The sequence below is a fragment of the Marinomonas algae genome, from assembly GCF_047525555.1.
Lineage (GTDB): Bacteria > Pseudomonadota > Gammaproteobacteria > Pseudomonadales > Marinomonadaceae > Marinomonas.
This window is the reverse complement of sequence record NZ_JBLIXK010000001.1, coordinates 726,201-783,871: the sequence shown is the minus strand read 5'-3', so window position 1 is coordinate 783,871 and position 57,671 is coordinate 726,201. Positions and strand designations below refer to the sequence as shown.

General features: G+C 43.5%; 42 protein-coding genes and 2 tRNA genes (2 of these 44 cut by a window edge). 18 read left to right on the top strand and 26 right to left on the bottom strand.

What is annotated here, in order from left to right; all coding sequences use genetic code 11:
* The 4 genes from ACMUMQ_RS03655 to aldA all read right to left on the bottom strand — a co-directional run.
* Window positions 1-783, bottom strand: partial view of a GMC family oxidoreductase gene (locus ACMUMQ_RS03655; RefSeq protein ID WP_414680652.1) — the beginning only. It extends 849 nt beyond the left edge of the window; 783 of the gene's 1,632 nt are visible here — the first part of the coding sequence; the start codon lies at window positions 781-783; the stop codon falls past the left edge of the window.
* 11 nt (window positions 784-794) lie between these two features.
* Window positions 795-2,033, bottom strand: a complete 1,239-nt coding sequence (locus tag ACMUMQ_RS03650) for a mandelate racemase/muconate lactonizing enzyme family protein (RefSeq protein ID WP_414680651.1) — start codon at window positions 2,031-2,033, stop codon at window positions 795-797.
* Window positions 2,030-3,325 carry an MFS transporter gene (locus ACMUMQ_RS03645; protein WP_414680650.1) on the bottom strand — a complete coding sequence of 432 codons (1,296 nt, stop codon included), beginning with the start codon at window positions 3,323-3,325 and terminating at the stop codon, window positions 2,030-2,032. Before ACMUMQ_RS03645 ends, ACMUMQ_RS03650 begins: the two co-directional genes overlap by 4 nt.
* Before the next feature lie 189 nt (window positions 3,326-3,514).
* On the bottom strand, window positions 3,515-4,945 hold the full coding sequence (gene aldA / locus ACMUMQ_RS03640) for an aldehyde dehydrogenase (RefSeq protein ID WP_414680649.1): 1,431 nt from the start codon (window positions 4,943-4,945) through the stop codon (window positions 3,515-3,517).
* 363 nt (window positions 4,946-5,308) lie between these two features.
* Between aldA and ACMUMQ_RS03635 the strand changes: the two genes are divergently transcribed.
* Window positions 5,309-6,070: an IclR family transcriptional regulator gene (locus ACMUMQ_RS03635; RefSeq protein WP_317004915.1), complete on the top strand. Its 762-nt coding sequence runs from the start codon at window positions 5,309-5,311 to the stop codon at window positions 6,068-6,070.
* Window positions 6,071-6,147: 77 nt separating this feature from the next.
* Here ACMUMQ_RS03635 and astB read toward each other — a convergent pair whose 3' ends face one another.
* The 4 genes from astB to astA (ACMUMQ_RS03615) form a co-directional block, all read right to left on the bottom strand.
* Complete coding sequence (gene astB, locus ACMUMQ_RS03630) at window positions 6,148-7,494, bottom strand: N-succinylarginine dihydrolase (RefSeq protein WP_414680648.1); 1,347 nt, start codon at window positions 7,492-7,494, stop codon at window positions 6,148-6,150.
* A gap of 36 nt (window positions 7,495-7,530) precedes the next feature.
* Complete coding sequence (astD, locus tag ACMUMQ_RS03625) at window positions 7,531-9,003, bottom strand: succinylglutamate-semialdehyde dehydrogenase (protein WP_414680647.1); 1,473 nt, start codon at window positions 9,001-9,003, stop codon at window positions 7,531-7,533.
* A 68-nt stretch (window positions 9,004-9,071) separates the two neighbouring features.
* A complete protein-coding gene (gene astA, locus ACMUMQ_RS03620; RefSeq protein WP_414680646.1) occupies window positions 9,072-10,115 on the bottom strand; it encodes an arginine N-succinyltransferase in 1,044 nt (347 codons plus the stop codon).
* 95 nt (window positions 10,116-10,210) lie between these two features.
* On the bottom strand, window positions 10,211-11,224 hold the full coding sequence (gene astA, locus ACMUMQ_RS03615) for an arginine N-succinyltransferase (protein WP_414680645.1): 1,014 nt from the start codon (window positions 11,222-11,224) through the stop codon (window positions 10,211-10,213).
* 154 nt (window positions 11,225-11,378) lie between these two features.
* Here astA (ACMUMQ_RS03615) and ACMUMQ_RS03610 point away from each other — a divergent pair, with 154 nt between their 5' ends.
* Window positions 11,379-11,600 (top strand): DUF1653 domain-containing protein, encoded by a 222-nt coding sequence (locus ACMUMQ_RS03610; RefSeq protein ID WP_414680644.1) that lies wholly within the window; start codon window positions 11,379-11,381, stop codon window positions 11,598-11,600.
* Between the two features lie 64 nt (window positions 11,601-11,664).
* Here the strand turns inward: ACMUMQ_RS03610 and ACMUMQ_RS03605 are convergent, their stop codons facing one another.
* The 4 genes from ACMUMQ_RS03605 to ACMUMQ_RS03590 all read right to left on the bottom strand — a co-directional run bounded on the left by ACMUMQ_RS03605 (window position 11,665) and on the right by ACMUMQ_RS03590 (window position 18,055).
* Window positions 11,665-12,645 (bottom strand): LysR family transcriptional regulator, encoded by a 981-nt coding sequence (locus tag ACMUMQ_RS03605; protein ID WP_414680643.1) that lies wholly within the window; start codon window positions 12,643-12,645, stop codon window positions 11,665-11,667.
* Between the two features lie 122 nt (window positions 12,646-12,767).
* Window positions 12,768-15,860: an efflux RND transporter permease subunit gene (locus ACMUMQ_RS03600; RefSeq protein ID WP_414680642.1), complete on the bottom strand. Its 3,093-nt coding sequence runs from the start codon at window positions 15,858-15,860 to the stop codon at window positions 12,768-12,770.
* Entirely contained in the window at window positions 15,860-16,975 is a 1,116-nt protein-coding gene (locus ACMUMQ_RS03595) for an efflux RND transporter periplasmic adaptor subunit (protein WP_414680641.1), read from the bottom strand. Before ACMUMQ_RS03595 ends, ACMUMQ_RS03600 begins: the two co-directional genes overlap by 1 nt.
* Window positions 16,976-17,146: 171 nt before the next feature.
* A complete protein-coding gene (locus tag ACMUMQ_RS03590) occupies window positions 17,147-18,055 on the bottom strand; it encodes a LysR family transcriptional regulator (RefSeq protein ID WP_414680640.1) in 909 nt (302 codons plus the stop codon).
* 191 nt (window positions 18,056-18,246) lie between these two features.
* Between ACMUMQ_RS03590 and ACMUMQ_RS03585 the strand changes: the two genes are divergently transcribed.
* The 3 genes from ACMUMQ_RS03585 to ACMUMQ_RS03575 all read left to right on the top strand — a co-directional run bounded on the left by ACMUMQ_RS03585 (window position 18,247) and on the right by ACMUMQ_RS03575 (window position 20,880).
* Window positions 18,247-19,737 carry a CoA-acylating methylmalonate-semialdehyde dehydrogenase gene (locus ACMUMQ_RS03585; RefSeq protein WP_414680639.1) on the top strand — a complete coding sequence of 497 codons (1,491 nt, stop codon included), beginning with the start codon at window positions 18,247-18,249 and terminating at the stop codon, window positions 19,735-19,737.
* 231 nt (window positions 19,738-19,968) lie between these two features.
* Complete coding sequence (locus ACMUMQ_RS03580) at window positions 19,969-20,568, top strand: COG3904 family protein (protein ID WP_414680638.1); 600 nt, start codon at window positions 19,969-19,971, stop codon at window positions 20,566-20,568.
* 18 nt (window positions 20,569-20,586) lie between these two features.
* The gene (locus tag ACMUMQ_RS03575) at window positions 20,587-20,880 is read left to right on the top strand and encodes a DUF1289 domain-containing protein (protein WP_414680637.1); all 294 of its coding nucleotides are present in this window, start codon (window positions 20,587-20,589) and stop codon (window positions 20,878-20,880) included.
* Here the strand turns inward: ACMUMQ_RS03575 and radA are convergent.
* The 4 genes from radA to glnK all read right to left on the bottom strand — a co-directional run bounded on the left by radA (window position 20,864) and on the right by glnK (window position 25,680).
* Complete coding sequence (radA, locus tag ACMUMQ_RS03570; RefSeq protein ID WP_414680636.1) at window positions 20,864-22,252, bottom strand: DNA repair protein RadA; 1,389 nt, start codon at window positions 22,250-22,252, stop codon at window positions 20,864-20,866. The two genes, ACMUMQ_RS03575 and radA, sit on opposite strands and share 17 nt — an antisense overlap.
* A 64-nt stretch (window positions 22,253-22,316) precedes the next feature.
* Window positions 22,317-23,840: a GNAT family N-acetyltransferase gene (locus ACMUMQ_RS03565; protein ID WP_414680635.1), complete on the bottom strand. Its 1,524-nt coding sequence runs from the start codon at window positions 23,838-23,840 to the stop codon at window positions 22,317-22,319.
* Window positions 23,841-24,038: 198 nt separating this feature from the next.
* Entirely contained in the window at window positions 24,039-25,301 is a 1,263-nt protein-coding gene (gene amtB, locus ACMUMQ_RS03560) for an ammonium transporter AmtB (protein WP_414680634.1), read from the bottom strand.
* 40 nt (window positions 25,302-25,341) lie between these two features.
* Complete coding sequence (gene glnK, locus ACMUMQ_RS03555; RefSeq protein WP_013795072.1) at window positions 25,342-25,680, bottom strand: P-II family nitrogen regulator; 339 nt, start codon at window positions 25,678-25,680, stop codon at window positions 25,342-25,344.
* Between the two features lie 524 nt (window positions 25,681-26,204).
* Between glnK and ACMUMQ_RS03550 the strand changes: the two genes are divergently transcribed.
* Complete coding sequence (locus ACMUMQ_RS03550) at window positions 26,205-26,450, top strand: accessory factor UbiK family protein (protein WP_317004892.1); 246 nt, start codon at window positions 26,205-26,207, stop codon at window positions 26,448-26,450.
* 32 nt (window positions 26,451-26,482) lie between these two features.
* On the opposite strand, the gene ACMUMQ_RS03545 is transcribed toward ACMUMQ_RS03550, so the two are convergent.
* Window positions 26,483-26,704: a TIGR02450 family Trp-rich protein gene (locus ACMUMQ_RS03545; protein ID WP_414680633.1), complete on the bottom strand. Its 222-nt coding sequence runs from the start codon at window positions 26,702-26,704 to the stop codon at window positions 26,483-26,485.
* A 122-nt stretch (window positions 26,705-26,826) separates the two neighbouring features.
* Here ACMUMQ_RS03545 and ACMUMQ_RS03540 point away from each other — a divergent pair, with 122 nt between their 5' ends.
* The 3 genes from ACMUMQ_RS03540 to rep all read left to right on the top strand — a co-directional run bounded on the left by ACMUMQ_RS03540 (window position 26,827) and on the right by rep (window position 31,762).
* Window positions 26,827-28,338 carry a YifB family Mg chelatase-like AAA ATPase gene (locus ACMUMQ_RS03540; protein ID WP_414680632.1) on the top strand — a complete coding sequence of 504 codons (1,512 nt, stop codon included), beginning with the start codon at window positions 26,827-26,829 and terminating at the stop codon, window positions 28,336-28,338.
* A 300-nt stretch (window positions 28,339-28,638) separates the two neighbouring features.
* Window positions 28,639-29,568: a bile acid:sodium symporter family protein gene (locus ACMUMQ_RS03535; RefSeq protein ID WP_414680631.1), complete on the top strand. Its 930-nt coding sequence runs from the start codon at window positions 28,639-28,641 to the stop codon at window positions 29,566-29,568.
* 145 nt (window positions 29,569-29,713) lie between these two features.
* A complete protein-coding gene (gene rep, locus ACMUMQ_RS03530) occupies window positions 29,714-31,762 on the top strand; it encodes a DNA helicase Rep (RefSeq protein ID WP_414680630.1) in 2,049 nt (682 codons plus the stop codon).
* A 21-nt stretch (window positions 31,763-31,783) separates the two neighbouring features.
* Here the strand turns inward: rep and ACMUMQ_RS03525 are convergent, their stop codons facing one another.
* On the bottom strand, window positions 31,784-32,113 hold the full coding sequence (locus tag ACMUMQ_RS03525) for a c-type cytochrome (protein ID WP_414680629.1): 330 nt from the start codon (window positions 32,111-32,113) through the stop codon (window positions 31,784-31,786).
* 217 nt (window positions 32,114-32,330) lie between these two features.
* Here ACMUMQ_RS03525 and ACMUMQ_RS03520 point away from each other — a divergent pair.
* From ACMUMQ_RS03520 to ACMUMQ_RS03510, 3 genes are all read left to right on the top strand, one after another.
* Window positions 32,331-32,407 (top strand) — tRNA-Arg (locus ACMUMQ_RS03520).
* A gap of 103 nt (window positions 32,408-32,510) precedes the next feature.
* Window positions 32,511-32,587 (top strand) — tRNA-Ile (locus ACMUMQ_RS03515).
* 291 nt (window positions 32,588-32,878) lie between these two features.
* Entirely contained in the window at window positions 32,879-34,972 is a 2,094-nt protein-coding gene (locus ACMUMQ_RS03510) for a putative bifunctional diguanylate cyclase/phosphodiesterase (RefSeq protein WP_414680628.1), read from the top strand.
* A 108-nt stretch (window positions 34,973-35,080) separates the two neighbouring features.
* Here ACMUMQ_RS03510 and ACMUMQ_RS03505 read toward each other — a convergent pair whose 3' ends face one another.
* The 6 genes from ACMUMQ_RS03505 to ACMUMQ_RS03480 form a co-directional block, all read right to left on the bottom strand.
* On the bottom strand, window positions 35,081-36,460 hold the full coding sequence (locus tag ACMUMQ_RS03505) for a DEAD/DEAH box helicase (protein ID WP_414680627.1): 1,380 nt from the start codon (window positions 36,458-36,460) through the stop codon (window positions 35,081-35,083).
* Window positions 36,461-36,560: 100 nt separating this feature from the next.
* Window positions 36,561-37,442 (bottom strand): transglutaminase family protein, encoded by an 882-nt coding sequence (locus ACMUMQ_RS03500; RefSeq protein WP_414680626.1) that lies wholly within the window; start codon window positions 37,440-37,442, stop codon window positions 36,561-36,563.
* Window positions 37,439-40,018, bottom strand: coding sequence for a circularly permuted type 2 ATP-grasp protein (locus ACMUMQ_RS03495; protein WP_414680625.1), 2,580 nt, complete (start codon window positions 40,016-40,018; stop codon window positions 37,439-37,441). Before ACMUMQ_RS03495 ends, ACMUMQ_RS03500 begins: the two co-directional genes overlap by 4 nt.
* 27 nt (window positions 40,019-40,045) lie before the next feature.
* Window positions 40,046-43,405 carry a transglutaminase family protein gene (locus ACMUMQ_RS03490; RefSeq protein WP_414680624.1) on the bottom strand — a complete coding sequence of 1,120 codons (3,360 nt, stop codon included), beginning with the start codon at window positions 43,403-43,405 and terminating at the stop codon, window positions 40,046-40,048.
* Entirely contained in the window at window positions 43,402-44,346 is a 945-nt protein-coding gene (locus tag ACMUMQ_RS03485; protein ID WP_414680623.1) for an alpha-E domain-containing protein, read from the bottom strand. The genes ACMUMQ_RS03490 and ACMUMQ_RS03485 overlap by 4 nt, the downstream gene beginning before the upstream one ends.
* A 2-nt stretch (window positions 44,347-44,348) precedes the next feature.
* Window positions 44,349-45,803 (bottom strand): circularly permuted type 2 ATP-grasp protein, encoded by a 1,455-nt coding sequence (locus ACMUMQ_RS03480; RefSeq protein WP_414680622.1) that lies wholly within the window; start codon window positions 45,801-45,803, stop codon window positions 44,349-44,351.
* A 338-nt stretch (window positions 45,804-46,141) separates the two neighbouring features.
* Between ACMUMQ_RS03480 and ACMUMQ_RS03475 the strand changes: the two genes are divergently transcribed.
* The 4 genes from ACMUMQ_RS03475 to ACMUMQ_RS03460 all read left to right on the top strand — a co-directional run bounded on the left by ACMUMQ_RS03475 (window position 46,142) and on the right by ACMUMQ_RS03460 (window position 53,095).
* Entirely contained in the window at window positions 46,142-47,332 is a 1,191-nt protein-coding gene (locus ACMUMQ_RS03475; protein WP_414680621.1) for an FAD-dependent monooxygenase, read from the top strand.
* A gap of 279 nt (window positions 47,333-47,611) precedes the next feature.
* Entirely contained in the window at window positions 47,612-48,493 is an 882-nt protein-coding gene (locus ACMUMQ_RS03470; protein WP_414680620.1) for a DMT family transporter, read from the top strand.
* A 265-nt stretch (window positions 48,494-48,758) separates the two neighbouring features.
* Window positions 48,759-49,946: an efflux RND transporter periplasmic adaptor subunit gene (locus ACMUMQ_RS03465; RefSeq protein ID WP_414680619.1), complete on the top strand. Its 1,188-nt coding sequence runs from the start codon at window positions 48,759-48,761 to the stop codon at window positions 49,944-49,946.
* Between the two features lie 11 nt (window positions 49,947-49,957).
* Window positions 49,958-53,095: an efflux RND transporter permease subunit gene (locus ACMUMQ_RS03460; protein ID WP_414680618.1), complete on the top strand. Its 3,138-nt coding sequence runs from the start codon at window positions 49,958-49,960 to the stop codon at window positions 53,093-53,095.
* A gap of 90 nt (window positions 53,096-53,185) precedes the next feature.
* On the opposite strand, the gene ACMUMQ_RS03455 is transcribed toward ACMUMQ_RS03460, so the two are convergent.
* Window positions 53,186-55,159, bottom strand: a complete 1,974-nt coding sequence (locus ACMUMQ_RS03455) for a bifunctional diguanylate cyclase/phosphodiesterase (protein WP_414680617.1) — start codon at window positions 55,157-55,159, stop codon at window positions 53,186-53,188.
* Window positions 55,160-55,425: 266 nt separating this feature from the next.
* Between ACMUMQ_RS03455 and ACMUMQ_RS03450 the strand changes: the two genes are divergently transcribed.
* Window positions 55,426-57,009, top strand: a complete 1,584-nt coding sequence (locus ACMUMQ_RS03450; RefSeq protein ID WP_414680616.1) for a peptide chain release factor 3 — start codon at window positions 55,426-55,428, stop codon at window positions 57,007-57,009.
* A gap of 70 nt (window positions 57,010-57,079) precedes the next feature.
* Window positions 57,080-57,427: an iron-sulfur cluster insertion protein ErpA gene (erpA, locus tag ACMUMQ_RS03445; RefSeq protein WP_317002814.1), complete on the top strand. Its 348-nt coding sequence runs from the start codon at window positions 57,080-57,082 to the stop codon at window positions 57,425-57,427.
* 94 nt (window positions 57,428-57,521) lie between these two features.
* Here the strand turns inward: erpA and ACMUMQ_RS03440 are convergent, their stop codons facing one another.
* A protein-coding gene (locus ACMUMQ_RS03440; RefSeq protein ID WP_414680615.1) for a hypothetical protein crosses the window boundary here: on the bottom strand, window positions 57,522-57,671 show its end. 690 nt of this gene lie beyond the right edge of the window; 150 of the gene's 840 nt are visible here — the last part of the coding sequence; its start codon lies beyond the right edge, outside the window; its stop codon occupies window positions 57,522-57,524.

Below are 57,671 nucleotides of genomic sequence, written 5' to 3'. Positions count from 1 at the left end.
ATCCACCGCGCCCGCACAGAGAATTATTTCCCGTTTGGCATGGTAGCTTTCTGTCGCGCCTTGATTGCGCGACTTGTGTTTGGCTAATACACCGACAGCCTTATTGTTCTCATCGAGTAAGACTTTTTCGACCATGTGAACGTGCTTCATGGTCAAGTTAGGGCGTTGTAATGCAGGCTTTAAGTAAGCTGTGTTACTGGAATCTCGTTGGCCATTTTTAATATTGGCTTCATAGACGCCTGCACCTTCAAAATGCTCACCATTAAAGTCATCATTCAACGGATAGCCTAATTCTTCTGCCGCTTTTAAGTAGTTCTGGCAAATCGGGTGGGCGTCGTCCTTCATCGGAAAAATGCCCATCATGCCTTTGCTAGAGTGGTACTCTGTATCGCCAGCAGGGTGTTGCTCCAACTTTTTGAAGTAAGGCAACACATCTTGATAAGACCAACCTTCATTGCCAGCCGCTGCCCAATCATTAAAGTCAGCAGCTTGACCACGTACATAAATCATCGCGTTAATCGAACCTGAACCACCCTGAACTTTACCTCGTGGAGCATAAAGTTTGCGATTGTTCAGTTCAGCTTCTTCTTCGCTGTAATACATGTAGTTGTAAGTCGGGTTGTAGTAAGTCTTTGCAAACCCGACAGGAAGCTTAATCCAAGGGGAAACGTCTTTGCCGCCAGCTTCAATCAGCAGCACAGAAAATTTCCCTGATTCGCTGAGTCTATTGGCGATAATGCACCCTGCAGACCCAGCACCGACAACAATAAAATCGTATTCCACTTTTATCTTCCTTACTTCGGTGCTGGTACTTTTTTCCAGTCGTCTGAAGATTGTTCTTTTACATCATAAGGTCTTGGGTCCATCGATAGATGAAGTGTTTTACCTTTATATGGAGAACATGCTTTGACGACATCCATGTTTAATTCAACGCCCAATCCAGGCTTTTTAGATGGAATGATGTAACCATCACGCCATTCGATTTTCTCTTTCAGAACTTCAGCATGGAAGCCATCCCAAGTTCCAATACTTTCTTGGATTAGGAAGTTTGGTGTTGCCGTTGCAAGCTGAATACTTGCGGCAGCACCCACTGGGCCATTGTATAAATGGGGAGCGATTTGCGCGTAGTACGCTTCAGCAATACCGGCAATTTTCTTGCCTTCTAAGATACCGCCGACACGTCCTAAGTTCATTTGCAAAATAGACGCAGCGCCATTTTTCAGCACATCATGGAATTCATATTTTGTGGTTAAGCGCTCGCCGGTAGCGACAGGGATGGTTGTTTTAGCGGCAACGCGTCCCATGGCTTCATTTTGTCCTGGTGGCACTGGCTCTTCGAACCACATAGGATCGAATGGCTCAAGGTATTTCGCCAAGCGAATCGCAGAAGCTGGCGCCATTTGACCGTGTGTGCCAAAGAGTAGATCACAGCTATTTCCTACTGCTTCACGAACGCGTTTGCAGAAGGTCGCGGACTTTTCCATTGCTTCCAATGACAGCATGTAACCAGAGTAAACAGAGTAAGGGCCAGCTGGGTCGAATTTGACCGCAGTAAAGCCTTGCTCTTTGGCGATAATGGCCGCTTCAACAGCCAACTCAACATTGTCATAGTTGTAGCTACCATCTCTGTCTAGCGGGTAAAGATAAGTGTAGCAACGCAGCTTATCGTGGATTTTTCCGCCAATTAATTCATAAACAGGCTTGTCTGCCGCTTTACCTATGATATCCCAGCAAGCCATTTCTAATCCGCTGACAATACCCATCATTGTGAGGTCTGGGCGTTGAGTGAAGCCACTTGAGTAAGCTTCACGGAAAAAACGTTCCACATGATGAGGATCATGTCCTTTTAGGTAGCGATCGAATACATCGTCTATGGCTTTACTCACCACTTCAGGATGAAAGGTTGCAGCGTAAACTTCACCGATACCTTCTATGCCGCAGTCGGTGTGTAAGCGGACAAAGATCCAATACATTCCGCCAACGTGAGGAGGTGGTGTTGCTACAATGTGTGTTTCGCAGGAAGTAACTTTCATGCTAGTACCTTTTTCCTTTTCGTCATGTTTCTGAGTTTAAGAACGGTGAATACGCCAATAAAACCAGTAATTGAGATATAACCAAAGTAAAGGTTATAAACGGTTATGCCTTCATAATGAGCAGCGATGAAGCTGTAAATTTGAGGCAAGAAAATGTCTGGTGTATAGGCGATAAGTGAAATAATACCAATTGCTAACCCTGTTACATGCAATGGGATATGACAGTTATCAAGTATTGACCAGTATAGACCTCGAACAGCGTAGGTCATGACGCCTATGAGAAGCACAATGGCTAATAACCCATAAACGGTATTTAGTTGTGGAAAGAAAATCATCATTATCAGTCCCAGAGCAGATACGCTCATGGCTAGTGCTAATATATTTTCTTTACCAAATTTGTCTCCTAAAAAGCCTGCTCCAATGCCACCGATTGGGCGCATCCAGAGTTTTGCAACCGTAATAAAGCCTGCTGTAACAGCGGTAACCTCATAGCCTTCTTGCATAAAAGCAGAGAAGGAATAAGTGGCCCAAAACAATTGATAACCACATAAAATCACAACCGCCACTAGCCATACTTCTGGTATTGATAACAGCGTTTTAAAGTCACGGATCAAGTTGCCTTTTGTTGTAACTTTTTGCTCATCATCTTGCTTAGCGTCGCTTGCCTTTAGGAATAAAAAGATTAATACACCAACAGCAATACAGAAGTATGAATACATATAAATCACTTTCTTAAGCGCTAATGTATTACTGCTAGCATCCACTTCAATTGTATAAGCAAAGATAGAAATAGCGATGGTAGCCAAAACAGCCTCTACAAGACCTCTACCACCGTCTAACATGCCAAAAAATCGTCCTTGTTCATTTGGCTTAGCTAGAATTTTGACACCTTTAATCATCGATGCCCAAAATGTCAGACCTGCGAATATGCCCCATGACATGAATATGTAAACTAAATACTCTTTTGATGGGATAGAAGCGAACCAAAGCCCTAAAGCGCCTGTTCCCACCATCGAGATAGTAACTAACATACGAGGCGTTAACCTGTCTGCTAACCAGCCACTTGGGAGGTAACAAACAAAATACATCACACCTAGCATGGAATAATAGTTTCCTAAATCTCCTGACGTTATTTGAAAGGCCTCCAAAATAGAAGTTTCAAAGTTCTGTCGCAGATAGAGCAATGGGTAAATTGCGCCAGCTGCTAAAAGAAGTAAAAGAAACTGAAAGTATCGTTTTAATTGATCATTTTTTTCTTCGCGGTTCAAAACCTTAGCTTGAGTGTCTAACATTTTTTTTATCTCTATCAATTGTTGTTTTTATTAAGAGCATTTTTGGTCTTTAGGTGTGTCTGCTTTGCTCTATCTTGGCAAATGTCAGGCACAGACCGATTAGCAGCACGATCTTTTGTGATTACATCAAAATGAAATCACAAAAGCCGCGCCGCTAAATTTTTTATAACAGTAAATAAATTCGAAAAATTAGTAGTTCAATACAACAAGTCGAGTTTGAGTAAACTCCAACATGCCGTGTTTGCCATCATCTCCACCTAGACCAGAGCGTTTCCAACCAGCGTGGTAACCTTGATAAGGATCAGAAGGTGTGCGGTTGATGTAAACCTCACCTGCTTCGATGTTGTTGGCGACTTTCATAGCAGTACGGTAGTTTTCTGTGTAAACCACAGACGCCAAACCAAATTGGTGGTCGTTTGCTAGTTCCAATGCTTCATCAATGTTGCTGTATTTCAATACAGGTAAAACAGGCCCAAAGATTTCTTCTTGAACGATTTCCATATCTTGGCGGCAATGAGTCAACAATGTAGGTGGGTAGAAGTGGCCTTCGCCTTCTGGGATATATCCACCAAGTTCTAGCTTCGCGCCATCATCAATGGCACGCTCAACCATTTGATGGATATTCAAACGTGCATTTTCATTGATAAGTGGTCCCATGAAAGTTGGGTTGATCGCACGATCACCAAATTGTCTTTCTGTTATTTGAACGCGAAGTAAATCAATGAATTCGTCGTAGATGGACTCATGAACATACACTCGTTCAATCGCAGTACAAAGCTGTCCACAGTTTGTTGTTTTAGAGGCAACAATATCTTTTGCTGCTTTTTCTAGATCTGCATCGGCTTCAATAATCGCAGGTGATTTACCGCCCAGTTCTAGAGACGATTTTGCGATGTTTACTTGAGAGTATTCCAAGACTTTTCGACCCGCGCCAACGCTACCCGTTAAGGTAATCATGCCAACTTTAGGGTGAGTACAAACACTTTCCGCTGTGGCGTGATCCATGGTTAGGATATTCACAACACCAGCCGGAATACCTGAATCTTGAATCGCTTTGGCAATTTCAAAAGCAGAACAAGGTGTGTTGTTACTTGGGCGAACCACTACAGCATTGCCTGTAATCAAAGCCGGAGCGATTTTGCGCAATAGCGTATACACAGGGTAGTTAAAAGGAATAAGGCATGCGACAACGCCAATAGGCTCACGTTGTAGCAATAGGTTTTCATTCGGTGTGTCACTCGGGATGATTTCACCTTCAATACGACGCGCCCATTCTGCATGGTAGCGAGTAATATCGGCCGCGTAGATAGCTTCGTTTGTTGCGTCTTCTAAGCTTTTTCCAGATTCGTTTGCCAGTGCTTGTCCGATGGCGTCTTTACGAGCTACTAGGGCGTCGGCCAATTTATGCATGTAACCAGCACGTTCAACACTGGTAAGTTGACGCCAGCCTTTTTGAGCGGCTGCAGCGATATCAACGGCTGCCAATGCATCAGTTGTAGATGCAGCAGAGACTTGTGCAATGGCTTGGCCAGTAACTGGGCTGTATACAGGAATGGTGACGCTGTTGCTGTCAGAATCATTGTAAAAAGCGTTATTTACAAAGTTTTGATCGGTTCGCATTTTAGAATACCTTCACTATGAATGGGTGGATGGTAAGTAATAGGTGGATAGTAAGGTGGCATCTTATGTGAGTCAAAAATAATTCTATATAGAGAATTATTATTTCAAATATGAAAATAGTGATGTATATTTTTGTTTTTAAAGGCTAATTTCATATTGTTTAGTGAGATTTTGGCTCTTAGTCTTTTCTATTTTAAAGGTCGAAAACTCTGTAATGCCTTATTTTAAAAGGGTTGGCTCTAATGAGTAAAAAATGAAGTTTTGGCTACTTTATAGAATATTTTTTAACAGCCTGTCTGAAGGCGAGAAAAAAGCCGATTTTAATAAGTATTTTTTCGTATATGGAATAATAGCGGAGTGAATATGGCTCAGAATGAAAAATCCAAAGCTCCAGCGGTAGATGGTGCTGTCTTAATTATTGATCTTTTGGCAAGCGCTGGCTTTCCATTAACCTTATCGGAGATCTGCGAGCAAACAGGGCTGCCTTCCGCCAGTTGTCATCGTATTCTTAATGCCTTGTTAGACCATCAAATGGTAGCGTTAAATATGAGCCGTAAAAAGTCGTATTCGATCGGCTCGAAAATCTTTCAAGTGGCTTCCACTATTTACAGTAAGCAGAGCTTGATTCCTTTCTTTTACCCCATCGCAGAAATACTAAAAAATGAGATTCATAAGCCTATTTTTTTGAGTATTCCTGTGGGTGATACCGTAGTTGTTGTCTCTAAGTTAGAGTCCTCTTTGAATAGCGCGTTTAATTTGCATATTGGCCAAACTCTGCCTTTGTATTCGTCGGCATCTGGTAAAGCGATTTTGTCTATGTACAGCGAAACTCAGCAGCAGAATTACTTAAATGGGCAAAAGCGAGTGAACCCTAAGATCGTAGAGGAGTTGCCTAAAATTAAGGAAGACTTAGGCCGAGCAAAGCGATTAGGCTATGCGGTTAGTCAGGGTGAAATAGAGCATCATGTGAGCAGTATTGCTGCGCCAATTTTGAATCTCAGAAATGAGCCTATCGCCGCCATTAGTACAGGAATCAGTGATGAATTTCTGTCGGATCAGAATGCGCGAGATTATTCAAAAAGGCTGATACAAGCCGCTCGTCAATTGTCGTCACGTATCGTTTAAGCTGAGGTACAAAAACAGAAAAGCCTTAAAAAGCGTTCGGATTTTTTAAGGCTTTGTTCAGTTAAGGCGTGAAAAGCTTATTGCTGGAATTCGTAGACACTGCCAAGTTTTAGAATTTGAGTTAACTCATCTAAAGCGTTTCGGCTTTCAATAAGCAGCATTGGATCAGCAAGATCTGCTTCTCTCAATTCATCACGGTAATGTTTATCCACCCAAAGATTTAGTCGATCAAACAAAACATCGTTCATCAATGTGGCTGGGTTGATTGCGTTACGTTCCGCTTTCGTTAAAGCCACTCGCAAACGTAGACATGCAGGCCCACCGCCGTTGCTCATGCTTTGTTTAAGATCAAACACCTTCACTTCATTGATTGGCGATTTACTCGCAACTAAATCGTTTAAATAAGCCCAAACAGCAGGATTGTTCTCACACTCGCCAGGCACAACCAATACCATGTCATTATCGCCACGGCTTAGCAGTTGGCTGTTGAACAGGTAAGAACCTATGCAATCGTCTACTGAAACAGCGCTGCTTGGCACTTCGATCAAATGAAACTCAGAAGCTCTTTCACCCCAAGCCGCAAGCAAGTCTTGCTTCATTTTTGCCGTATCAAGAAAAGCTTCTTGGTGATAAAAATGCGCGTTGCGATTACCAACCGCAATCACATCGTTGTGGAAAACTCCGGTATCGATCACTGCTGGACTTTGCTGTGCATAAACTACTTGGCTTTCAGATAAACCATGCGTTCGAGCCACAGCTTGAGATGCTTCTAGTGTGTGTCTCGCTGGGAACTTTGTCGGGCGAGGTGCCTTTTGATTAAAGGCTTCCATACCATAAACAAAAAATTCTATTCCTTGTTCGCCATATTGGTCACAAAAACGAGTGTGGTTTGCCGCACCTTCATCACCAAAGCTCTCAATACTCGGTAAAGCAGGGTGATGAGCAAAGTGTGCTTCGTCATTGAAAGTCGCTTGCAAAATAGCGCCAGTGGTTTCATGTTCAATTGAGCGATGGAATTTACTCGCTAAGTTCGCTGGTGTGAAATGCACGCGTCCGTCAGATGTGTCACCACTTGGCGAAACAGTGGCCGCGTTAGCTGTCCACATGCATGACGCAGAGCTGACCGCCGCTAACAGCTTAGGGGCTTGTTTTGCGACTTTCTGTAAAACATCGGCATCGCTGCCTGTGAAGCCAAGTTTGCGCAGCGTTGGCATGTGTGGGCGTTCATGGGGTGCTAGAACACCTTGCACAAAACCCATATCCGCCAAAGCTTTCATTTTAGTTAAGCCTTGCTTCGCTGCGGCTTTCGGGTTGGAAGCGCGAGCCGAGTTATTCAATGAAGCGACATTACCAAAAGAAAGGCCGCTGTAGTTGTGGGTTGGGCCCACTAAGCCGTCAAAATTGGCTTCTGTTGCTTTATTCATAATCGATTCTCTGTTCATTTTTAGTGGCGACTAAAGTTAAAGTGTTAAGCCGTGCCCAAGCTTTTCAGGCATGCTCAAACTGTCGGCTTCGATGCTCGAGACAGGGTACGCACAATAATCGGCAGCGTAATAAGCACTTGCTCTGTGGTTGCCGCTGGCGCCTGTTCCACCAAATGGTGCGCTACTTGCTGCGCCTGTTGTTTGGCGGTTCCAGTTGATAATGCCGGCACGGCTGTGTTGTAAGAACCACTCATATTCCGCTTGATCGTCCGATAGCAAACCTGCAGATAAGCCAAATTGTGTATTGTTGGCAATCGTCATAGCTTGATCTAAAGAATCGTAACGGATCACGGTAAGTAGAGGGCCGAAATATTCCTGATCTGGTAACTCGCTCAGCATGTTTGTAGCATCCACAATACCGGGTGTCACAAAGCCAGTGTTGCTGTCGCCGCGAGTCATTTCGAGCAATGGCTCAGCTCCTAACACAACCAGTTTTTGGTACGCTTGCATTAATCCGTCAGCCGCTTGAGCGGATACGACAGGGCCCATGAAAGGCTGTTTTTCTGCATCGAAACGGTCAATGCGCAATGCTTTCGTTGCTGTAATGAGTGATTCTAAAACAGCGTCTCCAAGTGCCCCTTTTGGTAGAAGTAAGCGACGAGCACAAGTGCAGCGTTGACCTGCTGAAATGAAGGCCGATTGGATGATTTCATGCACCGCGGCTTTTTGGTCGGCTACTTTTTCAGAAACCAATAGCGGGTTATTTCCGCCCATTTCTAGAGCCAAAATCTTACCTGGGTGCCCGGCAAAATCTTTATGCAGAATATGACCAACTTGTGGACTACCTGTGAAAAATAAGCCATCGATACCTTGATGATTCGCCAACGCAACGCCAGTTTCTCGCTCACCTTGAACCAAGTTAAGCACGCCTGCTGGTAAGCCAGCTTGCTCCCACAATTGGATGATAAGGTCAGAAGTGGCAGGTGCCTGTTCACTTGGTTTGAATACCACTGTGTTACCCGCAATCAGTGCTGGCACTATGTGGCCGTTCGGCAAATGACCTGGGAAGTTATAAGGGCCAAATACGGCAACAACGCCATGAGGACGATGACGTAATCGAGCGGTTGCACCTGGCATAGGCGTGGTTTTTTCGCCTGTACGCTCATGGTAAGCCTGCTTAGAAATAGCGACTTTCCCCACCATAGCGGCGGCTTCGGTACGCGTCTCCCAAATTGGCTTGCCGGTTTCTCGGCTAATCACAGTGGCAATGGCTTCGCTGTTTTCTTTTACCAATGCGGCAAAGGCATCAATGATGGCAAGACGCTCTTCAAGCGGGCGGTTTGCCCATGTTGGGAAGGCATCTCGTGCAGCGTGAATCGCTGAATCAACTTGTTGAGCTGTGGCGCTGTTTGCTTGCCATACTTGGCTTGCATCTGCTGGATCAATAGAGCGAAAAGCATTGCCTTCGCCTGCGAGCCATTGACCATTAATATAATGTAACTGTTTCATGATAACCCCTTTATGGAAGCCTTGTTCTTTGAGGTTCGACAAAGGCTTCTTTCCGTAATAGTTGAATGTTAGCGACTTGTGTTTGGAGATAGCTCCACCACACGAACAGCTTCTTCCGCCTTGATTTGAAGCGCGTCAGCTTCTTCTTGAGTTAACTTTATCTCTTCTACAGGCGATGTGGCGCGCTGAACCAATATGCATCGAAAGTCCGTTACCTTGGTATTGGAAACCAGATAATGGCTGCCTTCTTCGGATTCAGTGTGTTCACCTATTTCAACGGAACATAAACGGCTGTTTCGCACAGCTCGAATGTCTTCCACTCTGGCTTCTAGGCTTGGGCCGCCGTCAAAAATGTCCACGTAGTTTTCATAGCGGAAGCCTTCTTGTTCTAAAAGGCGACGTGCTGGCGCGGTATTGGTGTGAACTTCGCCCAACACGTCACGAGCTTCTTTTGGTAATAGATTGACGTATACAGGGTTGTTCGGCATTAATTCAGCGATGAACTGCTTGTTGCCTTGTGTTGTTAATTCGTCTGCTTTAACAAAGTCGATAGAAAAGAAGTGGCGTCCTAAACTTTCCCATAAAGGCGACACACCGTTTTCATCGCTCACGCCACGCATTTCTGCGAATACTTTTTCCGTGAAGCGCTCAGGAAATTGCGCCATAAACATGAAACGGGCTTTAGACAATAGTTGTCCGTTTTTAGAATGGCGATAGCCTTCTTCCAAAAACAAGGTACAAATTTCACTGCAACCAGTGAAGTCATTGTTTAGGATCAGAGTTGGAACCGCGTTATGTACGCCAAGCTCGCGAGAGGCGTGGGTGATTGTGCCTAAGTGGTAACTATAGAAAGGTTCTTCTAAACCGACGGTCGCCAATATGCCGCAAGTGCCGACAACTTGGCCAGTGGAAGAGTCTTCTAGCACCATTAAATAGTCTTCTTCTGATGGCGATGTCACTTCTTCTTTGGAAAAAGAGCGTACGGCGCCATCGATTTTCTTTTGTAGAATGGCTTCATCTGCGACCAAAGAGGTAAAACCTATTCCGGTTTGTTCTGCAAGTCGGTAAAGCGACTTCAGGTCATTTTGATTAATTGGGCGTATGACCATCATGATTGTATTCCTCTAAAATCCAGTAAATCTGCTGTGATAATTTTTTGTGATGTCTTTCATTGAAGTGGCACCACAAAAACTCATAAAAATTGTGTTTAAAGCTTCGCCCATTGGATGCGATGACCCGGTGAAACGGCCAAGTGCTCTTGGGTTGCTTCTTCTAAACTTAAGCCTGCTGCTTGGTATTCTGCGCGAGCGGCAGTGGCTCTAAAACTTTCTAAATGACCTGCTGCGATGATGTGTATTGGGCCTTTAGATGTATCCGTTAAAGTTAACGCCTTACCTGTTTTTTGATTGGCAACGGTTTTTAGGCTTTCTGTTCGTGCTTCAATGGTTGGGCCTGCGTCAAAAATGTCTACATAACCGCGGAACTCAAACCCTTCGTCTAATAGTATGTCTGCGCTTTGGCTGGAGTCTTCGTGGATGACGCCAATCACATCTTGAGCGTTTTCCGGCAGTGTCGGCACATAAATTGGGTAGCGTGGCATTAAGTCGGCAATAAAATGTTTATTACTCACCCCTGAAAGATAGTCCGCTTTTTGGAAGTCCATGGAAAAAAAGTGCTTTCCAAGAGCGTCCCAAAACGCTGAATAGCCATGCTTGTCACTTTCGCCACGCAACTCAACAAAAATACGCTTTGTAAAACGCTCCGGATGACGAGCAATAAAGAGCAATCTTGCTTTTGATAACAAGGACATAGCTGTTTGGTTTTGGTGCGCTTTGTCGACTACTAAAGCAATCAGGCGGCTGGTGCCGCTGTAGTCGTGACATAAAAATAGAGCAGGGATTCGGTTGTGAATTTGCAATTGTGGTGATGCATGAACCACTTCATCAATGCGATAGCTGTAAAAAGGAGTATCAATACCGACCATTGCTTCTATGCCACAGCAGCCAACGATTTCATCTGTGCTGGTATCAACCAGAACAAACAAGTAGGATTCATCCCCCGGCTGAACAACGTCCATTTGGAAGGATCGACGAGAAGACGCAATTTTATCGTTCAGTCTGTCTCTGTTTGCAGGGAAGTTGGTAATGCCGATGCCAGCTTGTTGAGCAAGGCGTTCTAGTGCGGGAAGGTCAGCAAAGTCAACTGGACGTACTAGATACATAGGAAAATCCTGAAATCGGTTAATTGGCTAGTTATGTGTTCATTATTGCTGAGTTACAAAAAGGGCGTAAGAGCAAAACTTTCTAATTAGCGACAGTTTTTTCTGAATGATGGCTTATTTTAGTCGATTTTTAAAAAGTATAGAGAGTTAGAAAATGAAGCAAGGCGTTTATCAGCATTATAAAGGTGCGGAATATTGGGTTGAGCGTGTGGTAAAACACAGCGAAACAGAAGAGAGTTTGGTGATTTATCAAGCCTTGTACGGTGATTTTGGCTGGTGGGCAAGACCATTAAGCATGTTTAAAGAATCCGTTGTTATCAACCAAGAGAGCATTCCCCGCTTTGAATGGGTGAGAGTTGAACGCGGTGCTGTTTAGTTAAGACTGAGTCGTTTATAAATGAAAGCCCTGACTGGTGACAGTCAGGGTGATTAAACCAGTGTTAAATTGGCGGATGCATCCACGGGGATTCACGCATAAAGTGGATGATTTGCTCTCTCAGCCAACGATGCGCTAAATCATTATTGAAGCGCTCATGCCATAAAATATGAATAGGAAGACGACCTTTATTCTCATCCAATTCGATCACTTCTTTTGGTACAGGCAAAACCTTTACTTTCGTAATCGCGCCTTGCGGACACATTACCTGCAAAAATAAATCACCAATAGATCGAGATGTCACCAAAGCCATACCTTGTTTTACGGCCTGCATAGTGGCCATCAAACTGTCGGTTTCTAAGGTAGGTTGAAGTTTGTAGCCCTTTTCTCTTAGCTTCTGCTCCGTTCTTGTAAATGAACTTTTGCGGTTATGTCGCCAATGAGGTTTTACCACTTTATGATCGAGCAAGTCTTGTAATGATGCTTCGTCTTGGTGGAACAGTGGGTGAGCTTCGCCTAAAACGATACAGCCTTCCATGTGGCCGACCAATTTACTGCGAATGTTTCCTGGTGTGTCGTTGTGTCTAATAATGCCAAGGTCAACGTGACCAGAGATAAACTCTTCAAACTGGGAATCGCCCCATGAGGTGATAGCGAGCCTTACGCCAGGCGCTTCATTCTGTATGGAGGTTAACAGTGGTTCGATAAAGTTCTCTAAATCGCCTTCTTCAACGCGTAGCTTAAAGCGACGATCAAGGCTCTTTAAATCCAAGGTGTTTGGACTCATCAACTCAGAGAGAGAGCTTAAAATAGGCTGTATTAAGTCGTGTAATTCAGAGGCTCGCGCTGTCGGTGTTAAACCATAGGCTTGACGAGTAAAAAGAGAGTCTTTAAATAATTCTCTTAATCTTTGTAAGCTTTTGCTGAGCGCAGGTTGAGTGACGCCAAGTTTCTCTGCGGCTCTCGATACGCTGCCTTCTTCCATGATGGTAGCAAAGGCGACGAGTAACTTAATGTCTAATTTTAAGATGTCGTCTAGTTGCATAAGGTTCCCTATAGAGTGGAATGCTCTGTGTGTTGTAGGTAAGTAAAGAGCTTTGACGCAAATGGGTCAAAGCTCTTTTAATCCCTTCAGTCATGACTGATTTGTCGACGTTTTAAGATCGATTAATCAAATTCATTATGTGGGCGATACTTCACTCGGAACATGAGTGCATAAAACACAGGGACAGCAATCAAGGTCAAAATGGTTGCGAACCCTAGTCCGAATGAAATAACAACGGCCATGCCTTCAAAGAAAGCGTCGAACAATAATGGGATCATACCCAAAATAGTTGTCACCGCCGCCATACAAACAGGGCGTACACGACTCACTGCTGAGTTGAAAATCGCCTCGTATTTTTCTGTACCTTGTTCAAGTTCATAGTTAATTTGATCGGCCAAAACGATACCGTTTTTCACCGTCATGCCCGATAGACTCAAGAAGCCTAGCAATGCCATGAAGCTAAACGCCGAGTTCATCACAAGCAAGCCAGTAGAAACACCGATCAAGGCCAAAGGCACACAGAACCAAATGGTAAGTGGCACACGAACCGAGTTGAACAGCAACACGGTAATGATGAACATAAACAAGTAACCCATTGGTAAGGCACTGAAAATATTCGCTTGTGCGTCTGTACTGCTTTCATATTCACCACCCCATTCTAAGTTGTAACCTGCTGGAAGCTCGATGGCTTCAACATCGCCACGAATACGGCTGAATACAGCCATAGCCGTTTCGTCACCTAGAATATTAGGGTCTGCCATTACGGTAATGGTACGTTTACGATCAAGACGTTCGATGATTGGATTTTCCCATGTGGTTTCAAACCCAGACACCAAGGTTGAAAGCGTTACATACGAGCCAGAAGACGGACTGTAAATCTGCAAGTCACGAATTTGGTCGATCGACAATCTTTCGTTCTCAGGAACCGTTTGCATGATAGGCAACAAATCTGTGCCTTCACGATACAAGCCGATACGAGAGCCGGTGAAGTTGGTCAACAACACATTATCTAGGTCGGTTTTACTGATTCCCAAACGGCGTGCTTGAGCATCATTGAAAATAGGGCGAAGCACTTTCACTGGCTGACGCCAATTATCTTTAATGCTTTCTAGGCCGCCGTCTGCTCGGTAAATCTCTTGGATTTGAGCACTAAACTGACGTAACAGTTTAGGGTCTGGTCCACTGATGCGAGCTTCAATTTTCGCACCGCTTGCAGGCCCTAATTGAAGACGCTGTAATTTCACTTCTAGCTCAGGGTAGTCTTCCTTCATTTTGAAATGAAGCTCCTTGAACAGCTGTGGAATTACTTCTTTGTTTTTTGTGCGGACAATAAACTGAGCATAACTAGAGTTTGTCTGCTCTGCGTTGTAGGTCAACATGAAACGCAATGCGCCTTGTCCCGTTGTGGATGTTACGTATTCAATACGATCATCTTCCAGCAACTCTTTCTCAATGCTCGACACTTTCGCGTAAGTATCGTCAATGTGCGTGCCTTCCGGCATCTGCACGTCCATGTAAAACATTGGCGTTGTTGAAGGCGGAAAAAATTCTTGTTTTACAAATGTAGTGAAAGCCCAAGCAGATGTAAACAAACATCCAATCAATACGATGACAGTGAGCCAACGGTAATGCATGGCCTTGTCTAACAACCACTTATAACCTGTGAATATGAAGCCCTTGTATGGATCGACTTTCTCTTGTTCTTGCTCGTCTTCATTGTCTGATTTTGCAATGGATTCTTTGAAGAATAGATCGCAGAAAAAAGGCGTTAGTGTTATGGCTGTAATCCAGCTTAAGAACAATGAAATGAGCAATACATAAAAGAGTGAGCCAACAAATTCACCTACAGAGTCCGGAGACAAACCTATTGGTGCGAAGGCCATAATTGCGATGACAGTGGCGCCTAATAAAGGCCACTTAGTTTGTTTTACCACAGAGCTTGCCGCTTGGAGTTTTGTCATACCACGTTGCAAACCGATGAGTATGCCTTCGGTTACCACAATGGCGTTATCGACCAGCATCCCGAGGGCAATAATCAAACCACCTAACGAGATTCTTTGTAGGTTGATACTGAAGTAATCCATGACGATAAAGGTGCCAAGAATGGTCAGCAACAAGATAAGACCGATCAAGATACCAGAGCGAACCCCCATGAAAACCAAAAGCACAAGAATAACGATGCCGACCGCTTCAACTAGGTTCAGCAAGAAGTTAGAAACAGAGCGATCCACTTCTTTTGATTGGAAATAAATAGCATCCATTTCCATGCCAACTGGCTGTTGGTATTTAAGTTCTTCAATGCGGTTTTCTAGTTGTTCGCCGATTTTTACTACGTTCACACCAGAAGAGAATGAGATACCCAACAACAGGGATTTCTCACCGTTGAAGTTCACCAAATGTGTTTGAGGATCAGAGTATTCACGTTTGATCGTTGCAACGTCACTTAAGCGAATGAGATTGCCATCGATCGGTTTACCTATGATGAGGTTTTCTAATTCAGAAATGTCTTTAAATTCGCCAGTTGGACTAATGCGAACGTACTCGCTGCCCACTTTGACACTGCCAGCATTAGATACGCTGTTTTGGTTCGCCAATAGAGTTTGTAATTGGCTAGGCGCAATGCCCATATTGGCTAATTTAGAACGTGAAATTTCAATCGTAACCTGTTCGCTTTGTTCACCGGCAACGCTTACTTTCGCAATGCCATCCACCAAAACAAGCTCACGCTTGATGAAATCAACGTAATTCTCCAAGTCTTTGTATGGATAGCCGTCACCATGAATGGCCAGCATAACGCCGTATACATCACCGAAGTCGTCGTACACAGTTGGCGTGCTAACACCACTTGGGAAACCGCCAGAAATATCACTGATTTTCTTGCGGACTTCATCCCAAATTTGTTTCAGCTCTTTGGCACGGTACGTGTCTTTAATCGTTAATTGAACTTTTGAGTAACCCGCTTTTGACGTGGAGGTGATTTTGTCCACATAAGGTAGGTTTTGAAGCTCGCGTTCAATCGGGTAGGTGACTTCTTCTTCCACCTGTTCTGGTGAAGCACCTGGGTAGGTTGTGATGATCAAGGCGTCCTTGATGGTAAACTCAGGGTCTTCTAATTGTCCTAAACTGGTGAATGCTAAGGCACCACCAATCAGAAGAATCAAGGTGACCATCCAACTGGTAACCTTGCGCTTCATGAAATACGCTGCAATATCCATTATAGACCTCTCTCACGTGTCCAAGGACGAACTTGCATTGACTCTGTGAGAGTGTGAACGCCAGCGGTTACAACGCGATCGTTCTCTTTAAGGCCTTCGACGACCTCAATGGAATCACCTTGTAAAACACCGAGCTTCACTGGGCGAGATTCGACTTTATTCGTGTTTTCATTGAAAACCCAAACAGCGCTTTCTGATTTTCCTGTTGTGGTGTTTTCGTGACGCAATACAGCTTCAACAGGCACAGTGTAATGCTTCATTTCGCCTAATAGCTGGTTCAAATCCATATCGACGTTGGCAGTCATGCCTGGTAAAAGCGTGTGCACACCTTTGTCTTTGCGAATTAGGTTTAAGGTTACATCGTACGCTTTGGTGTTTGGATCAGGTGTTGTTTTATGCTCTTTATAAGAACCAAATAGAAGGTCTTCTGGTGCTACGTCAACAACGACTCTTGGTGTGTAATCTGATTGAGTAGAGCGAATGCTCACAACCAAACCTTCTGGTACTTGGAAGTCGACTTCTAACTTGTCTATGTTCTGAATATGCATCAGCTTTTGTGTCGCGCTGACATATTGGAAGTTTTCAGTATCAACAGACGCGATAACACCATCAAATGGTGCGTAAACCTTGGTGTATTTAAGTTGATTTTTTGCTGTTTGAAGCGCGTTATTCGCTTGGTCTAGCGTGGCTTTTGCAGAGTCATACTGAGAGCGTGTTGTCGCATTTTGTTCCAGCATGGTTTGAATTCGTTTGAACTGGGATTCCGCTAAACTTTGATTTGCTTGTGCTAATTCAATTTGTAATTGGAAGTCAGTTGGGTCAAGCGTCGCCAACAAATCGCCTTTTTTAACTCGCTGCCCAGACGTCGCATCCAACTTGATAATTTGACCGCCAACGCGGAAAGCCAAGTCTACTTCTTCACTGGCCTGTAATTCAGCAGGGAAGCGACGAATATTGACAGCATCGGTGGATTTGATAGTGAGGAGTTTGACTGGACGAATGATTTCTTTTTCTTCTGTTGCCACATCAGCTTCATCAGATGAACAGCCAGCCAGTAATAACGCTAGGGTTATTGCAGCGCCAGCCATCATATTTAAGCGCGTTACGCGATTCATGCATTGCTCCGTAAATTATTTGAAAATAGTAAGATGAAAGTATTTTATATCTCTTGAATACGGATATGAATTTTTAAATATATATTAAAGATATTCCTCTGAAGGAATATCTCTATGGGTGGGCGTGAGATTTCTTGATGTGGTTTTATCAAAAAGTGATGAATTATCAAGCTATTGAGTCTTTTCAAGTTCCTCTAGGAAGGTTTCTAACACCAGATTCGAGCGTGCACCTTTTCGGGTGATTGAAGAGAATTGCGTCACATAATGACATTGTGTTGGCAAAATGGCGCGCATGCGGCCATCACGAATCCAGCGTTCTGCAACGTGGTCTGGCAAAAAGCCAATATAACGCCCCGTTAAAATAAGAAAGGCGATGCCTTCTCGGTCTGTAGCGGTTGCGCTGGCGGTGAGCGGTTGATGTTGTGTTTTGATTTCTGGCGTTTGTGCATAAGCAGGCAACACAGCATCAAAATCTTTGAGTTTTGCTTTCGATAGTTGTTTGTCGTCTACGGTGAAAAGTGGGTGAGTGTCACTGCAATAAAGTTTGGATTCTTCTTGATAAAGATGACTGTAGTCTAGTCCACTGAGGATTTTCAAATCAGGCACTATGCCGATGTGCAATGTGCCATCCAAAACACCTCTTTCCACGTCGTTTGGTGGAATCATCCGAATGTTCACAGTGACCTGAGGGCCTTTGTCTTTAAGTCCAGCCAAGGCTTTGGTAATTCGTGTGTGGGGCAAAGTCACTAAGTTGTCTGTGATACCTATGTTTAATTCGCCTTTCAAATGCTGATGTAACGCATTGATGTGAGTGCGAAAATCTTCAATGGACGATAAAAGTTGCAAAGTGTGTTCATAAACTTGGCTGCCTTCGTTCGTCAGAGAAAATCCTGATCTTCCTCGCTGGCAAAGGCGGAACCCTAATCGTGTTTCCAAATCTGAAATGGCAATGCTAATGGCAGCTCGGCTAATGTTGAGTTCTACTTCGGCGGCGGAGAAACCACCAGACTCAACGACGGTTTTAAAGATTCTTAAAATCCTGAGGTCGGCGTCACTGACTTGGCTATTAAACTTTTTCATGGCGTTGCCTTTTGCGGTTTGAGTTACATCATTTGGATGATATTTAGTTAACTAAAAGATTAACTAAGAGTTAATAAAATAGACTTTTTATAATCTATTACTCTGGCATAGTGGAGTCAATACAGACGGCTTTTCTCTTTAAAGAAAAGCATTAAGAGAAATGTTTTAGTTTAAAAACTTTGGAGTTTTTCATGGAAATTATCGGACATTTGATTGGCGGTAAGTCGTCACAAGAGGCGGCACGCACTCAAGATGTGTTTAATCCAGCGACAGGTTTGGTATCTAAAAAAGTCGCTATTGCTTCGAAAGAAACAGTAGAGGAAGCCATTGCGGTTGCTCAGGCGGCTTATCCTGAATGGCGAAATACTCCACCATTAAAGCGTGCTCGTGTGATGTTTAATTACAAAGCCTTATTAGAAAAGCACGCAGATAAAATTTGCGAGTTGATTGGCGCTGAACATGGAAAAATCTGCCATGACGCAGCAGGCGAATTGCAGCGTGGTATTGAAAACGTTGAATATGCTTGTGGTGCACCAGAATTGTTAAAAGGGGAATTCAGTAAAAACGTCGGCCCAAACATAGATTCTTGGAGTGAGTTTCAACCGTTAGGTGCGGTGGCGGGTATTACGCCGTTTAACTTCCCTGCTATGGTGCCTTTGTGGATGTTCCCAATGGCGATTGTTTGCGGTAACACTTTTGTTCTTAAGCCGTCTGAACGTGACCCAAGCACTGCGTTGTTTATCGCTGAGCTTTTACACGAAGCTGGATTGCCACCTGGGGTTTTCAATGTGGTAAACGGCGATAAAGAAGCAGTCGATACTTTATTAGAAGACACTCGTGTGAAAGCGGTGAGTTTTGTCGGCTCTACGCCTATTGCAGAATACATCTACAGCAAGGCCAGTGCGAATGGCAAACGTTGTCAGGCGCTAGGCGGTGCGAAAAACCACGCAATTGTTATGCCTGATGCAGACATGGATAACGTCGTTAGCCAGTTGCTAGGTGCGGCGTTTGGCTCTTCTGGTGAGCGTTGCATGGCGCTTTCTGTCGCGGTGGCGGTTGGCAAAGAAGCCGGGGATATTTTGATCAATAAAATGTCCGAAGCTATGAAGCCACTGAAAGTCGGTGAATGCTCAGATAAAACCAACGATTTTGGCCCAGTTATTACGAAAGAGCATAAAGACAAAGTTGTTGGTTTCATTGATAGCGCAGAAGCTCAAGGTGCGACTGTCGTTGTGGATGGTCGTAATCCAAATGTCGCTGGTTATGAAAATGGCTTCTTTGTTGGTGCGACGTTAATTGACGGCGTAACCAAGGAAATGGACAGCTATCAGCAGGAAATTTTTGGTCCTGTTTTGCAAGTGGTTCGTGTTGATACGATGGAGGAGGCCATGGCGCTGATCAATGACCATGAATATGGCAACGGAACCTGTATCTTTACGCGAGACGGTGAAGCGGCGCGTTATTTTTCAGATCACATCGAAGTCGGCATGGTTGGTATTAATGTGCCACTGCCTGTTCCTGTTGCGTACCACAGTTTTGGTGGTTGGAAGCGTTCACTGTTTGGTGATCTGCATGCTTATGGTCCAGATGCGGTACGTTTTTACACTAAACGCAAAACTATTACTCAGCGTTGGCCTTCGGCTGGCGTGCGAGAAGGTAAGAGCTTCTCTTTCCCATCATAGATCCCGTGCATTTCTATGCCTTAATTTAGGCAATCATATTAGAAGTGTCTTTCAGGCTGTTTATCTTTTGATAAGCAGCCTTTTTTTATTTACTGATTGGTACTTTGATAGCCAAGTGTTTTTATTCATGAGTTTGTAATTGGTAGGGAATAGGTTTTATTTGTACGTGTTTTGATCTAATCTGACGCAATGTTGTTATATTTTTTCACTTTTTGGAGCAACGTCTAGGTCATGAATCTCCGTTTGTTTGTAGCTAAGTTGTTCATCATGTTACTCACAGTGTCATTGGTTGGTTGTGCTGCATCTTCTCATCGAGAAGGTATTGAACCGGGTGGGGAATTAAGTGTTGAAGTGACGGACGATGTTGCTTATCTATCGGGTGTTTTAGACAGTGATCTTGTTGATCGGTTAAGTGATCTTATCAAAGAAAACCCCAATGTGACGGATTTAGTCTTAGTGGATATTCGCGGCTCTTTTGATCAGCAAGCGACAATGGAAGGGGCGCGTTTGATTCGACGTTTAGGTTTGAACACACAGATTGCACCAACGGGTTTTGTGCTTTCTGGTGGTGTTGATCTATTCTTAGGGGGTGTTGAAAGGCTGATTGGTGCTGGTGCGGGTGTTGGCGTTCACGCTTGGTCTGATGGGACAAAAGTTAAAGCCGCTAATTTAGATCCAATGGATCCAGTCCATGCAGCTTATGTGAATTTTTACCTAGAAATGGGTGTGCCGGAGCGGTTTTATTGGTTCTCGCTTGAGGCTGCGCCCGAAGACAGAGTGTACTTTTTGTCTCCTGAAGAAATGTACGATTATCAACTAGTGACGCAGTAAAGGTAAATGGAGGGGCAGATGGAACAAATCGAAATGTTTGTGATAGAAAGCCCCTGTAAAGGCGTTTGCGAGAACAGTGCCAAAGGTTTTTGCAAAGGGTGCTTGCGTAGCCGAGACGAGCGCTTTCATTGGTTTTCCTTATCGAATGAAGATAGACACCATATCTTAGACTTATGCAAACAACGCCGTGCTCGTTTATTGAAGGCGCGCCAAGAACGCTTAGAAGCGAATCTTGATAAGGCGCTGCCTTACGGTATGGAAGAAGAGAGCGTTAACCCACTTTTTCCCTTTCTAGTTAATTCTCAAAAATAGCGTCTAACGCTTCTGACAAACGCTCGACACCAATAACTTTCATTCCTTCTATTGGTTTCTTCGGGCAGTTACTTTTAGGCACGACCGCTCGTGTAAAACCATGTTTAGCGGCTTCGCTGATACGTTCTTGTCCTGATGGTACGGGACGAATCTCCCCAGACAAACCGACTTCCCCAAGTACGACTAAATCGTGCGGCAAAACTCTATCCCTGAAACTGGAAACTACTGCCGAAATAGCGGCTAGGTCAGCACTGGTTTCCAGTACTTTTACGCCGCCAACCACGTTCAAATATACGTCTTGATCTGCTGTGTGCAGGCCGCCATGTTTGTGAAGTACAGCGAGCAACATGGCGAGTCTGTTATGGTCAAAACCTACGGTAACTCGTCGAGGATTACCAAAAGCAGAGTCATCCACCAAGGCTTGTAACTCTACAAGCAGAGGGCGAGTTCCTTCCCAAACCACCATGACTAGGCTGCCAGCTGCAGGTTGATTGCTTCGATTTAAGAAAATAGAACTTGGGTTTTTGACTTCTTTTAGTCCGCTTTCCAGCATGGCAAAAACGCCCAGTTCATTGATCGCACCAAAACGGTTTTTCATACCACGAAGTGTTCGAAAGCGAGAGTCTTCAGAGCCTTCCAAGAGAACTGAGCAATCCACCATGTGCTCAAGGACTTTTGGTCCAGCCAGCGTTCCATCTTTGGTCACATGGCCAACAAGCAAGACAGCTGTTTGAGTTTGCTTGGCGAAACGGGTTAACACAGCGGCGCTTTCTCGAACTTGTGAAACGCTACCAGGCGCTGATTCAATGCCATCCAGATGCATAACCTGAATAGAGTCGATTACCATGATTTTTGGTTTCAGTTGTTGAGCTGTGTTTAAAATGCTTTCTACATTGGTTTCGGAAAGCATTTTTAAATTTTGTGTCGGTAAACCAAGACGATGAGCGCGCATAGCAACCTGTTGTAGCGATTCCTCACCTGTGACATACAAGGCGCTCTGTTGTTGAGCTAACCAACACATGGTTTGCAGTAATAACGTACTTTTACCTGCTCCGGGGCTGCCGCCAATCAAAACAACGCCACCAGGAACGAGACCGCCACCGAGCACCCGATCAAATTCACTGGCACCTGAACTAAAACGTGGTACGTCAGATAAATCCACATCCGATAGACTTTGAATGCCTGTTGTTGCTCCAGCATAACCTTGATAGCGAGGGTCTTGAGCTGCCGACACTCGCGCCGAAGTTTTCGTCGACGTTAGGCGAATCTCAGATAGGGAATTCCAGGCTTTGCAGGCTTGGCACTGACCTTGCCATTTTGCGTAGTCAGCACCGCATTCATTACATACAAAGGCTGTTTTTGCTTTGGCCATGAAAATACTCTTTATTCAATAAAGAAGAAGCAAAGCGCTTCTCCTTATCGGTTTGTGTTGTTGATTATTTTTTCCAGTTAACTGAATACAAGTCAAGACGTCGATCTTTCAGGTTGTTGACTGAGCCTTCACTGCGAGTAAATTTCAACTTGTCTAAGTCTAAGTCAGAGAACATGATCATCTCAGTGTTAGGCGTAGTTTCTGCCATGACCGCATCGTGTGGATATGAGAAATCCGAAGGTGAAAATACAGAACTTTGAGAGTACTGAATGTCCAAGTTTTCCACCTGAGGCAAGTTGCCACAACTACCACAGATAACTACATAACATTCATTTTCAATGGCCCGTGCTTGAGCGCAGTTTCGCACTCGTAGGTAGCCATTCTTTGTGTCGGTCCAAAAAGGTACGAAAAGAATGTCCATGTCTTGTTCAGCAAGCAATCGCCCAAGTTCTGGGAATTCTACGTCATAGCAGATTAGAATGCCGACACGTCCTGCGTCCGTATCAAAGACTTTCAACTTATCGCCACCTTGAATCACCCAGTCGCGGCGCTCGTGTGGTGTGATATGAACTTTTTTCTGCTCTTCTACTGTGCCATCACGGCGACATAAATAGCTGATGTTATAAACCACTTCGTCTTCGATGATTGGCATAGAGCCTGTGATGACGTTGATGTTATAGCTTACTGCTAATTGTGATATCTCGTTTTTGAAACGCTCGGTGAAGCTGGCTAGAAAGCGAATCGCTTCTGTTTGGTTGTTTTGATCTGGGCTTAAGCCGATTAACGGAGCATTAAAAAATTCAGGGAAAACGGCAAAATCACTTTTATAGTTTGAAACTGCATCAATGAAGTATTCCACCTGTTTTAAAAGCTCATCTGCGCTTTCTACTTCACGCATTTGCCATTGTACTGCACCAATGCGTACTTGTGTCTTACGTGATTGGATTACAGTGGTTTCTGGCTCGAAGAAAATGTTTTTCCATTCCAGTAGTGTTGCATAACCTTGGGACTTTTCGTCTTCCGGTAAATAGCGTTTGAGTAATCGTGTGACCTGAAAATCATTCGACAATTGGAAAGACAAAATAGGGTCGTAGATTTTCTTCTCGCGAACGGATTCTAAGTATTCTGCTGGCGATAAATTGTGCGCATGTTCGTGATAATTCGGTATGCGTCCACCCGCTAGGATGGCACGGAAGTTATGCTGGCGACAAAGCTCCTTGCGAGCTTCGTATAAACGTCTACCTAAACGATAACCTCGATATTCCGGCGCAATAAGAACATCTAAACCATACATGGCGTCGCCTTGAGGGTCGTTTAAAATGTTTTCTTTTTGATCGACCAAATCATCATAAGTATGAGGGTTACTAAAGCGTTGATAATTGGCTTGTACAGATAAAGCGATACCGACAATTTTACCGTGATCTTCCAGGCAAATTTGCCCTTCAGGAAAGTCTTTTATTAATTGATGAATTGTGTGTTTTGGCCAAGACCCACCAATATCATGGTAAACCTTATCCATGAGTAGTTTTACTTGCTCATAATCGTTGTTGGTTAGATTACGAATTTTTAAATGTAAGTCTTCTAGCATGATGGCCTCGATTGTATTGGCTGATGCGTGTTTTGTAGATGCATCAGACTGTATTTGTATAACAAGATAATAACGCTTCTTTATGTCATGAGGGCGTTATATTTGTTTTAAAGCACCAAAAAGATTGTCGTTAGAAAAAGAAAACCCCCGCCGAGGCGAGGGTTTTATTAAGAAAGAACTAAATGCTTTCTGGAAGAATTACTTTTTGAATTCTGGGTATGCTTCCATACCACACTCAGAAAGGTCAACACCTTCGTATTCTTCTTCTTCGCTAACACGAACACCCATGATTGCTTTGATGATCAACCAAGTTACTAGGCTCGCTACGAATACCCAAACGAAGATAGTTACTGCACCAGCGATTTGACCGCCGAAAGTAGCACCGTCGTTTGTTAGAGGAACAGCTAATAGACCCCAAAGACCAACAACACCGTGAACAGAGATCGCGCCCACTGGATCGTCAAGCTTCAGCTTGTCTAGAGTAAGGATAGAAACTACAACAATCAGACCACCAACTAGACCAATCAAAGTTGCGCCTAGAGCAGAAGGAGTTGAAGGCTCTGCAGTGATAGCAACCAAACCAGCTAGCGCGCCGTTTAGAAGCATAGTCAAATCTGCTTTACCGAATAGGATGCGAGCAAGAATTAGTGCGCCAATTGCGCCACCAGCTGCTGCAGCGTTAGTGTTTAGGAACACCATAGCAACAGAGTTAGCGCTTGCGATATCGCCAAGTTTCAATACAGAACCACCGTTGAAACCGAACCAACCCAACCAAAGGATAAGCGTACCCAAAGTTGCAAGAGGTAGGTTTGCGCCAGGGATTGCACGTACTTCACCGTTAGGACCGTATTTACCTTTACGAGCACCCAGGATGATTACACCAGCCAATGCTGCTGCAGCACCTGCCATGTGAACGATACCAGAACCTGCAAAGTCAGAGAAACCAAGGTCGCCAAGGCTAAACATACCGAATACAGAACCGCCGCCCCAAGTCCAGTTACCTTCCATTGGGTAGATGAAACCAGTCATAACAACAGCGAATGCTAGGAAAGCCCATAGCTTCATACGCTCAGCCACTGCACCAGATACAATAGACATTGCTGTTGCAACGAATACTACTTGGAAGAAGAAGTCAGAAGCGCCTGAGTAGATAGAACCGCCTTCAAAACCGCCATCACGAGCAGCGAAGTCAGCTAGAGTTGAGTCTACATCAACGTCTTGAATACCAGTTAGGAACCACTCGCCACCGTACATGATCGAGTAACCGCAAACTAGGTACATGATGCAAGAAATGGCAAACAAAGCCACGTTCTTGGTTAAGATTTCAGTGGTGTTTTTAGCGCGTACTAAACCCGCTTCTAACATGGCAAATCCGGCTGCCATCCACATAACTAGTGCGCCACACACCAAAAAGTAAAAAGTGTCCATGGCATATTGTAAGTGAAAAATTTGATCTTGCATGTTTCGCCCCCCTAAAGGCTTGTAAGATTCGAAGCTATAATTAAACTGCTTCTACACCAGTCTCGCCGGTACGAATACGAACCGCTTGCTCAAGGTTAACGATAAAGATTTTACCGTCGCCAATTTTGCCTGTGTTTGCAGCGCCACTAATTGCTTCTACAACTTGGTCTGTCATGTCGTCAGCAATAGCAAGTTCGATTTTTACTTTAGGTAGAAAATCAACTACGTATTCAGCGCCACGGTATAGTTCTGTGTGGCCCTTTTGACGTCCGAAACCTTTTACTTCTGTAACCGTGATACCTTGAACACCGATTTCAGAAAGAGCTTCTCGAACATCATCCAGTTTAAATGGCTTGATGATGGCTGTTATAAGCTTCATACCCACTGTCTCCTTTAATTAAGTCAGTATTATTGTCGTAACGCAGGTAAGCTCTTTATTCAATATGCGTGCCATATACTGAAGTGCCTTAGTGCCAAAGGGTTTGTAAGGATTTTGTCTGCTTTTGGAAATTAAAAAGGCGAGGGCGTGTTTATAAATGGTGCGTTTATTTTCAAATGTTTTATTTTTGGTGCATTAACTTGGTGCGGGTGTCCTTGTATCAAATAAACTCTCTTGGCTTTATCTCCTTTGTTCTGATTAAGAAAAAATCCTTTAGATACCAGAAGATAAGCAATCCCTGTGTTGTGTTAACAGTAAAGGGTCGACGATTGGTCGAAAATTGCACAAAAAAGAGGCGATTCATTCTTGTGCTAGATTGATGAGCATTTAACTTAGAGCGTGAAAAAGTGGCTTAGAAAACATAGATTGCTTGTTTGTACCTTTTAACGACCTCTATACTATGCTTTAAAACACTGACTTGATGCCTTTTGTGAGGCGTTCAAAAATACGAAGAGTAATATGACATGATAGATCAATTTATTAAGCAACTTGGTACAGGCTTAGAGCAAGCCGCAGAGACGTTAGGAAAATTGCCGAAAGAAGAAATCCAGTCGCAGTTGCATGAAGTTGCTCGTAATACACTGACTAAAATGGATCTGGTGACGCGTGAAGAGTTTGAAGTGCAAGAGGCTATGTTAGCAAAATATCGAACAAAGCTTGCAGCTTTAGAAGCGCGCCTGACTGAACTAGAGGCTGGAACGAAAAGTTAAAAATAGGAACTAAATGATGGTAATGTCATTGCTTATTTCCAACCTTGTTTCCAATCGACAGTGGAAGTCAGTGATTGCCAAGGTAATGTGTATGAGTTTCTGTTGATGACAGCTTCAAGAGTACATTCGATAACAGTACCTTCTTCATCACGCATTAACTCAGTCACAATAAAGTGTTTTTCTTTATGGGTAGGCGAGACAGAAGTCCATTTTGAGAGCAGTAATTTATTAGGGTTAATCTGAGTTTTTGACATAGAGTGATCTCATTACATTAATGATAGAAGAGAGAGTTAAATTCTCACCTCTATAAATACGTTAAAAAAGACAAGCCGGATTGCTTGTGCCTATTAAAACTAACTAAGATCAAGGAGTGATCATGAGTTTAGCGACGATTTACAGCCGCGCACGAGTTGGTGTGGCTTCCCCTTTGGTAACAGTTGAAACGCATATTTCAAACGGTTTACCTTCCCTCAATATTGTGGGCTTGCCTGAAGCGGCAGTTCGAGAAGCAAAAGATCGTGTTCGCAGCGCTATCATCAACAGTCATTTCGAATTTCCTACCCGAAGAGTCACTATTAACCTCGCGCCTGCGGATTTGCCCAAGGAAGGTGGGCGTTACGATTTGGCCATTGCAATTAGTGTGTTAGCGGCCTCTGGTCAATTAGGCGAAGTGAGTTTAGGTGACACAGAGTTTATTGGCGAATTAGCTTTGTCTGGTGATATTCGAGGCGTTCCGGGCTTGTTGCCTTCTGCGATTGCGTGTCATGAAGCCAACCGTCAATTGATTCTGCCAGAAGATAATCAAGACGAAGCTGCCTTGGTAGAAGGGAACGCGGTTTATGCAAAACACCTGACACAAGTGACCGCACATTTATTAAAAATGAACCCGTTGCCCCATTGTGAATCCAAACCTGTGGCGTCTTTGCCTTTGAATCATAAAGATATGCGCGATGTAAAAGGGCAATACCAAGCGCGACGGGCTTTGGAGGTAGCAGCGGCAGGCGGTCATAACCTGTTGTTTATTGGCCCAGCTGGTACAGGGAAAACCATGCTGGCGTCTCGCTTACCGAGCATTATGCCCGCCATGACAGAACAAGAGGCGTTATCTGTGGCATCGGTTCAGTCAGTCGCAGGGCGAAAAATGGGGCTAGATTGGTATTGGTCAGAGCGACCATTTCGATCGCCGCACCATTCTTGTTCGGCAGCGGCTTTGGTCGGTGGTGGTTCGATACCTAAACCGGGAGAAGCGTCTTTGTCTCACAATGGCGTTTTATTTCTAGACGAATTACCAGAATTTGATCGTAAGGTATTAGAGGTTTTAAGAGAACCACTTGAAAATGGTGAAGTGCATATCTCTCGAGCCCGTGGTCAGGTCACTTTTCCAGCTCGGTTTCAATTAGTCGCCGCAATGAATGCGAGCAATGAAGCTTATACGGGCGGCCAAGACTATTATCAGTCGAGTGCGAGCCAAAAGTATCTGAAAAAATTGTCCGCACCTTTTTTGGATCGTATTGATTTGCATGTAGAAGTGCCGCCTTTGCCCTCGAATGTTTTGGTGAATGCCCAAGAAGAAGGTGAGTGTAGCGCCAGTGTCCGTGAACGTGTTGAGAAAGCTGTTGCCAGACAAAGAGCACGGCAAGGAGTTCAAAACGCTTTGCTAAGTGGTCGTCAATTGGAACAGATTTGTGCATTGAGTGAAGAAGACAAACACTTTATGCAGCAAGCCTTAGAAACTTTGAAGCTTTCCGCAAGAGCTTATCATCGGGTGTTAAAAGTGGCCTTAACCTTGGCGGATTTAAACGATTCGCCAGTAACAAGAGCTCACCTTATGGAGTCCTTGAGTTATCGGAAAATGGAGAAAACGCTCGCGAACGCTGTGTCTTCTTAGTTGTTTTTATTGTGAGAATTTTGGCTTTTTGATGTGTTGTATTTTGCATTAGAGGTATTTTTGAGTTTTAACACTTCTTAAAGGATAAATAAAAACTGTTTCAAATAGTTTCATTTCGTTACAATTCTTCGCCCATTTTTCAAATCGACATTACAGCTTTGCTTTTCTTCAATGTGAATTGTGAGAAAGCTGTGAACAAAAGTCGTCGAATGGGTTTTCTGGTTTCTTCGAATAATAATGAAATGCTTACTTAGCGCCTTATTTGGTGTGAATCAGTTTGCATAAATGGAGTTTCATCTTATGGTTATCCAGCTTTTTCCTCTTTGGGCGATACTGCTTTCCGCCCTAGCTTTTTTTCAACCCGATTTATTCGTTGGGCTGAAAACTCAAATTGTCCCTCTGCTTATGATTATTATGCTAGCGATGGGATTAACATTAAGTCCAAAAGACTTTAAGCAAGTATTGAAAAGCAGAAAAGCCGTTGCTGTCGGCGTTTTATTACAGTTTTTGGTGATGCCAATTGCGGCGTTCGCTGTGGCTATGGTGTTTGGCTTTGATACCGAATTAACTGTTGGTATGTTGTTGGTTGGTAGTGTGGCAGGCGGAACCTCGTCGAATGTTATGTGTTACTTAGCGAAAGGTGACACGGCACTGTCTATTTCTATGACGGCCATTTCCACTTTGTTGGGTGTGGTGCTAACGCCTTTCCTTGTTTCTTTAATGATTGGTACCAGTGTTGATGTGCCGGTTTCTTCTATGTTGATCAGCCTCTTTAAAATTGTCTTGTTGCCAGTGGCAGCCGGTGTGGTGATTAACACGCTTTTCTCGAAAGTTATTCGCAAAGCAGAAGTCGCTTTACCTTATATTTCTATGTTCGCCATTGTGTTGATTATTGCGATTGTGGTGGCATTGAGTTCTTCTAAGTTGGTAGAAGTGGGTCTTGTGGTCGCTGCCGCCGTTATTCTTCACAATACGATCGGTTTGATCCTTGGTTACTGGGTGACGTATTTACTCGGGTTTGATTCTCGAGTTTGCCGAACCATCGCATTTGAAGTTGGTTTGCAAAACTCTGGCTTGGCAGCGGCGCTAGCTGTGAAATTCTTCACACCTTTGTCTGCTTTGCCTGGCACACTTTTCAGCGTATGGCACAACATTTCTGGGTCATTGTTGGCAAGTTATTGGAGCCGACGAGCAGTAGAAAACGTAGCGGATAAAGATTCGTCTAATTAAAAATAGATTGTCTTGTACTCAAAAAGGGATGCGATTTCGTGTCCCTTTTTTTGTGAATGAGTACTTTTTCTGTCGTGCGGCTGAAGTTGATCTCAGGTACACTTGAGGTTGTTTTTCAATTCCCTTTTTTAGCCAGAGTCTTGTCATGAGTGAGCCGCTTCCATCCATATCTCAACGTCTTCGAAGTTTGAACGAACGTCAACTAGACGCGGTGAAACAAATTGATGGGCCGCTACTTGTGTTGGCTGGCGCAGGTTCGGGAAAAACCAGTGTAATCACCACTAAAATTGCTTATCTCATTCAAACCTGTGGTTTCAAAGCCAATAGTATTATTGCCGTCACTTTCACCAATAAAGCGGCGCGAGAAATGAAAGAGCGGGTGGTGAGTATTTTGTCTAAGCCCGAAAGCCGAGGCTTGAGCATTTCCACCTTCCATAATTTGGGGCTGCGTATTTTACGCAAAGAATACCGCCGAGCAGGTTTAAAAGAAGGCTTCACTTTATTCGACTCGCAAGACTCTTTTAGCTTAGTTAAAGAGATTCTCGACAAAGAATTCAATGGTCAAACAGACTCTGCGGCTTATTGTCAAAATACAATTTCCAACTGGAAAAATGACCTTACTACGCCACAAGAAGCCATGACCAATGCCGACACAGAAGAGTTTCTATTGGCGGCTCAAGTGTATGCGCAATATCAGCGTTATTTGCGAGCGTACAACGCGGTGGACTTTGACGATTTGATTTTGTTGCCTGTGAGCTTGTTAATGTCTGACGACGAATTACGAGAACGTTGGCAGAAAAAAGTACGCTATTTGCTGGTGGACGAGTGTCAGGATACCAATGCTAGCCAATATGAATTGATTCGTTTGTTGGCAGGTTATCGCCGTTGTTTTACCTTGGTAGGAGACGATGACCAATCCATTTACGCTTGGCGTGGTGCTCGCCCTGAAAACTTAGAACGCTTATCCACAGATTACCCGAACTTAAAACTGGTGAAGCTTGAGCAAAACTACCGCTCAACAAAAACCATCTTGAAAGCCGCGAATACCTTGATCGCCAATAATCCGCACATCTACGATAAAGCCCTGTGGAGTGACCTTGGTGTAGGTGATCCTATTCGCGTCATGGTGACTCGCAATGAGGATTCTGAAGCGGAGCGCGTGGCAGCTGAAATACAAACACGCCATTTGCGCCATGATATTCCTTATCGTGATTTTGCTGTGTTATATCGAGGAAATCATCAGGCGCGCTTGTTGGAAATTAAGCTTCAAGCCTATCGTATTCCTTATAAAATGAATGGCGGCACGTCATTTTTCTCTCGCGCTGAAATCAAAGATTTAATGGGCTATTTGCGCCTTCTTGTAAACCCAGCAGACGACAATGCTTTCTTGCGAGTAGTAAATTTGCCACGCCGTGAAATCGGCCCAGCGACCTTAGAAAAAGTCGGTAACCTTGCCACAGAACGCGGCGTGAGTTTATTTGAAGCCTGTAGCTATAAAGAGATCGAAGAAAGCGTGACTGGACGATCATTAAAAAGCTTACAAGATTTTGAAAGCTGGATGTCTACATTGCGACGACGCCTAGAAGGCGCTTCGCCTGTTCCCGTTATTGAGCAAATGATCCACGACATGGATTATTACGGCTGGATTCAAGAACAAACATCATCGACCAAAGCGGCTGATCGTCGTATTGAAAACGTGCGTTTCCTCTTGGATTCTATTCAGCGCATGATGGAATCTGCTTGGGAAGAAGACGAAACAGCAGGTTTAGATCAAGCCATTAGTAAGTTGCTCTTGATCGATATGCTAGAGCGTCAAGAAGAAGAGGAAGACGAAGACAAGGTTCAGCTGCTCACGCTTCATGCTTCAAAAGGGTTGGAATACCCGCATGTCTTTTTAATTGGTTGTGAAGAAGAGCTTTTGCCGCATCGTAACAGCATAGAAAACGACGATATCGAAGAAGAGCGTCGTCTTGCTTATGTTGGTATTACTCGAGCGAAGAAAACCTTGTGCATCACGCTGGCTGCGAAGCGTCGACAATACGGTGAGGAAATAGACTGTTTACCAAGTCGATTCCTAGATGAATTACCAGAAGAAGATTTGGTGTGGGAAGGTCGTGGTGATGAATCTGAAACCGTGAAGAAAGAGCGCGGCCAAGCGTCATTATCTGCTTTAAAAGCCATGTTAAACGACTAATCAAGTTCGTTTTGATCTTTGTTAACTTTGACTGTTATCTATCATGTATTGAATGGTGTTTTGCATTTCAGCATCACTACAATCAAAACATAACCCCTTTGGTGGCATTGCATTAATGCCTTTAGTCGCATTCAGCAATAATGTATCCATGCCTTTTTCGATATGAGGTAACCAATCGGCTTGGCTGCCAAACTTCGGCGCATTTGCCACACCGCTAGCATGACAGGTAATGCAATATGTATTGTATATTTGATCTGCTGGGCGCTCAGCTTGAGCGGTCAAACTCACTAGAGAAGTTATGGCTAAGCAAGCTGAGAAAACGATACGGCAGATACTAAAAAATATATTCACAAGGAAGCCTTAAGGAAAACGTTTGAGTCATTATAACAGTCAATGTACTTATACGTGGACTGTTTAGCGATGGATTGGAAAGCATACAAAAGTCACTTTATCATTCCGAATTGCTATTAGTACTGGAATCCTAAACAATTTCCTTTAGAATACGCACTCCATTTCTTGCTGGCTTAGTTGTTCATCGACAGAACAAAACCATCTTAGCCACAGACATGCGCCCGTAGCTCAGCTGGATAGAGCGTCGCCCTCCGGAGGCGAAGGCCGGAGGTTCGAATCCTCTCGGGCGTGCCATTTGGCGTTACTCATTGGTAAACTTAATAATTTTTATTGAGTTTAAATGCTATTCACTTCTTGGCAAGTGTTAGTCATATCGCTATAATGCGGATCGTTTTTCGGGCCTGTAGCTCAGTTGGTTAGAGCATCCGACTCATAATCGGCAGGTCCCCCGTTCAAGTCGGGGCAGGCCCACCATATAAAATAAGCCTCGATAAGTTAGTGAGAACTGACTTGTCGGGGCTTTTTTATTTCTCACCATAAGATCAATCTAAGTGTTGAATATTTTAGTGTGCTGACACTGCCTTGTGGCAATCTTTAAACTGTTTACTAGTTTGTTTTTTTGACTGCTCCTGCCTTAAGCTACCTTCAGTATTTAGGTATAGTTTTGTATAAAAAACCTTACAGTGAATCTCTTTCCTATCTCTTCTTGTCCTGTACTATAATATTTTATTGATAAAGGGATTTTACCTCTCACTAGGAACATTTATGTTTTTTAAAGCCAATTTTAAAGTTCTTGTTTTACTAGTTCTTTTGACGTTTTCTGCGCTTGCTTTGCATCGTTTTGGCTTTTTAGACACGTCTTTATCTCTTCTAGAAAACCGCAGTTCAGACTTATTTAGATCCGTATCTACAAGTGGCGTTATAGGAGACCTTACAAAAAAAGGTGATCGTACCGTCTTAAAATGTCACCTTGAGTCAACAGAAGGGTTTAATTTGTGTGGTTTGTCTGTTGATTTAAGAGATGGGTTGGGAAGAGGAATTGATATTGGGCACTATGATGAGCTGGATTTAGAGCTATTGTATAGTGGGCCTTTTGCCGACCCTAAAATCAAAGTCTCTTTTAGGAATTTTCATTCTAATTACTCTTCTTTGAAAGATCCTATCTCCATGAAATTTAACACTATTATCTTTTCTGCTGAAAAGTATTCTGGTGTTCTGACTGTTCCGTTGGATGCGTTTAGAGTAGAGAATTGGTGGATAGATCAATACGATATTGATTTTAAAGACAGTCAAACTGACTTTTCAAACATCTTTTACTTAGAACTTTTAAGCCACAACATGCCAGTTAGTGGTGACTATAAAATCACCCTCGATAAAGTTGTTTTAAGAGGGGAAATAATTTCTGAGAATAATTTGCTTAAGCTGATTTTTTCAACTTGGTTATTGGTTGGAATCATATTTTTAATTAGACAGCATAGTAAGTTAAATGAGATCTCAAAACGCGACATGCTAACAGGCCTTTATAACAGACGAGGTATACAAGAGAGACTGAGTACCATATCGGCAGATCATGCAGTCTATATGTTCTATATAGACATCAATGATTTCAAAGGTATTAACGATACTTACGGTCATGATGTTGGTGATAAATTGCTAATCTGTTTTAGTCGAATGATTGAAGTAAAGCTCGAAAAGCACCAAAGCCGCAGTTATTTTTCTCGTTTCTCTGGCGATGAATTTGTGATCATTTTTGATGACTTGAAAAGAGAAGATATGTTGGCATTGGCTTATGCCATCACTCTTAATTTTGAAAAGCCAGTTAATATTGACTCTTATAGTATCCCGCTTTCTATCAGCTTAGGCATTGCAAAGTCGTCAAATGACGATAACAACTTTGACTCACTGCTGGCGCATGCCGGTGCAGCAATGTATCACGTTAAAAATAACAGCTTACTTTCTTTCCAAGAGTTTGACGAAGCCTTCTCTGAAAATGTTTATTATAAAAAACGCGTGTCAGAGTATATTAAGGAAGCTCTAAAGCAAGATAAATTCTTTCTTAATTACATGCCTATTTATGAGGCTGAATCATTAAAAATTGTGGCTTTCGAGGTTCTGTTACGAACAAATTTCAATGAGATGAAAGGTATTGGGCCACACATATTTATTCCGATTGCGGAAGAATATAACTTAATCAGAGAGTTAGATTTATGGGTGTTGGAGAATACCTTTAGAGGCATCAGAGATGACTACGAGTTCTTATCGGATAAAGCTCTGACATTTTGTATCAATATGTCTTGCGATGAGTTGAATAACCCTCTATTTATCAGTTCCTTAAGAGACCTTTTAGAAAAATATGATATACCTCCGGAATGGATTGAGTTGGAGTTGACCGAGACAAGCTTTGTTGAAATCGGACAAGAGGGGATTAATGTATTAGAAAGTATACGTGCCCTCGGCGTGAAGCTTGTTTTAGACGACTTTGGTACGGGTTATATTTCTTTTAATCAGCTGGTGAATTACCCAGTAAATGGATTGAAAATTGATAAATCCTTTGTTGATTTGTTGGAAACAGAAAGTGTGTCTTCAGGAAGAATTATCCAAGCTATTCTTTCGATTGCAGAGTCTTATCAGCTTGATACCGTTGCTGAAGGTGTTGAAACAGCAGAGCAATTTGTTTATTTACGGGAGTTAGGTTGTCAGCATATGCAAGGTTATTTATTGAGTAAGCCTGTTCCTTGGTTAATCGCTAAAGATCAATTGATTAATCCTGAGACGGAAAAGCTAAAAAACCTTACATCGTCTTTAAATCTAACCAATAAATTTAAAAGCCTTATGTCACTATTGAATATAAACAATTAGCAATAAAACAGTGCTTTAGATGAGATGATATTGAAGGCTTATGGCCTTTATAAAAAAGCCCTTAGTGATTTTTCACTAAGGGCTTTTATGTATCTAACGACTTATAACTTAGTTTTGATCTTGAGTTGGTCGGCGATTTTTTCTAGCAGGCGCAAGAGGTTTGCTACGCAAGCCTTGACCAGGTGTCACGTCGGCTTTTGGTGCTGCTGGACGACGATTACCGGATTTGGGCGCATTGCCTTTTTTTGGGCTGTTTGTATTTCTTGCTCCGCCATTTTGATCACGAGGTGCTTTTGGCTTTTTCGGCTTCTTAGGCTTGATAGGGCGTGTATCCAATGTTGTGTCTGGCAGCATGTGGGTTGGTATGAAGTCATCGTCATAACGACGCTCAATTAGTTTCTGAGTTAAACGCTCAATCGCACGCAATTGATCTAGTTCGTCAGCTGCAACCAATGAAATCGCTTTACCTGTTGCGCCAGCACGGCCTGTACGACCAATACGGTGGACATAATCTTCTGCCACATCAGGAAGGTCGAAGTTGACTACGTGAGGTAACTGTTCAATGTCTAGGCCACGGGCAGCAATGTCTGTCGCGACAAGAATTCGAATGCGCCCATCTTTAAAGTCCGCCAATGCGCGAGTACGTGCTCCTTGGCTTTTGTTGCCATGGATGGCGCTGGCGCGAATGCCTGCTTCTTCCAGTAATTTGGTGATTTTATTCGCACCGTGTTTCGTGCGAGAGAAAACCAATGCTTGATCCCATTTACCGTCTTTGATGAGTTTAATCAGCAGTTCGGTTTTACGCTTTTTATCAACAGGATGTAACCATTGCTCTACAGAAACGGCAGTGGCATTACGTGGCGTGACAGAGATTTCTACCGGATTATTCACTAGGCCTTTTGCCAGTTGGCGAATTTCAGGAGAGAAAGTTGCAGAGAATAATAGGTTCTGACGTTTCTTAGGCAAAATCGCCAAGATCTTTTTAATATCGTGGATAAAACCCATATCCAGCATGCGGTCAGCTTCATCCAATACAAGCACTTCTAGCTTATCGAAGCGAACAGCTTTTTGGTTGTATAAATCCATCATTCGGCCAGGCGTTGCGATTAATATATCTGCGCCACGGCGAAGAGCCATCATTTGAGGGTTAATTTTAACGCCGCCAAAAACCACGGTAGATTTGAGAGACAGGTGTTGGCCGTAATTTTTTACACTTTCTGCAACTTGAGCTGCCAACTCACGAGTTGGCGTCAGTACTAATGCACGTACTTGGTTATTTTGAGCGTTTTCTCCATGACTCAAACGTTCCAGTAATGGCAGTGTGAATCCTGCTGTTTTACCTGTACCTGTTTGAGCTGCAGCCATGACATCTTTGCCTTCAAGAATGGCTGGTATTGCCTGTTCTTGGATTGCCGATGGCTTGGTGTAGCCTTGGTCTTCAATGGCTTTTAAAATAGAGGCAGAAAGCCCAAGTTTGTTGAAACTCATAGATGTTCTCGTGTTTTATCAAAGGCGGGGGGAGAACTGATAACCAGCTCTCCCATAATTGCGCGAAGCTTAACCTATATCTGCTGTACATGCTATTAAGCTAAAGTCTTTTTACATCTACAGAAACCGCCAGCTGCTGAGATCCACCACCTTCAAAAATGACACCTTGAAGAGGAGTGACATCCGAATAATCTCGTCCCCACGCCGTTACAATGTGTTGATCACTTGGCATTAGATCATTGGTTGGATCAAATTCGACCCACCCAATATTAGGAATAAAGACAGCAAACCAAGCGTGGGAAGCATCGACGCCAACCAGTTTTTCTTGTCCCGGTGGTGGCAAGGTTTCTAAATAGCCACTCATGTATCTTGCTGGAAGACCGACAGAGCGCAAACAGCCTATCGCCAAATGAGCGAAATCCTGACAAACCCCGCTACGCTGTTTCAGAACTTGTTCTAATGGAGTCGCAACCGTGGTGGTGTTTGGGTCAAATTTGAATTCAGTAAAGATCTTGTGAGTAAAATTAAGTGCGGCTTCCAGAACAGGTTTCTCATCACTAAAAGTGCTTTCAGCGTACGCTTTCAATTCATTTGAGCTGCGTATTTGAGGAGAGTCTAATAGATACTCTTTTGCCATGCGTAATTCTGGTGTGTCTGGCGCATTTAAAAGATTACGCAATTCACCACAAGTCATCGCGTGGAGCGTTTGTTTCTTATAAGTGTCTGTCGGAACGATTTCAAAATCAGTTGAAACATCGATGACGAGTTTCTTATGCGCCTCTTGGATTGAAAAATAAAAGGTCTGGTTGCCGAAGTAATCTTCTCCTTCGCTTTTATAAATCGGTGGTGGATTAATCTGAATCTTTTGATTAATACATCGCTGATTACGAGTGTCTCTCGGCAGTAGATGCGCCATGTTATAGCATAGGCTTACAGGTGCGCCGTAGGTATATTCCGTTATGTGTCGGACACGATATCTCATAAATTATTTTCCCCAATGGCTTTCATCAGAGGTTGAGGTCCCGCAGTGTGGTCAAAGTATTTATCGCTGATTAAAACGGTGAATTGCTCTAACTGTTCGAGTAATTCAGTCATCAATTCTTCAAGAGCATGACGGCTTTGCGTTGCCTCGTCGATTGTTGCCAGTTCTTCCAAGTCAGCCAATTGAATGTCATTCAGACATTTTATGATGATTTTATTTTCTGGGCTGAGTCCGGCCGTTGTTGTCTTATTTCTTGGTAACTCTTTGATGTAACGACGTAATTGCTCCACTTGATAAAGCAGAGAACGAGGGTTAGTGCCGTCGATCATTAATAAATCTAAGCCATAAGCGACGCGCGCTCGGTTGCGATAGCGGCGGCGGAAAGAAATTAAGGCCTCAACGCTTAATAAAACAGACTCCAGAATTTGTTGCTGAGGTACATCAGGTAAAGGCTTGGTGAGTGCTGAACGAAGCAAGGTGGCCGTTTGCAAAGCTCGCTCAGTACGACGACCAATTTCTTGGAATGTCCAGTCTAGCCCGCGCAACATACTTTCGTGGTTAAGGCCTGATAGAGCCAGTAACGATGTGACTAAGCTATCAAGAGATTCTTCTGGCGCGGAAGGCAAACCATTGGTGTAAGCTCGATCCAATTCATGAATATGGTCACGTAACTCGTTGATAATAATACGAGTATCGGCAGAGAGCATCTCTTTTGCTTGTTCACTACAACTGAGCATTGCTTGCAGGTTTGCCTTGATGGAGCCGGCTCTGCTGGCGTCAGTAATAAGCGAAACCAGTTCTTCTTCTGGGTTGGCTAATAAAGCTTCATCGGCTTCTACAAAGCCTGGTAAACAGCCGGTTTGGATTGATGCCATTTCAAGCAATGTGCGTTTACTTTCTTCTGGTAAAGGGTCTACGCCGTTCATTTGTTTGAATATAGTGCGAAGTAAGCGCATGCCAATTTCAGCACGCTCAGCGTAGCGGCCCATCCAAAATAGATTTTCCACAACTCGGCTTGGCAAGTTCGCTTGTAAAGCTTCGTCTTGTAGAAGAATTTGTTCGCTGTTGTTTTTTGTTGGCTGCTCTGGCTCCGCAGCTAGAATCCAAGTGTCTTTGCTTTTTGAGTGAGTGATATTGGAAACAATCGCTTCTTTGTCCGATTCGCCTGCGCGTGATAAACCACCAGGCATAACGGTGTAATCTTTTGAGTTCGCCACAGTAAAAGCACGAAGCAAACTTGGTCGAGCCTGCATTTTTCCGTCTAACCAGACTGGCGTCATTGACCCTGGAATATAGCTTTGTGCGACATAAAGGTGAGGCTGTTTTTTAATTTTCTCAATGGCGCTTTGTTTTTGTTCAGCGGTCAGTGTGTGGCCGTAAATACTGCAGCTATTATGTTGTCGACTTGCTGGTTTAATAATTAGATTGCTAATGTTTTCAATAACATAAGCCAAATCAGCTTTGTCGCCACACCACCAAGAGGCAACCGATGGCAGCGTTAATTGTTCGCCCATTAAGAATTCACTAATGGCAGGTAAAAATTTGACCAGAGCTGGCGCTTCTAAAATGCCACTGCCTAATGGATTTGCAAGCACAACATTACCAGCACGAACTACTTCTAATAAGCCTGGTACGCCTAAAAATGAATCCACTTTCAGTTCAGCTTGGTCGCAATAGGAGTCTTCCACGCGACGTAAAATTACATCGACTCGTGCTAAGCCATTGAGCGATTTCATCCAAACTGCGCCGTTTCGCACGGTTAAGTCACTGCCTTGAACTAAAGGAAAACCCAAATAGTTAGATAGATAAGCTTGTTCGAAATAGGTGCTGCTAAAAGCACCGGGCGTCAGCATGACGATACGTGGTGTGTCTGTCCATTCACAGGCAAGAGTGGAAAGCATGTTTTTGAAGGACTGGAAGAAGCTGGCTAAGCGTCGAACTTGGCTGTCACGGAAGCTGTTCGGAATCACACGAGAGACAACAGTGCGATTTTCTAAGGCATAACCTGCACCGCTTGGAGCTTGTGTTCGGTCACCAATCACTTGAAATTGTCCAGACGAATCACGAACTAAATCCACTGCATGTAAGAGCAATTGGTGAGTGCCAGGTACGGTAACACCGTGGCATTGACGTAAAAACCCAGGGTGACTGAAAATAATTTCAGAAGGAATAATACCGTTTCTTAATAGTTCTTGTGGACCATAAAGGTCTTTTAAAATGAGATCAAAAAGGGTCGATCTTTGCGCTAGACCTTGTTCAATCGCTAGCCATTCATCGGTTGGAATAATATTCGGGATAAGATCCAATGACCAAACGCTGGGAGTAAGAGGGTCACTGTTTAAGTTATATGTTGCACCGTCTTCGCGAAGAATTCGTTGGGCGCGTCTTTGTCTGTCGAGCATTTCTTCATTGGTCAGATTGCTCATACCTCGTAACATTGGCTCCCAATGTTTACGAGGCTGGCGGTCGCTCATGAAGGCTTCATCATAAGCATTAAGTGGAGAGTCATAGGCGGAAGATAACGTCGGCTTTTCATCTATCACCGACGTTATAAAGTTACCTGTTTGAAGTTGCATAATGTTCTTGAGCCTAAAAATTAAATATTAGAGAACATTATACTGCTTCCTTAGGTCTAATGTATGCGGATATTCATTCATTGGTTCTTCCGCAGGTGGCGACATAGGGCGAGGCGCCTCTTCATTAGGATAAAAAGCGCGCAAAGCACTAAATGCTGGCGGTGGTGACAAGGCTCCTTGAGTAAAGCCATGATCCCAGAAACGATTCACACGTCGCGCTTCTGCTTCATTGCTGTTCACTGGCACATTGTCGTAAGTCCGGCCTCCAGGATGAGACACATGATAAGTACAACCGCCTACTGATAAACCATTCCACGTATCAATAAGGTCAAATACCAAAGGTGTGTCCATGCCAAGAGTTGGGTGTAAAGCAGACGGCGGCGCCCATGCTTTGTAGCGAACTGCACCAACATACTCACCTTTACGACCAGTTGAGCGAATGGGTACTCTGCGGCCATTACAACTTAAGACATATCGGCTGTCTGTTAAGCCAGACAGTTTGACTTGTAATCGCTCGACAGAAGAGTCCACATAACGGGCTGTACCTGATCCTGTGACTTCTTCACCAAGAACGTGCCAAGGCTCGATTGCCCAGCGTAATTCGATCTCCATGTCGTCGATTTTCTTACGGCCATAATGAGGGAAACGGAACTCTTCAAAAGGCGCAAGCCATTCTAATTTGAATGGGAAGCCATGACGCTGTAAATCTTCGACCACTTCTTTCACATCTTGCCAAACAAAGTGCGGCATCATGAATTTGTCATGCAGGCTGGTGCCCCAGCGAACAAGTGGCTTTTTGTATGGTTTCTTCCAGAAGCGAGCAACCAAGCAACGTAGTAACAGCATTTGCACCAAAGACATATGAGGATGTGGCGGCATTTCAAAACCACGAAACTCCAATAAGCCTTGTCGGCCGCTTGCGCTGCCTGCCGCATAAAGTTTATCGATACAAAACTCTGAACGGTGCGTGTTCCCTGTAATATCGACCAATAAATTGCGCATCAGCCGATCAGCTAACCAAGGTTCATCTACTAAGCCTTCTGGCATGTTTTGGAAAGCGATTTCCATTTCATACAGAGCTTCGTCTCTGCCTTCATCTGGGCGAGGCGCTTGGCTGGTAGGGCCAATGAACATGCCGGAGAACAGGTACGACAAACCAGGGTGATGCTGCCAGAATGTCACCAAGCTTTGCAGTAATTCTGGGCGACGTAATAGTGGGCTGTCGGCAGGAGTACGACCACCTAATGTGACGTGATTACCGCCACCGGTGCCTGTGTGACGACCATCTAGCATGAATTTTTCTGCGCCGAGGCGAGACAAGTAGGCTTGATGGTAGAGGGTTTCCGTATTGTGAACCAATTCCTTCCAGCTTGATGCAGGATGAATGTTCACTTCAATAACACCTGGATCTGGAGTGATTAGGAACTTTTGCAAACGTGGATCTTTCGGTGGTTCATAACCTTCAATCACGATCGGAAGTTCTAATTCCTTCGCCACTTGCTCTATGTATTCTAGCAAAGACACAAAGTGTTCTAAGTGTGTCATAGGTGGCATAAAGATATGTAAACGGCCATCGCGAGGCTCGATACACAAAGAGGTTCGAATAACGTTTTTAAGCACTTTCTCTTGCTTAGTAGATGTTTTCGGAGTCACTTTCGCTGCACTTGGTTTGGCTGAATTGCTGAGTGAAGGTGACCCTTTCTTATTAGCCAATGGTTGTCGCGGATCAAAAGGGTCTCGGTCTGGAATCCTGTCTTCTTCTGCGACAGCTGGCAAAGAATTAAGTGGTAAGCGATAACCCATTGGGCTGTCGCCAGGGATGAGAGTAATTACATCACTTCGCATTGGCCAAAGTGAGCTGTCCCAACTGTTTGTGATGGTATTAAACTCCAACGGCAACAAATAACCTGTGGTTTGGCTTAATCCACGGTTCAATAATTTCGCCAAGCGGCGGCGTTCTAAATCGTCTTTTAGATCCGCTTTGGTTGGGTCTGCATCCGCGGGCAAAGATTGTTCTAACCATAAATAGTACAAAGTATCTTCGTAAGTGCTCTGAAGGTACTTTTTGTCTAGGTTAAGCTGCTCACATAAGGCTGTACCAAAGGCTTCTGCGTCTTTGATGGTGTGTTTATAATTAGTATCAACACGAGCCAGATATTTTGGATCATTCCAAAGAGCAACACCGTCCGTTCGCCAGAAACATCCTAGCGCCCAGCGAGGAATTTCCTCACCTGGATACCATTTACCTTGTCCATAATGAAGCAGGCCATTTGCGCCAAATTCTTGTTTCATTTTCAGAAGCAAGTCTTTCGCAAGTTTGAGCTTATCTGCGCCCAACGCACCTGTATTCCATTGTTCGGAATCCATGTCGTCAATGGAGACGAAAGTCGGCTCGCCACCCATAGTCAGACGAACATCGCCTTTTTCAAGCTCTTCATCAACAGCGAACCCAAGTGCTTTGATGGTTTCCCATTCACCTTCTGCATAAGGTTTTGTAACGCGAGGGTCTTCATGGATACGAGTAACTGTGTTGCTGTAGCTGAATTCACATTCACATTCATCGATGAAGCCTGTGATTGGCGCTGCAGAAGCTGGTTCAGGAGTACAAGCTAAAGGAATGTGACCTTCGCCTGCGAACAAGCCAGATGTCGGGTCTAACCCAACCCAGCCTGCGCCAGGTAAGAAAACTTCACACCAAGCGTGTAAGTCAGTGAAATCTTCTTCTGGTCCAGAAGGGCCGTCGAGGGCTTTCACATCGGCTGTCAGTTGCACCAAATAACCCGATGCAAAACGAGCAGCGAACCCAAGGCTACGAAGAATTTGAACCAATAACCAAGACGTATCGCGGCAAGATCCTTTTTTCAGTGTCAGAGTTTCTTCACAAGTTTGGACACCTGGCTCTAAACGAATCCCGTAACCTATATCACTCGCTAACCGACTATTGATGGCAACTAAAAAGTCATTTACGGGTGTGTTTTTGCGGTCAACGGTTGATAGCCATTTGTCCAATAATGGGCAAGACTCTGTGACTTTTAAATAAGGCTCTAATTCTTTTTTAAGGGCTTTATCGTACGCAAAAGGGAATTCTTCTGCGTAGCTTTCCACAAAGAAGTCAAATGGGTTGATCACCGTCATGTCGGCGATTACTTCTACGATAAATTCAAGCTTATTGGTTTTTTCAGGAAACACTAAGCGTGTCTGAAAGTTTCCAAAAGGGTCTTGTTGCACATTGATAAAGTGCTTTTCCGGTAAAACTTTTAAAGAATAATCGTGAATTTTGGTACGAGAATGTGCCGCAGGTCGTAGTCTTAAAACATGAGGGGCGACATTAATAAAGCGGTCAAACTCGTAAGTGGTTTTGTGCTGTATTGCGACTCTAATGGTCATGCAGCGTCTCCCTGCCTAAATTGAAACCAGTTTTCTGTGATTTTATGGTTAATTTCAATAATGGCGATTTGTAATTCGTTAAGGTGGTTGTGGAAGTCTTCGTTTAGATCTTCCGAACTTGAAAGTGGGTATTTAAATTCAAAAATTTTATTTGCTTGAGCAACTATTAGTGCAGAACGAGGCAGTTTTTTTGCCGCTTCACTGATTTGGCCGAAGCAATAATCCAAGCTGCGTGGGAAGCATGGGTCGTTCATCAAAAAGGTTGTGGCTTTTGCGCCGTTGATTGAGGTTCTGACTGTGCGACGGTAATCAAAGTAAGCACTTTGAGATTTGAGGACTTTCGACCAAGTTACTTGGCCAAGTTGAATTCTGGCTTCTTGATCTGATTGCAACATTAAGGAAACGGCGGCATCTAGAATACGAGTTCCCATATCTGCGCGCTCCAAATAGCGCCCCATGATCAAGAAATGCCAGCCAGAATCTCGGCTCATCGCGCCAGCAAAAAGGCCAATGATTTTTTGACAGCCTTCAATGATGGTGTTCAAGAAAAGGTGGCGCTCTGAACGGTTAATGCCTTGTTTAATATTTTTCTGAGCGTATAGATCTAGTTCGTTAATCAACTCCCAGGTTTCTTTAGGCACCACGTCGCGAGTGGTTCGGATGTTTTCTCGAACCATTTTGAGAGAAGACAAAATAGAACTTGGATTGGTGTCATCAGCGAGCAAAAATTTCACGACATTGCGCTCGTCTTTTACCTTGTAGCGCTGTTCAAAGGTGTCTTCGCCACTGAGAATTTCAATCAGGTTGTACCAAGACACATTGATGTCGTTTGGTAGGTCGAACAGTAAGTCATCATAAACGCTGACTAAACGGGCGGTGTTTTCAACGCGCTCTAAGTATCTTGCGCTCCAATATAAACGCTCTGCAACTCTAGATAACATAATTATTCCCCCTTAGTGTCAACGATCCAAGTGTCTTTACTACCACCACCTTGTGACGAATTAACGACCAAGGAACCTTTTTTCATTGCGACGCGGGTCAAGCCACCCGTTGTGACATAAGAGTCTTTGGCTTGCAAAATAAACGGACGCAAATCCAAATGGCGAGGTTCTAATGTTCCTTTGGAGATTAGCGTGGGAGACGTTGATAGTTTGAGCGTAGGCTGAGCTATATAATTTCTTGGATGCTTGGTGATCAAATCTGCAAATAATGCTTGCTCTTTTTTCGTTGAGTGTGGGCCAACTAGCATGCCGTAACCACCAGATTCATTCGCAGGTTTTACTACTAATTTATCCAGATTTTCCAACACATAAGCACGTTGTTCTGGATCATCGCACAGGAAGGTTTCAACGTTTTTCAGAATTGGTTCTTCGTTTAGATAGTAACGAATAATCTCTGGAACATAAGCATAGACAACCTTGTCATCGGCTACGCCCGCACCGGGTGCATTGGCAAGAGCCACATTGCCTTTACGCCATGCGCGCATGAGCCCAGCGACACCCAAAACAGATTCTGGATCGAAGGCTTCAGGGTCAATGAAGAGGTCGTCGATACGACGGTAAATTACATCGACACGTTCTGGGCCATCAATGGTTTTCATGTAAACACAGTCATCGCTGTCGACAAACAAGTCGCTGCCTTCCACCAATTCTGCCCCCATTTGCTGAGCAAGAAAGGCGTGTTCGAAATAGGCTGAGTTATATATGCCGGGTGTTAAAACCACGATTTCTGGATTCTCAATGTCTCTAGGGGACAAAGACACCAAGGTATCAAATAATTGAGAGGTGTATGAGTCGACCGGTAGTATGGATTCGTTCTCGAATAATTCCGGTAATACACGTTTAGTGATGGCACGGTTTTCTAGCATGTAAGATACACCAGATGGGACGCGTAGGTTGTCTTCTAAAACAAAGAAATCACCATTTTCATCGCGAACTAAATCCGTGCCACAAATATGCGCCCAAACACCGTAAGCAGGTGATACGCCGACACATTCTGGTCTGAAGTTTTTGGAGTCTTTGATGATGTGTTCTGGGATGATGCCGTCTTTGATGACGTTTTGGTCGTGGTAGAGATCGTCGATGAAGAGGTTGAGTGCTTTGAGACGTTGTTTTAGTCCCGCTTCTGCTATTTTCCAGTCTGATGCTTTTATGGTTCGGGGGACAATATCAAAGGGCCATGCTCTATCTATGTTGCCTTCTTCTGTGTACACCGTGAAGCTAATGCCCATTTCTTGTATGGTGGCTTCGGCTGTTGTTCGCCTCTTTTCTAGTTCTTCTTCAGATAAGCTGTCTAAATAGCCTAAAAGTTGTTTTGCTGGTGATCTTGGTGTTCCATCTTTATCAATTAATTCATCAAAAAAATCTGATGATTGGTATTGGCTTGTTAGTGTTTCCATGTATACCTCGTTCTCTACATTATCCTGGAGGCGTGTGCTTTAATTTTGCACATGTCGGTGTACTTTTTTTGTGCGCCCGCCCCATCTTTGGGAGACGTCTTTGCTGTACAAGGTTAGACCAAGGATGGTCAAAGTATCGCTTTTATTCAATTAACATAATGACGACGCATTATTAACAATATTCAAAGCAAGGATCGCGCCATACTGTTTGTCTGTATAATGGCGAAAAATGGTTTTTCGTTTCATGATCTAGGTCTGTTTTACAGCGAAATAAATTCATTATCATGGTGCGCTTGTTCAGTTGACGCTGTTATCGCGCATTAAGAGAGGGAAGATAAGTGAGCCAAGTTAGTCGCATTATAATCGTCGGTGCTGGAATCGGTGGCTTAAGCGCTGCATTAGCGTTTGCGAAGCAGAATATCCACGTCACGGTTTTGGAACAGGCTGAGTGCTTTGGCGAGGTGGGAGCTGGATTACAGATAAGCCCAAATGCGTTAAAAGTATTGCGACACTTGGGGTTGGAAACCGAATTGAGCCAATATGCCTTTACGCCACAGCATGCTTCAATGCGTGACTATAAAACGGGTGATTACTATCTAAAAGTTCCTTTAGCGGATCAGGCCATTCATCGTTATGGTGCTCCTTATTGGCATTTGCATAGAGCAGACTTACATCGTGTATTAGTAAATGGTTGCAAGGCAGCAGGTGTTGAGTTCATCTTAAGTGCCAATATGACTCATTACGCTGAGACAGCAGAAAAGAGCGTTCAGGCTACTTTAGATGATGGTCGTACGTTGGCTGCGGATTTATTGGTAGGCGCAGACGGGATTCACTCCACTGTACGAGAACAAATGTTAGGTCATGAAAAAGCGACTTTCATGGGGCAAGTCGCGTGGCGCGGGATTGTTCCGGTCAGTGAGTTGAAGGTGAAAGTTCAGCCTGATGCGTGTGTTTGGGTTGGTCCGAATCGCCATTTCGTTAGCTATTATTTGCGTGGTGGTGAATATGTGAATTTTGTCGCAGTAGAAGAACGTGATGATTGGACTTCTGAATCATGGCGCGAGGAGGGGAATGTCGCAGAGCTTAAGCAAAGCTTTTCTGATTGGCATCCTGAAGTGACAGAGATTTTGTCTGCAGCAAGCAATAGCTTTTTATGGGCATTAAATGGTCGAGATGAGCTGCCTACTTGGCATCAAGGGCGTGTGGCATTACTCGGAGATGCTTGCCACCCTATGTTGCCTTTTATGGCGCAAGGGGCTGCTATGGCAATTGAAGATGCTTATGTTCTGGTGAAATGTGTTGCAGACCACAGGCTTTCTGATGCATTGATCGAGTATGAGAAAATCCGTAAACCACGAGCGACCAAGATTCAAAAAATGTCCAAAGCCAATGCGGGCTTGTATCACATGCACGGTGGACTTGTTGGGAAAATGAAACTTAAGGCGTTAAAAGCTGCTTCTCAATTTGCACCAGACCTCATCCAGTCAAAGTTAGATCCCGTTTATGGTTATGATGTTAATCAATTATAAAAAACATGTTTATTACTGTTTGATCAAATTTTTCTTTTAAAACAATCTGGAAACCTCAGACTTTACGGCTTTTAAATTTCCTTTTGCCAGCCATTGCTTTGGCTATTCTGTTGGGCAAAGGCAATTTAAATCAGAGTATTGAAACCTTCATATCTTGAATGTGAGAAGCTGAGTGGGCTTTTTATTCGCTTTCTTTTTCTTTCCTGTTTTTATTTCTCTTCTTATTGTTAAACTCACCGGCTTTTACCTCAGAGCGTTATTGATTACTAAGGAATTAGAGTGAGACAAGATTCTGGTTTTAAAGCTGAATGGATATTGGTTTTAGTGACGGTTTTGGCTGCTTTTGGATGGATTTTTTCCAAAGAGGCGTTAGCAGGATTGCCACCTTTGTTTTTTATGGGTGCTCGTTTTCTGATAGCGGGTTTTGTTCTGTTTCTTGTTGGGCAAAAATACTTTCGTGTTATTCAGTGGGGAGACGTCAAGCAAGCGATTATGATCGGTGCTGTGATGGGCGTTGCAATGATGAGCTGGATAACAGGTTTGGATAAAGGAACGAACCTTGGCGTTGGGGCTTTTATTACCTGTCTTGGCGTAGTGTTTGTGCCGATTATCGGTCGTTTAGTATTTGGTGTTCGTCCCCCTTTGAGTATTTGGGTTGCTTTACCAGTGGCTGTTGTTGGGTTGGCGTTTTTAGCGCTAAGCAATGGTTTGAGTTTTGAAGTGGCGCATTTATATTTCCTTGGAACGGCAATTGGTATCGCTTTTCAGCTAAACCTTCTGTCACGCTTTCTCGTTCGTATGCATGTTTTGGTGCTGACCAGTATTCAATTAAGTGCAGCGGGCGTTCTGTTGCTTTGCGTATCATTTTTGACAGAGAGCCTACCTCAGAGTGTTGAGCTAGAAGTTGTTGGATGGTTTTTCGCCAGTACATTAATTGCAACAAGTTTGCGTTATTTATTACAAACTTATGGTTTGAGTTTGACGCCTGTTAGTCACGGTGCCGTCATTATGAATTTGGAGCCTGTTTGGGCTGCGATTTTTGCTGTGCTTTGGTTTGATGAAGTAATGACAATCGGTCAGGTATTCGGGTGCTTTTTAATATTTGTTGCCATGTTGGTAAGCCGTTGGTCACAAATAAAAGGGATATTTAAGAAGCATTAATACCTTATATTAAAAAGAGTCTATTTCTCCTAAATTAATTAAAAGCTGTTTATATTGCGAGGTTGTTGGTGGTTGAATAATGGAAGAAAAAGGGAAGTTTGGCGTTTTGTTATTCAGTGGCATTAATCATGCAAAAACTTAAATCATATTAAATGCAGTAAAGTGGTCGATTTACATTCATTTACACGTTTCATCCTACATTATGGGTATGGCTATACATTATAGTTATGCCAACGATTTTTTAATTTAAAAGGAACTCAAATCAATGCTCACAAAATCAAAATACGCTTCGGGTTTTCTACTGTTAGCGCTTTTAGCGGGGTGTCAAGAAGAAGTAAAGACAGCTCCTGTGGCTCAGGCAGCTCCAAAGGTTGAAGTTGGGGTTGTAGTGATTGAACCACAACGTGTTGAATTGAAAGCTGAACTACCAGGCAGAACAACAGCAAGTTTAACCGCTGAAATTCGCCCTCAAGTAGGCGGTTTGGTTAAGCAGAGATTGTTTGATGAAGGTCAGCAAGTGAGTGCTGGCGATGTCCTTTATTTAATTGATGATTCCACTTATGTGTCTTCTTATAAGCAAGCGCAAGCGGACTTAGAGTCTGCGAACGCGACTTTGGTTTCTGCAAAGCAAACAGACGAACGTTATGCGCAGTTGCGTAAGCAAAATAACGTTTCTCAGTCTGACAGTGATGATGCTCATGTTGCTTACCTTGAAGCGGTTGCAAGCCAAAAGAAAGCAGAAGCGGCACTTGAGAGCGCTAAGATCAACTTAGAGCACACTAAAATCACCTCTCCGATTGATGGTCGCATTGGGATTTCTGAAGTGACGGTGGGGGCTTTGGTAACTGCGAGCCAGACAACGGCTCTGACAACCGTTCGTTCACTTGACCCTATTTATGTGGATTTATCACAAAGTAGTTTGGATCAGTTGAAGCAGCGTTCTTTGTTGCACACTGAAAGCCAGTTTGAAATCGGTAGCGATAAAGTGTCGCTTACTTTAGAAGATGGCACGACTTACATGTACGACGGCGAGCTGAAAGCTCGTGAAGTGAGTGTTGATGAGTCTACAGGTAGTGTTACGTTGCGAGCTGAGTTTCCAAATCCGGACAATCTATTGTTACCTGGTATGTTTGTACGTGGTGAAATCCATGAAGCGACAGACAGCAATGGTTTATTGATCCCACAAAAAGGTGTGTCTAGAGACGTTAAAGGAAAACCTTATGCCTACGTTGTGAACTCAAGTAATGTCGTAGAAAAACACATGCTGGAAATTAACCGAGCAATTGGTAACCAATGGCTTGTGACTTCCGGTGTGAGTGCTAACGATAAAGTCATTGTTCAAGGCAGTACGAAGGTGAGAACAGGCAGTGAAGTGAATCCTGTTGAAGTAATATTTGATTCGGCAACTGGCTCGTTCTCAGATAAAACTGACGCTACAGCGTCTGCAAACTAAGGAGTGTTGCAATGCTAGCTCAGTTTTTTATTAATCGACCCGTTTTTGCGTGGGTTATTTCCATCGCCATCATGCTGGCCGGTTTAGGTTCGATAACGACTTTGCCGATTTCTCAGTATCCTGATGTTGCGCCGCCTTCGGTGAGTATTTCTGCTAACTATACTGGTGCTTCGGCAGAGACGGTTGAAAACAGTGTGACGCAAATTTTAGAACAACAGCTAACTGGCTTAGATGGCTTGTTGTACTTTTCTTCTTCCAGTACATCGGCGGGTAGCTCAAGTATTACGGTGACCTTTGAACAAGGTACGGATGCGGATATTGCTCAAGTACAGGTGCAGAATAAAATCCAGCAAGTAACATCTAGCTTGCCAGAGTCCGTGCAGAACAGCGGTGTAACTGTGACTAAGTCGAATTCCGACTTTCTTTTGGTGGCGGCTATTTACGACGAAACAGACACAGATTCTGCTTACGATATTTCTGATTTTTTAACATCAAGCATTGAAGACGCTGTCGCCCGTGTAGACGGTGTTGGTAGCATACGTGTCTTTGGTTCTGAATATTCCATGAGAGTCTGGATGGACCCTCTGAAGCTTGCTTCATACAACTTGATGCCATCGGATATCTCTTCAGCTATCAGTTCTCAGAATACTCAAGTAGCTGCAGGTAGTATTGGTTCTTATCCTGTTATCAATGGCCAAGAGTTGAACGCTACTGTGACAGCGCAATCCAAGCTGCAAACAGTGGAAGAGTTCGAAAACATCATATTGGCGTATGACGACAGTGGTGCGACAGTGCGCTTGAGTGATGTAGCGAAGGTTGAGATTGGCAGTGAGTCTTATGACAACATTGGTCGCTTAAATGGCCATCCTGCTTCTGGTCTTGCTGTGATGCTGTCTTCAGGGGCGAATGCCTTGTCTACTTCGGAAGGCGTTAAAGCTGTTCTTTCGCAGATGCAAGCTGATTTTCCAGATGGTTATAAATTAGCTTATCCAGTAGATAACACTTCGTTCATTAAAATCTCCATTGAAGAGGTGGTAAAAACATTATTTGAAGCCATCGCTTTGGTGGTCATTGTTATGTTTATTTTCCTTCAAAACTGGCGCGCGACCTTGATTCCTGCAATCGCTGTTCCTGTGGTTTTGTTAGGTGTTTTTGGTGTTTTAGATGTATTCGGTTTCTCGATTAATACCTTAACCATGTTTGGTATTGTATTGTCCATTGGTCTGCTGGTGGACGATGCCATCGTTGTGGTAGAAAACGTCGAGCGGGTGATGGCCGAAGAAAATCTATCTCCTAAAGAAGCAACGAAAAAATCCATGAAGGAAATTACCAGTGCCTTGATCGGTATTGCGGTCGTTTTGTCTGCGGTATTTTTACCTATGGCTTTCTTCAGTGGTTCTGCTGGTGTGATTTATCGCCAATTCTCTGTGACTATTGTTGCGGCAATGACACTTTCAGTCATTGTTGCGCTGACATTAACGCCCGCTTTGTGTGCGACTTTATTAAAGCCGAATCATGAAGCGTCTAAGAAAGGTTTGTCTGGTTGGTTTAACCGAAACTTCGACCGTGCAACGGATTCTTACTCGAATCGTGTTTCTCGCTTGATTAGACAGCCAATCCGTTGGTTCCTTGGGTACGGGATTATTGTTGGGGCATTAAGTTATTTGATGACGAACTTGCCAACAGGCTTCCTGCCTACGGAAGACCAAGGTCGAGTGATTGTGATGGTGTCTTTGCCTGAAGGTGCGTCTCTTGCTCGTACGAACGAAGTTATGAGAAAAGTAGAAGATCATTTCTTAGTGGCAGAAAAAGATAACGTAAGTAACTTGTTTACAGTGTCTGGTTTTAACTTTATGGGTACTGGGCAAAATGCTGGTTTGGCGTTTGTAGCCTTAAAAGATTGGGATCTTCGAACCGAGCCTCAACAAAGTGCTGGTGCCATTGTTGGCCGCTCTTATGGTGCTTTTGCTAGTATCCGAGATGCTCAGATTTTCTCTTTGATTCCACCTTCTATTCGCGGATTAGGTCAAACTAATGGCTTCACATTCCAGTTGTTAGCTTCTGGCAATACCGATCGTGAAACTTTAAAAGAAATGCGTGATCAGTTGTTGGTTGATGCCCGCACGAGTCCTTTATTGTCTGGTGTGCGTTTGGGTAGTATCACTGAAGCACCACAGCTTCATATAGATATTGACCAAGAAAAAGCGTCTGCTTTGGGCTTATCTATGTCTGACATAACGTCTACTTTGAGTAGTGCTTGGGCGAGTAGTTATGTGAATGACTTTATTGATCGTGGTCGCGTTAAGACGGTTTATATTCAAGGTGAGGCGAAATATCGCTCTTCTCCTGAAGACTTGCAGCATTGGTATATTCGAGGTGCTGACAATACCATGACGCCTATGTCTGCATTCGCGACAAGTGAATGGACTTATGGACCAAAAAGTTTAAGCCGATTCAATGGTTCAGCTTCCTATCAGATTGAAGGTGCTGGCGCGGATGGTGTGAGCTCGGGTGTTGCAATGGATGAAATCCAGCGTTTGTCAGATGCTATGCCTGCAGGATCGTCTGGTGCTTGGAGTGGTTTGTCTTACCAAGAGCGATTATCTAGTGGTCAAACACAGATTTTGTACACGATTTCTATTCTGGTTGTCTTCCTGTGTCTTGCTGCTTTATATGAAAGTTGGACGGTTCCGTTCTCTGTGATTTTGGTTATTCCGCTGGGTGTGATCGGTGCTGCGGCTGCAGCGCATCTTCGAGGATTGGAGAACGATATTTACTTTCAGGTAGCCTTATTGACGACGATCGGTTTATCCTCGAAGAACGCCATTCTTATTGTTGAGTTTGCTGAAGCGGCTTACAGTAAAGGAGCAAGTGCGTGGGATGCGGCGGTGGAAGCAGCACGTTTGCGTTTGCGTCCAATCATTATGACTTCGATGGCGTTCATTGTAGGTACATTGCCTTTGGCTCTGTCTTCTGGCGCGGGTGCAAATAGCCGAATCTCAATCGGTTCTGGTATTGTGGGTGGTACTTTGACAGCTACTTTATTAGCAATCTTCTTTGTGCCTTTGTTCTTTGTCGCTGTTCGCCGTTTATTTCCTAAGCGTAAAGAGGCTGAGGGAGCAGAGGTAATAGAAAGTAAACACGACTAAACCTGTTTAGTTAGATGTTAAAAAGGAGCCTAGACCTTGTTGGTCTGGCTCCTTTTTTTATGGTAAGTGCTTTGTCGAGGAATGGCTTGATTATACTTCGTTGATGTTTTGCTGAAGTAGCACAGCCAGTTGTTTCTTGTTAATGGGTTTACTGAAGTAAAACCCTTGGAATATTAATATACCAAGTGCTTTTAACTGTTCTAGTTGTTCTTTCTCTTCCACCCCTTCTGATACGACTTTGAGATTGAAATTGCTGGCGAGGCCTATAATGGATTTCAGCATGATGTAAGCTTGCGGATCTGTGTTCATGTCTTGTATGAAAGATCTGTCAATTTTGATCTCATCGATAGGGAGAGATCTAAGGTAGCTTAAGGAAGAAAAGCCAGTGCCGAAGTCATCTAATGAAATGGATAGACCATATTCTTTAAGTTGATTTAGTTTCTCAGTTGCATCGTTGATATCGCGGATGAGGACAGACTCTGTCACTTCTAAAATCAATTTTGTTTGGTTGATGGTATGAGACTCTATAACCTGTATAAAGTCTTCTACGAAAGAGTCTTGCCAAATTTGTTTTGCACTTAAGTTTACGGATATTTCTAGATGTTCTGTTTCTGGCGAAGACTGCCACTCTTTTAATTGCTGGCAGGCTTGCTCTAATACGAGCTTTCCAATAGGCAAAATCATATTGCTTTCTTCTGCCATTTCCATAAAAGCAGCGGGTGCGAGTGTGCCTAATTCTGGATGCTCCCAACGAACCAGAGCTTCCGCTCCGATGATTTTATGGTGAACCGAATACTTGGGTTGTAGATAGATACAGAAATCTTGATTAAGAACGGATTGATGTAGGCTTTTTTGTAACTCGACAGTGTATTGGAGATCGTCTGTCATATTGTTGTCGAAAATGACTGCGGAGTTGCCACCATGAGCTTTTGCTCGATACAAGGCGATATCGGCTAGCTGCAATAACTTTTCAGTCGGTAGCTCATTAGACTTAAAGACAATTCCACCGATACTGGTTGTGATGGCGTATTTTATTTGAATGTCTTGCACATCGCTTTTTAATTCCATAGGTGCGGAAAGGTTTTGTATTAGCTGATTCGCATAGTCTTTCGCTAGATTGGATGTCGTCGCTTGGTTTGTATTGAGGGCGGGGAAAAGAACGGCAAATTCATCGCCACCAAACCGTGATACAGTGGTATTCGGCTGTTTGTTGACGGTTAATCTATGTGCTATCTCCTCTAAAAGCTTATCGCCCATGTGATGGCCATAGCTGTCATTTAATAGCTTGAATCGATCTAAATCTAAAAAGAGAAGGACACTGTAATGATTGTTTTGTTGGATTGGTATTGCTGTATTTGCTAAAGCGTTTTCAAAATAAATGCGGTTCGCAAGCCCAGTTAATTGATCATAGTAAGCAAATTTAGAAACCATTTCTTGGTTTTGTTTCTTCGCTGTAATATCTAGGCTGAGGCCTACAATCCAAACTGGGTTATTTTCTTCGTCATATTCGGTGATACTTGCTCTATCCCAAACCCAAATAATTTTTCCATCGGGATGTTTTAATCTGTATTCGAGGTTAAAGGGGATATTGTGTTGGAGGAGTTTTTCAATTTCCTTGTAAACTTTTTCTTTATCTTCTGGGAAGACGCAGTTATCAAAGTCTTCGAATGATTGTTGCTCTTTTCCTGTGCCACAAATAAGAGTCCATTGTTTATTGTGAAGTACCTCGTCTGTTTGAGGGTTCCACTTCCACAAACCTTCTTCAGAAATTTCTAAAGCATGCTCTAAGTTAGCGTTGTTTTTATCAGATTCTTCTTTTAATTGGGTTATTGTTGCGATTTGCGCAGTAATTTCTGAGTGCTTGTTAGACTGCTTTTTTATGATTGCGATTAAATAGCTAATGCCAATAATGGAGGTGAAAAGTGTGAGGGAGATATTTAGAAGTAGGTGGCTGCCTATTGGTAGTAGCAGATTAATAAAAATCAAAAAAGAAGAAGTTGTCGTCGCTAAAAAACATGTCGATAGAAATATTGTTTTCCAGCTTAGGCTGGTGGTATTCAGCATATAAAAAACCTTGGTCCGTCGCGGTGTTTATAATTCCATCATAAAGGGATTTTTTTATATTGGTAGATGAATTTTGATCTTTTGTTTACTTTTTAGTGTTTGTTTGTATCTACATGGTTTGCTTAAAGTGTGTCTGTGTATGCTTTCTGGACTGCATTGATTGTGTATAAGTTGAAAATCAGCGAAAATAGCGCCAATTATTTTAACCTCACTTTTACGTACCCTTTTTTAGGGTGCGTCTTATGCACAGTAGAAGATCATTTATCATGTCTCAAGAGTTTATCGATCAAGTCGAGCAGCGTCGCACCTTTGCGATTATTTCCCACCCTGATGCGGGTAAAACCACCATTACTGAGAAGCTTTTGTTGCTTGGTCAGTTGATTCAAACAGCAGGTTCGGTGAAAGGGCGCAAAGGCGACAAACATGCGACATCTGACTGGATGGCGATGGAGAAGCAGCGTGGTATTTCGATTACCTCTTCTGTGATGCAGTTTCCCTATAAAGACCGCATGGTGAACCTACTTGATACGCCTGGACACGAAGACTTCTCGGAAGATACGTATCGTACTTTAACAGCCGTTGACTCTGTTTTGATGGTTATTGATGGCGCGAAAGGTGTCGAGGATCGAACCATCAAGTTAATGGATGTTTGTCGCCTTCGCGATACACCAATCCTTACCTTCATCAATAAAATGGACCGAGATATTCGTGATCCGATTGAACTGTTAGATGAAGTGGAAGATGTATTAAAAATTGCTGCCGCGCCGATTACTTGGCCTATTGGTATGAGTGATTTCTTTAAAGGGGTTTATAACCTTTATACAGATACGATTCATGTTTTTGTACGCGGTCGCGGTCACACCTTGATGGATGATGTTCGTATTGAAGGCTTGGAGTCTGATGAAGCGAAAGAACTGCTTGGTGATGATTGGGAAGCTTACATGGAAGAAATCGAGCTTGTTCGTGGTGCGAGCCACGAGTTTGAACTTGACGCTTATTTGGCTGGCGAATTGACACCAGTTTTCTTTGGTACGGCTTTGTCCAACTTTGGTGTTCGTGAAATGTTGGATGGATTTGTTGAGTGGGCGCCATCACCAGTTGCTCGTGAAACCAATTCACGTGAGGTTTCTGCATTAGAAGAAAAATTCTCAGGCTTTATCTTTAAAATCCAAGCCAATATGGACCCAAAACACCGAGATCGTATTGCCTTTATGCGAGTTTGTTCTGGTACTTACAGTCGCGGAATGAAAATGCGCCATTGTCGTTTGGGCAAAGACATTAAGGTGACGGATGCGGTGTCTTTTACCGCGGGTGATCGAGACGGCGTTGAAGAAGCATTTTCGGGCGACATTATCGGTTTGCATAACCACGGTACAATTCAGATTGGTGACACCTTTACAGAAGGTGAGGATCTTAAATTTACGGGTATTCCTCACTTTGCTCCTGAACTTTTCCGTCGTGTACGACTGAAAGATCCGATGAAGATGAAAGCGCTTCAAAAAGGTTTACAGCAGCTTTCTGAAGAGGGTTCTACTCAATTGTTTATGCCGCAACGTAACAATGAACTTATTGTTGGGGCGGTTGGTCAATTGCAATATGAAGTAGTTGCTTATCGTCTAAAGGATGAATACAAAGTGGAATGTATTTACGAAGCCGTGAATGTTAATACGGCTCGCTGGGTTGAGTGTGATGATCCGAAGAAGTTCGAAGAGTTTAAGAATAAGTGTCGTGATAATTTAGCGATTGATGGTGGCGGTCATTTAACTTACTTGGCGCCAACACGAGTGAACTTAATGATGGCTGAAGAAAAATGGCCTGATGTTCGATTCCGCTCTACTCGTGAACATTGATTAATACTTGACTAAAATACTTGGTTAAGAAGATAATTCGGTCATTCAAAATAGTTATTATGGTGTCAAAATGAGTAGTGTTGAATCAGTAGATCCTATTGAGTTTACAGAGGCGGCGGCTGCGAAGTTGAAATCTTTGGTTGAGGAAGAAGAAAACGACCGTCTTAAGTTGCGTGTATATGTGACTGGTGGCGGGTGTTCTGGCTTTCAATATGGTTTTACTTTCGATGAAGAGTATCAAGAAGACGATACGGAAGTGAAACGCGATGGCGTTAGTTTGGTGGTTGATCCTCTGAGTTTTCAATACCTAGTTGGTTCGGAAGTGGACTATAAAGAAAATTTAGAAGGCTCTCGATTTACAGTGCAAAACCCAAATGCCACATCAACTTGCGGTTGTGGTGCGAGTTTCAGTATTTAGTATTTCTATCTGACTTTCTCTTGTTTAATGTGAAAAAGCCCTTTGCTTATGCAAAGGGCTTTTTCATTTTTTGGCTACCTCAATTGCTAATAAGTTAGGCCTTTGTGTAGATGTTACTGGCTTGGAGGTATCTTTCATCACTGCTCATGGTGCTGCTATCTAGCGGTTTGTAATGGGCAACAAAGAGTAAGCCGATCTCTTTGTCTCCTAATGCAACAGGCGTTAAGACGTGATTTTTTGCACG

Bases quoted from the DNA above. Each gene is read 5' to 3' on its own strand.
- ACMUMQ_RS03650 (WP_414680651.1), bottom strand. From the start codon at position 2,033: ATGAAAGTTACTTCCTGCGAAACACACATTGTAGCAACACCACCTCCT.
- ACMUMQ_RS03645 (WP_414680650.1), bottom strand. From the start codon at position 3,325: ATGTTAGACACTCAAGCTAAGGTTTTGAACCGCGAAGAAAAAAATGAT.
- aldA (WP_414680649.1), bottom strand. From the start codon at position 4,945: ATGCGAACCGATCAAAACTTTGTAAATAACGCTTTTTACAATGATTCT.
- ACMUMQ_RS03635 (WP_317004915.1), top strand. From the start codon at position 5,309: ATGGCTCAGAATGAAAAATCCAAAGCTCCAGCGGTAGATGGTGCTGTC.
- astB (WP_414680648.1), bottom strand. From the start codon at position 7,494: ATGAATAAAGCAACAGAAGCCAATTTTGACGGCTTAGTGGGCCCAACC.
- astD (WP_414680647.1), bottom strand. From the start codon at position 9,003: ATGAAACAGTTACATTATATTAATGGTCAATGGCTCGCAGGCGAAGGC.
- astA (WP_414680646.1), bottom strand. From the start codon at position 10,115: ATGATGGTCATACGCCCAATTAATCAAAATGACCTGAAGTCGCTTTAC.
- astA (WP_414680645.1), bottom strand. From the start codon at position 11,224: ATGTATCTAGTACGTCCAGTTGACTTTGCTGACCTTCCCGCACTAGAA.
- ACMUMQ_RS03610 (WP_414680644.1), top strand. From the start codon at position 11,379: ATGAAGCAAGGCGTTTATCAGCATTATAAAGGTGCGGAATATTGGGTT.
- ACMUMQ_RS03605 (WP_414680643.1), bottom strand. From the start codon at position 12,645: ATGCAACTAGACGACATCTTAAAATTAGACATTAAGTTACTCGTCGCC.
- ACMUMQ_RS03600 (WP_414680642.1), bottom strand. From the start codon at position 15,860: ATGGATATTGCAGCGTATTTCATGAAGCGCAAGGTTACCAGTTGGATG.
- ACMUMQ_RS03595 (WP_414680641.1), bottom strand. From the start codon at position 16,975: ATGAATCGCGTAACGCGCTTAAATATGATGGCTGGCGCTGCAATAACC.
- ACMUMQ_RS03590 (WP_414680640.1), bottom strand. From the start codon at position 18,055: ATGAAAAAGTTTAATAGCCAAGTCAGTGACGCCGACCTCAGGATTTTA.
- ACMUMQ_RS03585 (WP_414680639.1), top strand. From the start codon at position 18,247: ATGGAAATTATCGGACATTTGATTGGCGGTAAGTCGTCACAAGAGGCG.
- ACMUMQ_RS03580 (WP_414680638.1), top strand. From the start codon at position 19,969: ATGAATCTCCGTTTGTTTGTAGCTAAGTTGTTCATCATGTTACTCACA.
- ACMUMQ_RS03575 (WP_414680637.1), top strand. From the start codon at position 20,587: ATGGAACAAATCGAAATGTTTGTGATAGAAAGCCCCTGTAAAGGCGTT.
- radA (WP_414680636.1), bottom strand. From the start codon at position 22,252: ATGGCCAAAGCAAAAACAGCCTTTGTATGTAATGAATGCGGTGCTGAC.
- ACMUMQ_RS03565 (WP_414680635.1), bottom strand. From the start codon at position 23,840: ATGCTAGAAGACTTACATTTAAAAATTCGTAATCTAACCAACAACGAT.
- amtB (WP_414680634.1), bottom strand. From the start codon at position 25,301: ATGCAAGATCAAATTTTTCACTTACAATATGCCATGGACACTTTTTAC.
- glnK (WP_013795072.1), bottom strand. From the start codon at position 25,680: ATGAAGCTTATAACAGCCATCATCAAGCCATTTAAACTGGATGATGTT.
- ACMUMQ_RS03550 (WP_317004892.1), top strand. From the start codon at position 26,205: ATGATAGATCAATTTATTAAGCAACTTGGTACAGGCTTAGAGCAAGCC.
- ACMUMQ_RS03545 (WP_414680633.1), bottom strand. From the start codon at position 26,704: ATGTCAAAAACTCAGATTAACCCTAATAAATTACTGCTCTCAAAATGG.
- ACMUMQ_RS03540 (WP_414680632.1), top strand. From the start codon at position 26,827: ATGAGTTTAGCGACGATTTACAGCCGCGCACGAGTTGGTGTGGCTTCC.
- ACMUMQ_RS03535 (WP_414680631.1), top strand. From the start codon at position 28,639: ATGGTTATCCAGCTTTTTCCTCTTTGGGCGATACTGCTTTCCGCCCTA.
- rep (WP_414680630.1), top strand. From the start codon at position 29,714: ATGAGTGAGCCGCTTCCATCCATATCTCAACGTCTTCGAAGTTTGAAC.
- ACMUMQ_RS03510 (WP_414680628.1), top strand. From the start codon at position 32,879: ATGTTTTTTAAAGCCAATTTTAAAGTTCTTGTTTTACTAGTTCTTTTG.
- ACMUMQ_RS03505 (WP_414680627.1), bottom strand. From the start codon at position 36,460: ATGAGTTTCAACAAACTTGGGCTTTCTGCCTCTATTTTAAAAGCCATT.
- ACMUMQ_RS03500 (WP_414680626.1), bottom strand. From the start codon at position 37,442: ATGAGATATCGTGTCCGACACATAACGGAATATACCTACGGCGCACCT.
- ACMUMQ_RS03495 (WP_414680625.1), bottom strand. From the start codon at position 40,018: ATGCAACTTCAAACAGGTAACTTTATAACGTCGGTGATAGATGAAAAG.
- ACMUMQ_RS03490 (WP_414680624.1), bottom strand. From the start codon at position 43,405: ATGACCATTAGAGTCGCAATACAGCACAAAACCACTTACGAGTTTGAC.
- ACMUMQ_RS03485 (WP_414680623.1), bottom strand. From the start codon at position 44,346: ATGTTATCTAGAGTTGCAGAGCGTTTATATTGGAGCGCAAGATACTTA.
- ACMUMQ_RS03480 (WP_414680622.1), bottom strand. From the start codon at position 45,803: ATGGAAACACTAACAAGCCAATACCAATCATCAGATTTTTTTGATGAA.
- ACMUMQ_RS03465 (WP_414680619.1), top strand. From the start codon at position 48,759: ATGCTCACAAAATCAAAATACGCTTCGGGTTTTCTACTGTTAGCGCTT.
- ACMUMQ_RS03460 (WP_414680618.1), top strand. From the start codon at position 49,958: ATGCTAGCTCAGTTTTTTATTAATCGACCCGTTTTTGCGTGGGTTATT.
- ACMUMQ_RS03455 (WP_414680617.1), bottom strand. From the start codon at position 55,159: ATGCTGAATACCACCAGCCTAAGCTGGAAAACAATATTTCTATCGACA.
- ACMUMQ_RS03450 (WP_414680616.1), top strand. From the start codon at position 55,426: ATGTCTCAAGAGTTTATCGATCAAGTCGAGCAGCGTCGCACCTTTGCG.
- erpA (WP_317002814.1), top strand. From the start codon at position 57,080: ATGAGTAGTGTTGAATCAGTAGATCCTATTGAGTTTACAGAGGCGGCG.